Annotated in this window: 52 protein-coding genes (1 of these 52 cut by a window edge); 19 read left to right on the forward strand and 33 right to left on the reverse strand. The window is 71.2% G+C overall.

Going from position 1 to position 56,245, the window contains the following annotated elements; all coding sequences use genetic code 11:
- Positions 1–453 precede the first annotated feature (453 nt).
- Positions 454–1,746, reverse strand: a complete 1,293-nt coding sequence (gene tyrS, locus ACFUUZ_RS20055; RefSeq protein WP_378698288.1) for a tyrosine--tRNA ligase — start codon at positions 1,744–1,746, stop codon at positions 454–456.
- A 122-nt stretch (positions 1,747–1,868) separates the two neighbouring features.
- Between tyrS and ACFUUZ_RS20060 the strand changes: the two genes are divergently transcribed.
- The 3 genes from ACFUUZ_RS20060 to ACFUUZ_RS20070 are packed head-to-tail and all read left to right on the forward strand — an operon-like array spanning position 1,869 to position 5,216.
- The gene (locus ACFUUZ_RS20060) at positions 1,869–3,500 is read left to right on the forward strand and encodes a VWA domain-containing protein (RefSeq protein WP_378698290.1); all 1,632 of its coding nucleotides are present in this window, start codon (positions 1,869–1,871) and stop codon (positions 3,498–3,500) included.
- Positions 3,501–3,507: 7 nt separating this feature from the next.
- Positions 3,508–4,080, forward strand: coding sequence for a hypothetical protein (locus tag ACFUUZ_RS20065; RefSeq protein WP_378698292.1), 573 nt, complete (start codon positions 3,508–3,510; stop codon positions 4,078–4,080).
- Positions 4,077–5,216: a hypothetical protein gene (locus tag ACFUUZ_RS20070; RefSeq protein WP_378698294.1), complete on the forward strand. Its 1,140-nt coding sequence runs from the start codon at positions 4,077–4,079 to the stop codon at positions 5,214–5,216. Before ACFUUZ_RS20065 ends, ACFUUZ_RS20070 begins: the two co-directional genes overlap by 4 nt.
- A gap of 4 nt (positions 5,217–5,220) precedes the next feature.
- Here the strand turns inward: ACFUUZ_RS20070 and ACFUUZ_RS20075 are convergent, their stop codons facing one another.
- Positions 5,221–5,877 carry a DNA-3-methyladenine glycosylase gene (locus tag ACFUUZ_RS20075; protein ID WP_378698296.1) on the reverse strand — a complete coding sequence of 219 codons (657 nt, stop codon included), beginning with the start codon at positions 5,875–5,877 and terminating at the stop codon, positions 5,221–5,223.
- A gap of 37 nt (positions 5,878–5,914) precedes the next feature.
- Between ACFUUZ_RS20075 and ACFUUZ_RS20080 the strand changes: the two genes are divergently transcribed.
- From ACFUUZ_RS20080 to ACFUUZ_RS20090, 3 genes are all read left to right on the forward strand, one after another.
- A complete protein-coding gene (locus ACFUUZ_RS20080) occupies positions 5,915–6,643 on the forward strand; it encodes an ABC transporter ATP-binding protein (RefSeq protein WP_378698297.1) in 729 nt (242 codons plus the stop codon).
- A gap of 71 nt (positions 6,644–6,714) precedes the next feature.
- Positions 6,715–7,479 carry an ABC transporter permease gene (locus ACFUUZ_RS20085; protein WP_378698299.1) on the forward strand — a complete coding sequence of 255 codons (765 nt, stop codon included), beginning with the start codon at positions 6,715–6,717 and terminating at the stop codon, positions 7,477–7,479.
- Positions 7,476–8,078, forward strand: a complete 603-nt coding sequence (locus ACFUUZ_RS20090) for a TetR family transcriptional regulator (RefSeq protein ID WP_378698301.1) — start codon at positions 7,476–7,478, stop codon at positions 8,076–8,078. The genes ACFUUZ_RS20085 and ACFUUZ_RS20090 overlap by 4 nt, the downstream gene beginning before the upstream one ends.
- A gap of 2 nt (positions 8,079–8,080) precedes the next feature.
- Here the strand turns inward: ACFUUZ_RS20090 and ACFUUZ_RS20095 are convergent, their stop codons facing one another.
- From ACFUUZ_RS20095 to ACFUUZ_RS20105, 3 genes are read right to left on the reverse strand one after another with little or no spacing between them, the layout of a single operon-like run.
- On the reverse strand, positions 8,081–8,314 hold the full coding sequence (locus tag ACFUUZ_RS20095) for a Trm112 family protein (protein WP_378698303.1): 234 nt from the start codon (positions 8,312–8,314) through the stop codon (positions 8,081–8,083).
- Positions 8,315–8,318: 4 nt separating this feature from the next.
- Positions 8,319–8,855: a GtrA family protein gene (locus ACFUUZ_RS20100; RefSeq protein WP_378698305.1), complete on the reverse strand. Its 537-nt coding sequence runs from the start codon at positions 8,853–8,855 to the stop codon at positions 8,319–8,321.
- Entirely contained in the window at positions 8,852–11,020 is a 2,169-nt protein-coding gene (locus tag ACFUUZ_RS20105; protein WP_378698307.1) for a hypothetical protein, read from the reverse strand. The genes ACFUUZ_RS20100 and ACFUUZ_RS20105 overlap by 4 nt, the downstream gene beginning before the upstream one ends.
- A 237-nt stretch (positions 11,021–11,257) precedes the next feature.
- On the opposite strand from ACFUUZ_RS20105, the gene ACFUUZ_RS20110 reads away from it, so the two are divergent.
- A complete protein-coding gene (locus ACFUUZ_RS20110) occupies positions 11,258–12,352 on the forward strand; it encodes a glycosyltransferase (protein ID WP_378698309.1) in 1,095 nt (364 codons plus the stop codon).
- Entirely contained in the window at positions 12,342–13,481 is a 1,140-nt protein-coding gene (rffA, locus tag ACFUUZ_RS20115) for a dTDP-4-amino-4,6-dideoxygalactose transaminase (RefSeq protein WP_378698311.1), read from the forward strand. The genes ACFUUZ_RS20110 and rffA overlap by 11 nt, the downstream gene beginning before the upstream one ends.
- A gap of 39 nt (positions 13,482–13,520) precedes the next feature.
- Here the strand turns inward: rffA and ACFUUZ_RS20120 are convergent, their stop codons facing one another.
- On the reverse strand, positions 13,521–14,120 hold the full coding sequence (locus ACFUUZ_RS20120; RefSeq protein ID WP_378698313.1) for a class I SAM-dependent methyltransferase: 600 nt from the start codon (positions 14,118–14,120) through the stop codon (positions 13,521–13,523).
- Positions 14,121–14,172: 52 nt separating this feature from the next.
- Positions 14,173–17,073, reverse strand: coding sequence for an AMP-binding protein (locus ACFUUZ_RS20125; protein ID WP_378698393.1), 2,901 nt, complete (start codon positions 17,071–17,073; stop codon positions 14,173–14,175).
- Positions 17,074–17,274: 201 nt separating this feature from the next.
- On the opposite strand from ACFUUZ_RS20125, the gene idi reads away from it, so the two are divergent.
- Together idi and ACFUUZ_RS20135 are read left to right on the forward strand one after the other, a co-directional pair.
- On the forward strand, positions 17,275–17,823 hold the full coding sequence (gene idi / locus ACFUUZ_RS20130) for an isopentenyl-diphosphate Delta-isomerase (protein WP_378698315.1): 549 nt from the start codon (positions 17,275–17,277) through the stop codon (positions 17,821–17,823).
- 196 nt (positions 17,824–18,019) lie between these two features.
- Complete coding sequence (locus tag ACFUUZ_RS20135) at positions 18,020–18,370, forward strand: hypothetical protein (protein ID WP_378698317.1); 351 nt, start codon at positions 18,020–18,022, stop codon at positions 18,368–18,370.
- 78 nt (positions 18,371–18,448) lie between these two features.
- Here ACFUUZ_RS20135 and ACFUUZ_RS20140 read toward each other — a convergent pair whose 3' ends face one another.
- The 3 genes from ACFUUZ_RS20140 to ACFUUZ_RS20150 form a co-directional block, all read right to left on the reverse strand.
- Positions 18,449–18,781 (reverse strand): hypothetical protein, encoded by a 333-nt coding sequence (locus ACFUUZ_RS20140; protein WP_378698319.1) that lies wholly within the window; start codon positions 18,779–18,781, stop codon positions 18,449–18,451.
- 111 nt (positions 18,782–18,892) lie between these two features.
- Positions 18,893–20,299: an argininosuccinate lyase gene (argH, locus tag ACFUUZ_RS20145; RefSeq protein ID WP_378698321.1), complete on the reverse strand. Its 1,407-nt coding sequence runs from the start codon at positions 20,297–20,299 to the stop codon at positions 18,893–18,895.
- Positions 20,296–21,498, reverse strand: a complete 1,203-nt coding sequence (locus ACFUUZ_RS20150; protein WP_378698323.1) for an argininosuccinate synthase — start codon at positions 21,496–21,498, stop codon at positions 20,296–20,298. The genes argH and ACFUUZ_RS20150 overlap by 4 nt, the downstream gene beginning before the upstream one ends.
- 209 nt (positions 21,499–21,707) lie before the next feature.
- On the opposite strand from ACFUUZ_RS20150, the gene ACFUUZ_RS20155 reads away from it, so the two are divergent.
- On the forward strand, positions 21,708–22,853 hold the full coding sequence (locus ACFUUZ_RS20155; protein WP_378698325.1) for a Fic family protein: 1,146 nt from the start codon (positions 21,708–21,710) through the stop codon (positions 22,851–22,853).
- Between the two features lie 310 nt (positions 22,854–23,163).
- Here ACFUUZ_RS20155 and ACFUUZ_RS20160 read toward each other — a convergent pair whose 3' ends face one another.
- The 5 genes from ACFUUZ_RS20160 to ACFUUZ_RS20180 form a co-directional block, all read right to left on the reverse strand.
- On the reverse strand, positions 23,164–23,523 hold the full coding sequence (locus ACFUUZ_RS20160; RefSeq protein WP_378698327.1) for a hypothetical protein: 360 nt from the start codon (positions 23,521–23,523) through the stop codon (positions 23,164–23,166).
- Between the two features lie 548 nt (positions 23,524–24,071).
- Complete coding sequence (locus tag ACFUUZ_RS20165; RefSeq protein WP_378698329.1) at positions 24,072–24,536, reverse strand: hypothetical protein; 465 nt, start codon at positions 24,534–24,536, stop codon at positions 24,072–24,074.
- Positions 24,537–24,634: 98 nt separating this feature from the next.
- Positions 24,635–25,576, reverse strand: a complete 942-nt coding sequence (locus tag ACFUUZ_RS20170; RefSeq protein WP_378698331.1) for a WXG100 family type VII secretion target — start codon at positions 25,574–25,576, stop codon at positions 24,635–24,637.
- Positions 25,573–25,884 carry a hypothetical protein gene (locus ACFUUZ_RS20175; RefSeq protein ID WP_378698333.1) on the reverse strand — a complete coding sequence of 104 codons (312 nt, stop codon included), beginning with the start codon at positions 25,882–25,884 and terminating at the stop codon, positions 25,573–25,575. The genes ACFUUZ_RS20170 and ACFUUZ_RS20175 overlap by 4 nt, the downstream gene beginning before the upstream one ends.
- Complete coding sequence (locus ACFUUZ_RS20180) at positions 25,874–26,668, reverse strand: hypothetical protein (protein WP_378698335.1); 795 nt, start codon at positions 26,666–26,668, stop codon at positions 25,874–25,876. The genes ACFUUZ_RS20175 and ACFUUZ_RS20180 overlap by 11 nt, the downstream gene beginning before the upstream one ends.
- A 213-nt stretch (positions 26,669–26,881) precedes the next feature.
- Here ACFUUZ_RS20180 and ACFUUZ_RS20185 point away from each other — a divergent pair, with 213 nt between their 5' ends.
- The 5 genes from ACFUUZ_RS20185 to ACFUUZ_RS20205 all read left to right on the forward strand — a co-directional run bounded on the left by ACFUUZ_RS20185 (position 26,882) and on the right by ACFUUZ_RS20205 (position 34,923).
- The gene (locus tag ACFUUZ_RS20185; protein ID WP_378698337.1) at positions 26,882–28,414 is read left to right on the forward strand and encodes a TIGR02677 family protein; all 1,533 of its coding nucleotides are present in this window, start codon (positions 26,882–26,884) and stop codon (positions 28,412–28,414) included.
- Positions 28,411–29,580 (forward strand): TIGR02678 family protein, encoded by a 1,170-nt coding sequence (locus ACFUUZ_RS20190; RefSeq protein ID WP_378698339.1) that lies wholly within the window; start codon positions 28,411–28,413, stop codon positions 29,578–29,580. The genes ACFUUZ_RS20185 and ACFUUZ_RS20190 overlap by 4 nt, the downstream gene beginning before the upstream one ends.
- Positions 29,577–30,506 carry a hypothetical protein gene (locus ACFUUZ_RS20195; RefSeq protein ID WP_378698340.1) on the forward strand — a complete coding sequence of 310 codons (930 nt, stop codon included), beginning with the start codon at positions 29,577–29,579 and terminating at the stop codon, positions 30,504–30,506. Before ACFUUZ_RS20190 ends, ACFUUZ_RS20195 begins: the two co-directional genes overlap by 4 nt.
- 2,624 nt (positions 30,507–33,130) lie before the next feature.
- On the forward strand, positions 33,131–33,697 hold the full coding sequence (locus tag ACFUUZ_RS20200; protein WP_378698395.1) for an SbcC/MukB-like Walker B domain-containing protein: 567 nt from the start codon (positions 33,131–33,133) through the stop codon (positions 33,695–33,697).
- Positions 33,697–34,923 carry a TIGR02679 family protein gene (locus ACFUUZ_RS20205; protein ID WP_378698342.1) on the forward strand — a complete coding sequence of 409 codons (1,227 nt, stop codon included), beginning with the start codon at positions 33,697–33,699 and terminating at the stop codon, positions 34,921–34,923. Before ACFUUZ_RS20200 ends, ACFUUZ_RS20205 begins: the two co-directional genes overlap by 1 nt.
- A gap of 296 nt (positions 34,924–35,219) precedes the next feature.
- On the opposite strand, the gene ACFUUZ_RS20210 is transcribed toward ACFUUZ_RS20205, so the two are convergent.
- The 11 genes from ACFUUZ_RS20210 to ACFUUZ_RS20260 form a co-directional block, all read right to left on the reverse strand.
- Positions 35,220–35,447 (reverse strand): CopG family transcriptional regulator, encoded by a 228-nt coding sequence (locus tag ACFUUZ_RS20210; protein ID WP_378698343.1) that lies wholly within the window; start codon positions 35,445–35,447, stop codon positions 35,220–35,222.
- 52 nt (positions 35,448–35,499) lie between these two features.
- Complete coding sequence (locus ACFUUZ_RS20215) at positions 35,500–35,832, reverse strand: hypothetical protein (RefSeq protein ID WP_378698345.1); 333 nt, start codon at positions 35,830–35,832, stop codon at positions 35,500–35,502.
- Positions 35,833–36,022: 190 nt separating this feature from the next.
- Positions 36,023–37,147 (reverse strand): DUF6973 domain-containing protein, encoded by a 1,125-nt coding sequence (locus ACFUUZ_RS20220; protein ID WP_378698347.1) that lies wholly within the window; start codon positions 37,145–37,147, stop codon positions 36,023–36,025.
- Between the two features lie 71 nt (positions 37,148–37,218).
- A complete protein-coding gene (locus ACFUUZ_RS20225; RefSeq protein WP_378698349.1) occupies positions 37,219–37,518 on the reverse strand; it encodes a hypothetical protein in 300 nt (99 codons plus the stop codon).
- 68 nt (positions 37,519–37,586) lie between these two features.
- The gene (locus tag ACFUUZ_RS20230; protein WP_378698351.1) at positions 37,587–38,099 is read right to left on the reverse strand and encodes an arginine repressor; all 513 of its coding nucleotides are present in this window, start codon (positions 38,097–38,099) and stop codon (positions 37,587–37,589) included.
- Entirely contained in the window at positions 38,096–39,076 is a 981-nt protein-coding gene (argF, locus tag ACFUUZ_RS20235) for an ornithine carbamoyltransferase (protein WP_378698397.1), read from the reverse strand. Before argF ends, ACFUUZ_RS20230 begins: the two co-directional genes overlap by 4 nt.
- Before the next feature lie 83 nt (positions 39,077–39,159).
- The gene (locus tag ACFUUZ_RS20240; protein WP_378698353.1) at positions 39,160–40,350 is read right to left on the reverse strand and encodes an acetylornithine transaminase; all 1,191 of its coding nucleotides are present in this window, start codon (positions 40,348–40,350) and stop codon (positions 39,160–39,162) included.
- Positions 40,347–41,243 carry an acetylglutamate kinase gene (gene argB / locus ACFUUZ_RS20245; RefSeq protein WP_378698355.1) on the reverse strand — a complete coding sequence of 299 codons (897 nt, stop codon included), beginning with the start codon at positions 41,241–41,243 and terminating at the stop codon, positions 40,347–40,349. Before argB ends, ACFUUZ_RS20240 begins: the two co-directional genes overlap by 4 nt.
- On the reverse strand, positions 41,240–42,451 hold the full coding sequence (gene argJ / locus ACFUUZ_RS20250) for a bifunctional glutamate N-acetyltransferase/amino-acid acetyltransferase ArgJ (protein WP_378698357.1): 1,212 nt from the start codon (positions 42,449–42,451) through the stop codon (positions 41,240–41,242). Before argJ ends, argB begins: the two co-directional genes overlap by 4 nt.
- The gene (argC, locus tag ACFUUZ_RS20255) at positions 42,448–43,503 is read right to left on the reverse strand and encodes an N-acetyl-gamma-glutamyl-phosphate reductase (protein WP_378698358.1); all 1,056 of its coding nucleotides are present in this window, start codon (positions 43,501–43,503) and stop codon (positions 42,448–42,450) included. Before argC ends, argJ begins: the two co-directional genes overlap by 4 nt.
- A 77-nt stretch (positions 43,504–43,580) precedes the next feature.
- Positions 43,581–44,075: a pyridoxamine 5'-phosphate oxidase family protein gene (locus ACFUUZ_RS20260; RefSeq protein ID WP_378698360.1), complete on the reverse strand. Its 495-nt coding sequence runs from the start codon at positions 44,073–44,075 to the stop codon at positions 43,581–43,583.
- 63 nt (positions 44,076–44,138) lie between these two features.
- On the opposite strand from ACFUUZ_RS20260, the gene ACFUUZ_RS20265 reads away from it, so the two are divergent.
- Positions 44,139–45,131: a helix-turn-helix transcriptional regulator gene (locus ACFUUZ_RS20265; protein WP_378698362.1), complete on the forward strand. Its 993-nt coding sequence runs from the start codon at positions 44,139–44,141 to the stop codon at positions 45,129–45,131.
- A gap of 16 nt (positions 45,132–45,147) precedes the next feature.
- Here the strand turns inward: ACFUUZ_RS20265 and ACFUUZ_RS20270 are convergent, their stop codons facing one another.
- Entirely contained in the window at positions 45,148–46,272 is a 1,125-nt protein-coding gene (locus ACFUUZ_RS20270) for an FAD-dependent monooxygenase (protein ID WP_378698364.1), read from the reverse strand.
- An 84-nt stretch (positions 46,273–46,356) separates the two neighbouring features.
- Between ACFUUZ_RS20270 and ACFUUZ_RS20275 the strand changes: the two genes are divergently transcribed.
- Together ACFUUZ_RS20275 and ACFUUZ_RS20280 are read left to right on the forward strand one after the other, a co-directional pair.
- Positions 46,357–46,920, forward strand: a complete 564-nt coding sequence (locus tag ACFUUZ_RS20275) for a TetR/AcrR family transcriptional regulator (protein ID WP_378698366.1) — start codon at positions 46,357–46,359, stop codon at positions 46,918–46,920.
- 79 nt (positions 46,921–46,999) lie between these two features.
- Complete coding sequence (locus ACFUUZ_RS20280; RefSeq protein WP_378698368.1) at positions 47,000–47,776, forward strand: hypothetical protein; 777 nt, start codon at positions 47,000–47,002, stop codon at positions 47,774–47,776.
- A gap of 62 nt (positions 47,777–47,838) precedes the next feature.
- Here ACFUUZ_RS20280 and ppc read toward each other — a convergent pair whose 3' ends face one another.
- The 6 genes from ppc to pheT all read right to left on the reverse strand — a co-directional run.
- The gene (gene ppc / locus ACFUUZ_RS20285; protein ID WP_378698370.1) at positions 47,839–50,610 is read right to left on the reverse strand and encodes a phosphoenolpyruvate carboxylase; all 2,772 of its coding nucleotides are present in this window, start codon (positions 50,608–50,610) and stop codon (positions 47,839–47,841) included.
- 82 nt (positions 50,611–50,692) lie between these two features.
- Positions 50,693–51,811, reverse strand: coding sequence for an AAA family ATPase (locus ACFUUZ_RS20290; protein WP_378698372.1), 1,119 nt, complete (start codon positions 51,809–51,811; stop codon positions 50,693–50,695).
- 114 nt (positions 51,812–51,925) lie between these two features.
- Positions 51,926–52,957 (reverse strand): hypothetical protein, encoded by a 1,032-nt coding sequence (locus tag ACFUUZ_RS20295; RefSeq protein WP_378698374.1) that lies wholly within the window; start codon positions 52,955–52,957, stop codon positions 51,926–51,928.
- 34 nt (positions 52,958–52,991) lie between these two features.
- Complete coding sequence (locus ACFUUZ_RS20300) at positions 52,992–53,498, reverse strand: PspA/IM30 family protein (protein WP_378698376.1); 507 nt, start codon at positions 53,496–53,498, stop codon at positions 52,992–52,994.
- A gap of 58 nt (positions 53,499–53,556) precedes the next feature.
- On the reverse strand, positions 53,557–54,351 hold the full coding sequence (locus tag ACFUUZ_RS20305) for an alpha/beta hydrolase (RefSeq protein ID WP_378698378.1): 795 nt from the start codon (positions 54,349–54,351) through the stop codon (positions 53,557–53,559).
- Between the two features lie 93 nt (positions 54,352–54,444).
- A protein-coding gene (gene pheT / locus ACFUUZ_RS20310) for a phenylalanine--tRNA ligase subunit beta (protein WP_378698380.1) crosses the window boundary here: on the reverse strand, positions 54,445–56,245 show its 3' portion. Its footprint extends 701 nt past the window's final position; 1,801 of the gene's 2,502 nt are visible here — the last part of the coding sequence; its start codon lies off the right edge, out of view; its stop codon occupies positions 54,445–54,447.

Here is a 56,245-nt window from a genome sequence, read left to right on the forward strand (position 1 = left end):
AAAGAAAAACGCGAGTCCGAAAACCCAGCAAAACAAAACACCAGCAAAAAATGTTTGCTGACAAAATGTCCCAGCCTCCACACGGGGGTGTGAAAGACCAGGAACCAAAATATTTTGGCACTGACATTCATCGACACACTATTGAGTTCTCAAAGAACACACGCACCAACATCCGCACCAGCAAAACTGGTTCTTCCGTAGGGCAACTGTTCCAGGCTAAACCCGAACACCCAAGATGTCAAACAGGCCAGCCAACCACCAGGCGCTCAACCGTCCAACCTCGTGTCCCGGTCTCCCGGGTCGGTGTCCGTGTCGCTCTGACATGGAATAAGTTACGCGGCGGGAAACGCAACGTCAAATCGCCTGGTCGGCATCGCGAAACCGCAGGTCATCGGCTCCAGCGAGGGGCGGTGGCCCCGAATCACACCGTTGTGATCCGGGCCACCATCAAGATCATCCCCGCGGAGCGCGCAGGACACCCGCGAAGTTGCGCTTGCCCCGGCGCAGCACCAGCCACCGTCCGTGCAGGTAGTCGCCCTCGCCGGGGGTCCAGTCGAGGTCGGTGACGCGCTCGTTGTTGACCGCGGCCCCGCCCTCGTTGACCGCGCGGCGGGCGGCTCCCCTGCTCTCCGAGAGCCCGGATGCCACCAGCAGGTCGACGATGGTGTTCGCGCCGTTCGGATCGATCTCGGCGACGGTGCCGTCCACCGCGGCCTCGCGGAGCGCGGCGGCGAGCGTGCTCTCCCCCAGTTCACGGAGGTCGGCGCGGCCGAAGAGCGCCTGGCTCGCGAGCTGCACGCCGCGGGTCTCGGCCTCGCCGTGCACCAGCGTGGTCATCTCGGCGGCGAGCCTGCGCTGCGCCTCGCGGGCGTGCGGGCGCTCGGCGGTCGCGGTCTCCAGCTCCGCCAGCTCCTCGCGGCTCAGGAAGGTGAACCAGCGCAGGTACCGGACGACGTCGGCGTCGGCGGTGTTCACGAAGTACTGGTACCAGGCGTAGGGGCTGGTCAGCTCGGGGTCGAGCCAGAGGCTGCCGCCGCCGGTGGACTTACCGAACTTCTTGCCGTCGGCCGAGGTCACCAGCGGGACGGTGAGCGCGTGCACCGGCTCGCCGTCCACCCTGCGGTTCAGCTCGACGCCCGCGATGATGTTGCCCCACTGGTCCGAGCCGCCGACCTGCAGCCTGCAGCCGTGGCTGCGGCGCAGCTGCAGGTAGTCGTTGGCCTGCAGCAGCATGTAGCTGAACTCGGCGTAGGAGATGCCGTCGGTGTCCAGCCGCCGCTTGACGGTCTCCCTGGCCAGCATGACGTTCACCGAGAAGTGCTTGCCGATGTCGCGCAGGAAGTCGACGACCGACAGCGAGCCGGTCCAGTCGAGGTTGTTCACGATGGTGGCGCCGGTGGGCGAATCGTCGAGGTCGACGAAGCGCTCGAGCTGGGCGCGGATGCGCTCGGCCCACTCGGCGACGGTGTCGGCCGCGTTCATGGTGCGCTCGCCGACGTCGCGCGGGTCGCCGATGAGCCCGGTCGCGCCGCCCGCGAGGACGATCGGGCGGTGCCCGGCGCGCTGGAAGCGCCGCAGGGTGAGCAGCGGGACCAGGTGCCCCGCGTGCAGGCTGGCGGCGGTCGGGTCGAAACCGGCATAGAGCGACAGCGGCGCGTCGGCCGTTGCCGCGCGCAGGGCATCCAGATCGGTGGACTGCGCGATCAGGCCGCGCCAGGTCAGTTCGTCGATGATGTCGCTGCTCACGTGGACCGATTGTGCCGCACCGGCGGATCGGTGTGCTGGTCAGGGCAGTTCGCGAACACTGCCGTTCATGTGGGCGACACGTCGGGGCCCCCTCGGCACCGTAGCTTCGCGCGCGAGGACCTATGAAGAAGCGCATATTCGCCGCCGCTGCGGCCACAGTGTTCCTGTTCACCGCGGGCTGCTCGGGGGCGGAATCGACCGGCACCGATTCGTACAGTGACGACCCGCGGGTACTGAACATCGTGCTCGGCTCGGAGCAGAGCACGATCTTCGAGCAGGTGGTCCGCCCCTGGTGCGAAGGCGCGGGGCTGACCTGCAATGCCACGCCGATGGGGTCGGTGGACCAGGCCGTGCTGCTCGACCGGGAGGACTGTGCGAGCCTGCCGCCGTACGACGTGTTCTGGTTCGCCAGCTCGGTCTTCGCGCAGCTCGGCAACGAGAAGTGCGGCAGCCTGACCGGTTCCGAGACGACCTTCTCCTCGCCCGTTGTCTTCGCGGGGTGGCAGCGGAAGATGGCCGGGCTCGGCTTCACCCCCGGCAGCGACACCGCGATCGAATCGATCCTGGCCGCGGTCGAGTCCGGGCGGACGAAGGTGTGGATCACCAACCCGGCGCAGTCGAACTCGGGCGCGACGGTGCTGCTCGGCTTCCTCAACCACTTCGCGGGCAACCCGCCGGGAACGCCGCTGACCATGGCGCAGCTGGAATCGCCGCGGGTGCGCGACGGCATCACCCGGTTCGCGCGGGCCTTCGCGTACACGCCGCCGTCGACCGGAACCATGATGACCGAGTGCGTGGCCGCGCCGGACCGCTGTGACGGCGTCTTCACCTATGAGGCACTGGTCCTGGAACAGAATCGGGAGCTGGTCGCGCGCGGCCGCGAGCCGATGACCATGGTGTACCCGCAGGGCTCGCTGGCCTTCGCGGATTCGCCGATCGGCTTTCTTCCACACAGCGAGAACACCGCCAAGCAGGCCAACTTCGAGCGGCTGCGGGACTTCCTGACCGGCCCGGAGGCGCAGCAGCAGCTGCTGCGGCTCGGCAGGCGGCCGAACAGCAGCATCGGGCTCGCGCTGCCGGACGCACCGCGCGACGTCTTCGACCCGGCCTGGGGTGTGCAGACGGCGCGGACCGAGCAGCCGGTGACCTTCCCCGCGGTCGACGTCATCCAGGCCGCGCTGGACAACTACCAGACCCGGTACCGGCGGCCCGGCGACTTCGTCTACTGCATCGACGGCTCCGGCAGCATGGAGGGCGCGGGCTGGGACGGCGTGCGGGACGCGGTCGGGACGCTGCTCGACCCCGCCAGCTCGCGCAGGCACAAACTGCTGGTCAACCCGCAGGACAGCACCACGATGATCGTCTTCGACGGCACGATCAAGGGCGGGCCGTGGACGGTGGACGGCAACGACCCCGGCGAGCTGACCGCGCTGAAGGACCGGGTGCTCGCGCTCGGCCCCACCGGCGGCACCGACATCAGGGGCTGCCTGGCCGAGGCGGCGAAGGTGCTGCGCGGCGCATCGGCCGACGGGCGCAAGCGCACCGTCGTCCTGATGACCGACGGCAGGGACAACGGCACCGACAATGCCGCGATCAGGCAGCTCGCCGCGATCGGGGTGCCGGTGATCGCGATCGGATTCGGCGACGTCGACGAGCGGGACCTGCGCAGCATCGCGAGCGGCACCGGCGGCAGCTACCTGCCCGCGGGCGACGACGTCTCGACGGCGCTGCGCACCGCCGCGGCGTTCCGCTAGGGCGGCCGTGTTCACCCGCCTCTCGGTCTACGCGGGCGCCCCCGCGGCGCTCGTCGCGCTGCCGATCTTCGCGGTGAGCGGCAGCGCGGCGGGCACCGCGGTGCTGACCGCGGCGGCCGTACTCGGCGTCGCCGCCGCGGCACCCGCGGCGCACTCCCGGTCGAGCCGGCGGTCGCTGCTGCGCAACCTGGCCCGGCTCGCGAGGCAGGTCGCCGCGGCGGGCGCGCAGGTGCGGGACGCGCCGACCGCGGCGGCGCTGGCCAGGGCCTGCACGGCGATTCTCGGCATCGTCGAGGACGACCGGGCGCGGATCCCGGCGGGCACCGACCTGTCGGTGATCCACGGGCGGCTGCGCACCGTGGCCGACGGCCTGGAGCGGTACCTGTATTTCCAGGACCGCGGCGAAGCCGCCGAGGCGATGCGGACGTTCCGGGAGCTCGCCCCGGTCTTCGCCGACGAGATGGCGGGCGCCCGCGCCGACCTGACCGACGACCACATCCTCGAGTTCCAGCGGGCGATCGATCAGATGCGGCTGGAGTCCGGGCCGTACCTGCCGCTCTTCAGGGAGGGGGAACGATGAAGCAGCAGCGTGGAATCGCCGGGCCGGTGCTGGTCGTCCTGGTGGTGCTGGTCCTGCTCGGCACCGGGATCTGGCTGATCGCGCGGCCGAGCGCGGGCGATGCGGAGGCGGTGACCACGGTCGACTGCCTCGGCGGCTCGGAGAAGAGCGGGCTGCTCGGCGACGCCGAGGTGCAGCGGATCCTGCGGGAGCGGTTCGGGCTGCGGCCGAACTTCCGCGAGCGCGGGTCGTACGCGCAGGTGCAAACCCCGGTGGAGCGGCTGCGCGCGGACGGCGTCGACTGCCTGTGGCCCTCGTCGTTCAGCGCGCAGGCGATCTTCGAGAGCGGCGGCAGCGATGCCTTCCCCGACTACCTGGCGGAGCCGGTGTTCCAGTCGCCGCAGGTGCTCTACGCCAACCGGGAGGTCGCGGAGGGGCTGCTGCGCAGCGGGATCGTGGCGCGGCGGGCGGACGCGTACTTCATCGTCGACATGAAGCGGCTGCTGGAGGAGCTGATCCTGCGGGGCCGGAGCTGGGCCGATGTCGGGGTGGCCGTGCCCGCCGGGCCGATCATCGTGGCGAGCAGTGACCCGGCGAAGTCGAACTCCGGCATGGCGCTGGCCCAGCTGGAGCTGGCGATCCTGGCCACCGGCGACCCGTACCGGCCCGCCACCGCCGAGCAGGCGAAGACGGCGCTGCCGCGGGTCAGGGCGCTGATCGAGGCGCAGGGGCTGATGCGTCCCGGCTCGGACAGCGCCTTCGACCAGTGGCTCATCCAGGGCACCGGCGGGTTGCTGGCGGGGTACGAGAACCAGCTGCTGCAGTGGGTGGCCGGGCGCGGGGGCCGGGTACCGGAGCAGATCGTCACGCTGTACCCGGAGCCGACCATCCTGAACGAGCACCCGATCCTGGCGCTCACCCCGGAGGGCAGGGCGTTCACGGCGGCCATGCTCGACCCCGAGATCCAGGCGATCGCGGCGCGGAGCTACGGCTTCCGGCCGGGCAGCCCGGAGTTGGAGCAGAGCCAGGGGCAGGGCCTCGCGCAGGCCTTCCCCGGGGTCGCGCTGCCTGGCACGGCGGAGCTGAAGAAGACCCAGGCGCCGAACCAGGAGGTCACGGAGCTGCTGCTGCGCTGCTTCGAGCGGGGGCAGTGCTGACCCGCTAGGCGCGGGGCGCCCGCGGGCTGCGGCGGTAGGCGGAGACGGCGGGGGAACCGGGCAGCCAGAAGCGCCACGGGATGTCCGCGGCCAGGCTGACCCCGACCCGCGGGCCCGCGGCGACGGCCGAGTCCGGGAGCGGCGGTCCGAGCTCGAGCCGGATGGCGCCGTCGGGGTCGGCGAGGTCGGCGCCGTAGTCGGCCAGGCTCAGCCCGAGCGCGCCGCCCAGGTTGCCGGGGCCGCGGGCCAGCGCGGTGTCGGTGCGGGCGGTCGGGCGGCGGGCACGGGCGGTGTCGAGGCCCGCGATCACCTCGCCGGAGCGCAGCAGTGCCGCGCTCGCGGTGCCGTCCGGGCCGGTGGTGACGTTGGCGCAGAGGTGCATGCCGTAGCTCAGGTAGACGTAGAGCGCGCCCGCCGGGCCGAACATGACGGTGTTGCGCGCGGTCCGGCCGCGGGCCGAGTGCGAGGCCGGGTCGTGCCACGGCCCCGCCGGGTCGCCGCCGTACGCCTCCACCTCGACGATCCGCAGCCCCACCTCGCCCGACCACAGCGTGGCGCCGAGCAGGCGGCGGGCGGCGGCGGGCGGGTCGGTGACGAGTTCCTGCACCCGGCTGATTGTGCCGAACGGTTGTGCCGGAACCCGCTCCGGGCGTAAATTCATCGCACAGTGAATTCAACACCCGATGAATAGAGGGGCCATGCCCGATTCCTCCGAACCCGCCGTGCAGGTCAGCGGCCTGGACGTGCGGCGCGGTGGCAGACCGGTGCTGCACGACATCGCGCTGACCATTCCGCGCGGCTCGATCACCGGGCTGCTCGGGCCGTCCGGCTGCGGCAAGACCACGCTCATGCGGGTGATCGTCGGCACCCAGCTGGTGCACGGCGGCAGCGTCACCGTGCTCGGGCGGCCCGCCGGGGCGGCGGCGCTGCGGGCCGCGGTGGGGTACGTGACGCAGGCGCCGAGCATCTACAGCGACATCAGCGTCCGGCAGAACATCGGCTACTACGCCGCGCTCTATGGGCGCGACGCCGCCGCGGTGGACGAGGCGATCGCCGCGGTCGGGCTGGAAGAGCGCGCGGGCCACCGCGGCGACGCGCTCTCCGGCGGGCAGAAGACCAGGGTCTCGCTGGCCTGCGCGCTGGTCGCGCAGCCGGAGCTGCTGGTGCTGGACGAGCCGACCGTCGGGCTGGACCCGGTGCTGCGGGTTGAGCTGTGGCGGCAGTTCGCGGCGCTGGCGGCGGCGGGGACCACGCTGCTGGTCTCCAGCCACGTGATGGATGAGGCCGAGCACTGCGACCGGCTGCTGCTCATGCGCGAGGGCAGGTTGCTGGCCGAGCTCTCCCCCGCCGAGCTGCGCGCCCGCACCGGCGAGCAGAACCTGGAATCGGCCTTCCTTGCCCTCATCACGACCGGAGCCCCCGCATGAGCGAGTCAGGCCCGGAGGCGGCAGCGAAGCGTAGCCACGCAGGGCCCTCGCTCGGGCGGAACGGACACAGCATGAGCACCGTGACACTGCGTCCCTACACCGCCACGACCATGCGCATTCTGCGCCAGCTGCGCAACGACCGGCGCACGGTCGCCATGATCCTGGTGGTGCCCGCGGTGCTGATGGCGCTGCTGTACTTCGTCTACCAGGACGTCCCGACGCCGCCGACGCAGCCGTCGCTCTTCGACCGGGTCGGGATCAGCATGCTCGGCATCCTCCCCTTCATCGTCATGTTCCTGATCACCGCCATCGCCATGCAGCGCGAGCGCAGCTCGGGGACGCTGGAGCGGCTGCTCACCACGCCGCTGCGCAAGCTCGACCTGCTCGGCGGCTACGGCACCGCCTTCTCGCTGGCCGCGACGGCGCAGGCGGGGGTGGCCTGCCTGGTGTCGTTCTGGCTGCTCGGGCTGAACGCGGCGGGCAACCCGGGCTGGGTGGTGCTGATCGCGGTGCTGGACGCGGTGCTCGGGGTCGCGCTCGGGCTGCTGGCCAGCGCCTTCGCGCGCACCGAGTTCCAGGCGGTGCAGTTCATGCCGGTGATCGTGGCGCCGCAGATCTTCCTGTGCGGGCTGCTGGTCCCGCGCGGGGAGCTGCCCGGCTGGCTGGAGGCGATCAGCAATGTGCTGCCGCTGAGCTACGCGGTGGACGCGCTGCAGGAGGTGGCGGCGCACCCGGAGCCGACCGCGCGGATGTGGGGGGACCTGGCCGTGGTGGCCGCCTTCGCGGTGGTCGCGCTCGCGCTCGGCGCCGCGACGCTGCGCCGCCGCACCGCGTGAGCGGCGAACCCACCGGCCGCTCCGGACGTCGACCCGGCAATTCGGGCGCGCGCTCGGCCATCCTGGAGGCGGCCAGGAAACTCTTCGGCGCGAACGGCTTCGACCGGACCTCGATCCGGGCCGTGGCAGGCGCCGCCGGGGTGGACCCGGCGCTGGTGCACCACTACTTCGGCACCAAGCGGCAGCTCTTCGCGGCCGTGATCGAGCTGCCGATCGATCCCGAGGTGGTCCTGCGGGTGCTCGACGCGGTGCCGCTGGACGAGCTCGGCGCCACCATGGTGCGCACGCTGGTGACGCTCTGGGATTCCGAGCTGGGCAGCTCGGCGGTCGCGGTGCTGCGCACCCTGGTGGCCGGGACCGAGCCCGAGCTGGCGCGCAGCTTCTTCGTGGAGGTGGCGCTGCAGCGGGTGCGCGGCCGGATCGCCACCGCGACCGACGACGGCAGCGGGCGGGTCGCGCTGGTGGCCTCGCAGATGCTGGGGGTGCTGACCGCGCGCAAGGTGATCGCGCTGGAGCCGCTGGCCTCCATGCCGGTGGCGGCGGTGGTGGCCGCCGTCGGGCCGACCGTGCAGCGCTACCTCACCGGCGACCTGGGCTGAGCTCAGGCGCCCGCGGGGACCTCGGTGAACCCGGCCGCCTCGGCCGCGCTCACCGGCAGCGCCTCGTCGATGAGCAGCACCGGGATGCCGCCGTCGATCGGGTAGGCGCGGGCCAGCCGCTCGTTGTAGAGCACGGTGTCACCGTCGGCGGTGCGCACCAGCCGCAGCGGGCCCTTGTCCTCCGGGCAGGCCAGCAGGCTCAGCAGGGTCGGGTCGAGGGTGTACTGCTCGGGCATGGGGTCAACCTACCTCGGCCCGGCGGAACGAGATGTGCCGGTGCCCGAAGAAGCTCGCCACCGCGACCAGCGCCATGACCACAACGGTGGAGGGGTTCTCCGGCAGCCTCAGCACGTCGACGGCGAGCGAGAGCAGGACGATGTTCAGCAGCAGGCCGCCGGAGTTCACCACGACGAAGCCGAGGAAGTCGCGGAGCACCCGGCCGCGCACCCGGAACACCAGGGTCCGATGCAGCACGAACGCGGTCGTCGTGCCGATGCCGTAGGCGAAGACGACCGAGATCGCGGCGGGCCACGAGTCCGGCAGCAGCCAGAGCCAGAACAGGGTCAGCGCCATGCCGAAGACCGTGTTGAAGCCGCCGATCAGGGCGAAGCCGACCTCCTGGCGGCGGACCAGGCGGAGCAGGAGCCCTGGCTCCGGCTCCGCCGCGGCCGCGACCTCGACCGCGGCCGGGCCGCCGAGGGGGGCGACGGGGTGCGCCGGGGCCGCGCCCACCGGGTGCGGAGGCGCGGCGCGATCGGGCGGTGGGGCCGTGCTCACGGGGCGACGTCCGCCAGGGGGCGGTCCGGCTCGTCGGCGGGGATCTCCGCGTCGGCGTCCGGCTCGGTGCGGCGGGAGCGGATCCAGAGCCACTGCATGACGCCCAGCCCGGCCAGGCCGAGACCGGCGGTGCCGATCCCGATCTTCCAGCCCGGCGGGCGCCAGGTGAGCTCCAGCTCGGCGTTCTCGGTGCCCGCGGGGACGTCGATCGCGATGAACGACTTCGCCACCGTGGTGATCGGGATATCCCTGCCGTCCAGCGTCGCCCGGTAGCCGGGCCAGCCGAGCCGGGCGAAGGTGACCTTGCCGCCCTCGGCCGAGCTGACCAGGACCCGGCTGGTGGTGTCGGTCTCGCCGATCGAGGTCGCGGTCACGCCGTCGGCGTCGGAGACCCGGCCGTTCACGGTGGAGATCAGGCCGTTCTCCCGCTCCAGCACCCAGATGTAGCGGTCGTTGCCGGGGTAGTCGACCCACTTCCACCCCTCGGGGGCTGGGTTCAGCCCGGCGTCGGGGAAGAGCGCCTTCTGCAGCGTGACCCGGTCGACGTTCATCAGGTCGACCAGGGTGCGGCCGGTGCTCGGCTCCGGCGCGAACATGCGGCGGTAGGCGTCGGGGCAGACGCTGCCGTCCCAGCGCATGCAGAGCAGCTCGCCGAAGTAGAAGTGGCCGCTGGGGGTGTAGCCGTTGACGTAGTCCAGCTCGACCGCGCGGGCATAGTTGCCGAACACCAGCGAGCCGTAGGCGCCGTCGACGCTCTTGTCCTGCGGTTGCAGCAGGCCGCGGTCGCCGAGCTGCAGGGTGGTGCCGGCGAACTCCGGGAACGAGTCCTTGGCGTCCGAGCGGTGCGCGGGCAGGTTCCAGGCCATCGGCGTCGGCTGCGCCGCATCCACCTGGAAGTAGGCGATGGGGAACATGGCGAGGACGGTCAGCGCGCCCGCGAAGGCCGTGCCTCGGGTGCGGCCGAGCCACACCACGCCCGCGCCGAGCGCGAGCAGCGCGACGGCGGCCAGCAGGTGCCAGACCACCCGCGCCGGGTCGGCGGAGAAGGAGCGGACGAGCAGGGCGAGCACCAGCACGGCGCCCGCGATCGCGCGCGGCTTCCAGTCGCGGACCGTGCCGAACCGGCCGATCAGCACGCAGACCAGCACCAGCAGCCCGATGGCGAGCATCGGCAGCACCCGGACCGGCCAGCGCAGCGGGCCCACCGAGCCGGGGCCCGCGGTCCACATGAGCATCATGATCGCGAAGAGCGCGACCGCGGTGAGCTCGCGCCAGGCGCCGCGCGCCTTCGTCCAGTCGATGAAGGCCAGCGCCGGGATCAGGAACCAGGCGATGTAGGTGACCGGCATCGGGTGCACGTAGCTCCACCACGAGGTGAAGGCGGGCAGCGCGCTGGGCAGGCTGGCGTTCAGCGACTCGGACCAGGGCACGGTGAGGAACTGGTCGTTGATGATCTGCGCGGTGCCGCGCCAGGTGACCTTGGCCGAGAGCATGCTCGGCAGGAAGGCGATCAGCCCGGCCAGCCCGGCGCAGGCGGCGACCGCGGTGAGCCGCGCGACCGGCTGCCAGCGGCGCTGGTACACCAGCTCGCCGACGGCGACCGCGGCCAGCATGAGCACCGCCTCGACCGCCGGGAAGATGTACTGCGTGGTGATCACCAGGTACAGGAAGACGAAGACCGGGATCGGCCCGCCGAGGCCGCGGGTGTAGCGCACCGAGGAGGCCCAGGCGTGCACCAGCCAGGCGGTGCCGGTCAGCGCCGTCATCCAGCTGGCCTGGTCGAAGAAGAGGAAGAAGCCGGAGAGCGGGAAGGCGACGCCCGCGACCGCCGACCACACCGGCCGCGCGCCGTAGACCAGCGCGATCCGGTAGACGCCGAGCGCGGCGATGATCGCGAAGACCAGCTTGACCACGGTGGCGTAGACCGCGACGTTGTCGATCGACGGCGCGATGAGGTCGATCAGCAGCTGCGGCGGGTTGAACAGCCCCGCGTCGTCCATGGTGTTGTTCCCGGCCATCCACTGCTCGGGCACCATCACCGGGAAGACGCCGTCGCGCAGCGAGCGGCCGAGCCCGACCCAGAGCGCGGTGTACTGCGATTCGGTGTCGTCGGTGTAGTAGTGCCTGGCATTGGCCAGCAGGACGGCGGCATAGCCCGCGATCACACCGAGGACGGTGACGAGGCCCCACCGGTACACATTCCGGCGGGAGTCCGATACTGCACTGTCGGTCACGAGTTCCAGACCCTACCGTGCGCGCAGACCGCCGCCACCGCCCGAAGGGGGGCCCGCTCGGGCTCGGGGACCGTTACCGCACCGTGTTAGAGTTCCGGTCGTCTCGGGCTCTGCCTCCCCCGCCGGGGAGTTGCCGGCACGCACCGTTGTCGAAAGTCGATCCAGCTGATGCCGATTCCCTCCGCTCGTTCCCCCCGTCCGGCCGATACCGCGCCGCACGGCGAGCTCGCCCGGCCCGGTGTCGACCGGCCGCACTCGATCTCGGTGGTCGTCCCGGTGTACCGGGGCGAGGACACCATCGGGGCGCTGGTCGAGGAGCTGGACCGGCTCGCCGCGGCGGATACGACGCCCGCGGGCGCGCTCTTCGTGGTGGACGAGATCCTGCTGGTGCACGACCACGGCCCGGACCGCTCGGACGTGGTGCTGCAGCAGCTGGAGCGCCGCTTTCCGCAGGTCCGGCCGATCTGGCTGAGCCGCAACTACGGGCAGGACGCCGCCACCATCGCGGGCATGGCCGCCGCCCGCGGCGACTGGATCGTCACCATGGACGAGGACGGCCAGCACGACCCGGCCTTCATCGCCGCCTTCCTGGACGCGGCGCTCGGCGAGCGCGCCGACCTGGTCTACTCCAAGCCCACCAACACCCGCCCGCACGGCTTCCTGCGCAACCTGACCTCGCGCGGCGCCAAGCTGGTGCTCGCCACGCTCTTCGCCTTCCCGGACTCCACCCGGTTCGAGAGCTTCCGGCTGATCCGCGGCGACATCGGGCGCAGCCTGGCCGACGTCGCCTCCAACGGCGCCTACCTCGACGTCGCGCTCACCTGGGTGGTCGGCGCGGTGGCGCAGGTGCCGGTCACGCTGCGCGCCGAGGGCCGTGAGGACTCCGGGTACAACTACCGCAGGCTCTTCTCGCTGTTCTGGAAGATGGTGCTGTGCAGCGGAACCCGCGGGCTGCGGCTGGTCAGCCTGCTCGGGGTGACGCTGGCGCTGGCCGGGGTGATCGTCGCCGGGGTCGTGGTCTGGGAGGCCATGACCACCGAGGACTGGGCGCCGGAGGGGTGGGCGTCGATGATCGTGGTGGTGCTGCTGTGCTCCGGGGCGACGCTCTTCTCGCTCGGGCTGATCGCCGAGTACCTCGGGGTCGCGCTGCACATCCTGGTCGGCAAGCCGCTCTACCTGACCGTGCGCTCCCCCATCCCCCGCCTGGACCAGCAGGCCGCGACGACGATCACGACCAGGGAGGTCGAGCAGGTTGAGCACTGAGCGCATCCTCTTCAGCCGCCCGCACCGCGCGCAGCGCGAACTCGCCAACCTGGAGGCGGTGCTCGCCTCCGACCACAGCCACGGCGACGGGCCGTTCACCGCGGCCGCCACCGCCCGGCTCAAGGCCATCACCGAGGCGCCGCACGCGCTGCTCACCACCTCATGCACCTCGGCGCTGGAGATGGCCGGGCTGCTGCTCGAGCTCGGCCCGGACGACGAGGTGATCGTCCCCAGCTTCGCCTTCACCTCCACCGCGACCTCGATGGCGCTGCGCGGGGCCACCTGCGTCTTCGCCGACATCGACCCGGCCACCGGCAACCTCGACCCGGCCTCGGTGGCGGAGGTCGTCACCCCGCGCACCAAGGCGGTGGTCGTCATCCACTACGGCGGCGTCGCCGCGGACATGGCGGGGCTGCTCGACCTCGCCGCCGCGCACGGCTTCGCGGTGGTCGAGGACAATGCGCACGGCCTCGGCGGGCGCTGGCGCGGCAGGCCGCTCGGCACCCTCGGCACGCTCGGCACGCTGAGCTTCCACGACACCAAGAACGTGCACTGCGGTGAGGGCGGCGCGCTGCTGCTCAGTGACGAGATCCTGATGGCGCGCGCGGAGATCATCCGGGAGAAGGGCACCGACCGGGCCCGCTTCCTGCGCGGCGCCGTGGACAAGTACTCCTGGCAGGACATCGGCTCCAGCTACCTGCCGAGCGAGCTGAACGCCGCCGTGCTCGATGCCCAGCTCGACGAGTTCGACCTGATCCAGACCGGCAGACACCGGGTGTGGCACGCCTACGCCACCGCGCTGCCGGAGTGGGCGCGGCGCAACGACATCCGGCTCATGACGGTGCCCGCGGACCGCGAGCACACCGCGCACCTCTACTACCTGCGCGCCCCCAGCGAGCAGCTGCGCGACGACCTGATCAGGCACCTCGCCGGGCTCGGCGTCTCCGCGCCGTTCCACTACGTGCCGCTGGACTCCAGCCCGGCCGGGCTCAAGCTCGGCCGCACCCCGGTGCCGTGCGTGCGCAGCGCGGAGTTCTCCGCGACGGTGCTGCGGCTGCCGCTCTGGCCGGATCTCGCCGACGAGCAGGTGGAGCGGGTGATCGCCGCGGTGACCGCGTTCACCGTCTGACGGGCTGCCCGCCCGCAGTGCCGCCCGTCGCGGGACGCGCTACGGCTCGAGGACGTACAGCTTCTCCCGGCCGCCCGCGATGAGCGCCTCCTTGACGACCCGGTCCGCGTAGCGGGCGAAGAGCCCGTCGAGGGTGTCCTCGGTGAAGCGGTGCGCCTGGGCGCCGTCGCCCGCGTCGGTGTAGCGCTTGCCGAGCGCGGCGAGCAGCCTGTTGTCGCTGCTGGCCATGTTGCGGACCGGCTCGGCGATCACCACGCGGTCGCGGGCGGCGGCCAGCATGCGGTCGACGACCGGGGCGGCGTCCGGGAGGAAGTGGTAGAGGCTGGCGTGCATGAGCACCACGTCGGCGGCGGGCAGCGGGCCGCCCTCGCCCAGGTTCCAGACGTCGGCGCGGCCGCCCGCCTTCCTGATCCCCGCGACGAAGCGCTCGTTCAGGTCGAGCCCGCGGTACTCCACCTCGCGGTCGCGCAGGTACCGGGTGTAGAGCGTGGACGGGCCGCAGCACAGGTCGAGCACCGAGGCGCCGTGCGGGATCTCCGCCGCGACGGCGCGGAACCGGTCCGGGTAGTGCCGCCCGTACAGGGCGCGCATCAGGACGCCGTAGACCATGCCGTTGCGGTAGATGAGGCTGGTGCTCACGGGGCCCGACTATGCCATCCCCGGATCCGCTCGCCCACGCCGGGTTTCGCGATCAACCGGGCAGCCGGTCCGATTCCTCCTCGGTGAGCACCTCGTAGCTCTCCGACTGCCGGTCGTAGTACCAGGTGTCCGGCCCCGGCTTCGGCGGCATGGTCTCCCGGACCGCCCGCGTGGACGGCCGGAAGGTGGCGCTGCGCGGGATCTCCGGCACCACGTGCACGATGTCCGGGCGCTGGTCCGGGTCGAGCGCGCGCAGCGCCTCGGTGACGTCCTTGGGCTCCAGGTGGTGCCCGTCGCGCACGCTCACCGCCGCCACCGCGAGGCAGTGCCCGCCGTCCGGCAGGCCGTAGGCGACCTCCATGTCGACCGCGCCGATGTCGTTGAGCACGTCCACGATGGGCTGCGAGTACACCGGCCCGCGCTTGCCGAGGATCACCGTGTCGCGGCGGTCCATGAGCCAGTAGTCGCCGTCCGAGTCGCGGCGGAACAGGTTCTCGGTCGGCATCCAGGAGTCGCCGCGGGCGAAGACCCCGCGCAGCCCGCCGGTGGAGAGGTCGACGCTGTCCGCGGCTTTGCCGATGAGCAGCCCGACCTCGTTGTCCGCGCAGCGCCGGGCGTACCCGTCCGCGTCGACCAGTACCTCCTCCGCCACCGGGTCATAGGCCACCAGCTCCACCCGCGCGGTGCCCGGCACCGGCCTGCCCTTGCTGCCGTGCTTGACGCCGCTGACGTTCGCCAGCACCACGTCGCCCTCGATCGAGGCGTAGAACTCCAGCACCCGGGCCGGGGCGAACTGCTCGACCGTGCGCCGCCACAGCCCGGCGGGCATGCCGGAGCCGATGAAGAGCCGGATCGGGTGCCGGTGCCCGACCGGGAAGACCTCGGCGTCCAGGATGTCGCGCATCATGGTCCAGGTGTAGGTGACCACCGTGACGCCGTAGCGGTGCACCTCCTCGCCGAAGCGGTGCGGGTCGAGCGAGCGGGCCAGCGCGATCCGGCTGCCGCCCGCGATGGCGCCGCCCAGGCTCACCAGCAGCCCGGACGAGTGGTGCAGCGGCGCCAGGCAGTACACCGTGTCCCTGCGGTCCAGGTCGGCCGAGGTGGCGGTGCCGAAGGCGGAGAGCGCCCAGCGGTGGTTGGTGATGTACTTCGTCTCCAGCCGGTCGCCGGTGCCGATGACCAGCACGAAGGCCAGCTCGCGGGCGAGCCCGGGGTCCGGGGAGTACCAGCCGGGCAGCGGGATGGTGGCCGGGTCGATCTGCTCCAGGTCGGTGACGTCGCCGCCCGCCGGGATGTCCAGCTCGCGGTCCGCGCCGCCGCCGAGCACCAGGACGCGGGCCCCGGTGGCGGCGGCCTGGCGCAGGTTCTCCGGGTCGCTCACCACGGTGCGCACCCCGGTCACCCCGAGCGCGCGCTTCAGCTCGCTGCCCGGGGCGAGCAGCACCGCGACCGCGCCGAGCCGGGAGAGCGCGGCGACCGTGGCCAGCGCGCTCGGCCTGGTCTCCATGATCACGCCGACCCGGTTCGCCGGGCGCACGCCCGCCGAGATCAGCCCGCGGACCACATTGTCGATCCTGGCGTTCACCGCCTCGTTGGTGTGCACCCGGTCGTCGAAGAGGAAGAGGTCGCGGTTCGGCGCCCGATTCGCCTGCTCGGCGAGCAGCCTGCCCAGCGAGATCCTGGTGTGCGGCTGGATGGTGCCGAGCCGGGTGAGCCGGGGCAGCGCCCGCGCGGCCTCGCCGACCAGCTCGACCGAGCCCTTCATCGCCCCTGAGGCCAGGTTCTCCAGCGCCTTGCCGATGCCGGTGCCCGCCTCCACCAGCGAACCGGCGGTGTGGATGGCGCGGGCCGCGGCCGAGCGCGGGGTGTTCGGCGCCACGTACTCCGACATGGGGGCGATCTCCGGTGGCAGCGTGCGGTCGCGGTCCAGCCAGTCGATCCACTGCCGCACCAGCGGCCAGGTCCGGTTGCTCGCGGTCGAGCCCGCGACCAGGCCGAAGTGCCCGGCGAGCAGCGTCGCCTCGTACACATCGGCGTGCGGGGCCGCGCGCACGATGCCGCGCACCGCGCCGGGCTGGCCGATGTCGTCCACCTCGCCGACGAAGGCCAGGATCGGGCAGCGCAGCTCGGCCAGCGAGACCGGGTGGTCGCGGATCACGAACCCGCCGGACATCATCCGGTTGTGCGCGACGAACTGCTTGAGCAGGTCGGCCGCGGCGGGCCCAGCGTAGCCGACCCAGCCCTCGCTGTTCAGGAAGCGGCGCTGCCGCTCCTTGGGCAGCAGCGCCTCCCGGTCGTGCAGCTGGCGCAGGAAGTCGATCCGCGACTTGGCGGTCTTCACCGGGTCCAGCAGCTGGAAGCCGATGCGCACCATGGAGTCGGTGATCGGCAGCCGGTTCAGCACGTGGTCGGCGACGAAGTCGGCGGCCTCGGAGACCATGCCGTAGGGCAGCCCGAACGGCATGCCGTTGACGATGTCGACCGGGCTGCCGAAGGTCACGATGCTCTCGACGCCCTTGCCGTAGCGGTAGGCGGTGGTCTGGTAGGCGAACATGCCGCCCTGCGAGTACCCCATCAGGTGCACGTCGCTGCCGGTGGCCTCGGTGACGGTGTCGATGGCGCTGCTGATCGCCAGGATGTGGTCGGCGAGGTCGCGCTGCCAGCCGCCCTCCTCGGTGGCGGGCGAGCCGAAGTCGACCACCCAGCAGTCCACCCCGCCGCGGTTCAGGATGCCGACCGCGCCGTCCTCGGCGCCCACGTCCCAGATGTCGGCGTTCACCATGAGCGGCGGCACCAGCAGCGCCACCGGGCGGCCGTCGCCGACCTCGTCCGGGAAGTAGTGCCGGAGCCGGTACATGCGTCTGCGCTCGACCACCTCGAAGGGCGACGACTCCACGTCGTGCGTCAGCCCGCCGAAGCGGATCACCTCGAGCCCGTTCTGTGCCGTCGCCATCAGGCGCTGCACCGAACCGGCGATTCCCTGCACACCGAAATTCACGATCGCTCCTGGCCGTACCTCACCGTGACCGCCCTCACACGCATCCGACGTGCGCAGTCGAGCTTCGCACATCGCTTACCCATTATGTGCCCACGCCCGCGACGCACCGGCCAGTGCGACCAGGCTGTGATCCGCTTTCGCCGATAGGCTGGAGAAATGACCGACACCGCGCAGCAGCCGGCCACCGACCGCGAGACCCTCCCCGTCGAACTCGTCGACGATGCCGGGAGCGCGGTCGGCGCCTGCCCGGTCCTGGAGGCGCACCGGCAGCCCGGGCTGCTGCACCGCGCCTTCTCGGTGGTGCTCTTCGACGCCGACGGCCGGGTGCTGCTGCAGCGCCGGGCCGCGGTGAAGACCCGGTTCCCGCTGCTGTGGGCGAACGCCTGCTGCGGGCACCCGGCACCGGGCGAGCCGGTGGTGGCCGCCGCGACCGTCCGGCTGATCGAGGAGCTCGGGGTGACCACCGGGCTCACCGAGCGCGGCGTCTACCGGTACCGCGCCGACGACGAGCGCACCGGGCGGGTCGAGCACGAGTGGGACCACGTGCTCACCGGCACGCTCGCGCACGAGGTGCCGCGGCCGGACCCCGCCGAGGTCGCCGAGGTCAGGTGGGTCGCCCCCGCCGAGCTGCGGGCCGAGCTGGCCGCCCGCCCCGGCGACTTCACCCCGTGGCTGGTAGGCGTCCTCGACGTCGCGCTCGCCTGACCCCTCCTCCCTGCCCGCTTTACCGGCGGGCGGATCTCGGCTACCAGATAATGAGATGCGCATATCACGGTATCGACGAACGAAACACTTGGGGAACTCACAGGCTGGGCTCAGGCCGAGGCCAGCAGCCGCGGCCAGAGTGGTTGTCGAACGGCGATCAACCCTGATCGCGCGGTACGCAACCGGGAGGTTTTCGATGGTCGAGCTGGAGCTGGACGAGTCGACGGTGACGCTGAACGTGCTCGGCGGACACCGCATCCTGGCGCTGCGCGGGCAGCTCACCCTCGACGTCGCCGATATCGAGGCCATTACCCCCGCCGAGGTGGACCTGCGCCCGCCGTGGGTGCGCGCGCCCGGCACCTTCTTCCCCGGCGTGATCGCCGCGGGCACCTACCGGGGCAAGGGCCGCAAGGAGTTCTGGGACACGACCTTCACCGGCCGCGCCATCCGCATCGACCTGGCGGGCGGCGAGTACACCCGGCTGGTGGTCGACGTCGCCGACCCCGAGGCCGAACTGGACAAGCTGACCGCCGCCGTGGCGGCCTGAGAACTCGCCCGTCGGGGAGACGGGCCCGCGGGATACCGGCCGGGTAGCGCTGAGCGCACCCGGCCGGCGTCGTTCCCGCTACCGGCTGTACCGCAGCATGGTGCGGACCATGCGGCAGGTGGCGTCCGACGGCGGCCGGATGCCGACCTGCTCGGCCGTGCGCCGGATCTTCTCGTTGCTCGCCTGGGTCGGCAGGTAGGTGCCGGAATCGAGCAGCGCGATGGCCAGGCGCATGGCCTTGAGCCTGCGGTTGTGCGTGATGTACCAGTGCCGCGGCTTGCCCGCGGGCAGCGGGCGCCGGGACAGCGGCGCGTACGGCGTGAGCGGTTCCGGCGCGGGCCGCCGGTAGCGGTGGCTCGCGCTGCGGAGTTCGGTGACGCTTCCGATGCGGGCGGTGGCGGATTCGGTCACGGGGCCCTCCCATCCCTGAAAGTGTCGAACGCACTGGATCGCGCTCGAACACACTGTCGATTCTACCGGGAGGGTCCGACAAGAAACAGGCTCGTGCCAGCGACTTCGCCGTTACTTGCGCAGACGCGCGACTTCCGCCTGCACGTCGGCGAGCTGGTCCGCCACCCGCACCCCGGCGGTGCCACCCTTGGCATCGCGGGAGGCGATGGAGCCCGCCACCGTGAGCACCTCGCGCACCGCGGGGGTGAGCGCCGGGTCGACCGCCGCGAACTCCGCGTCGGTGAGCTCGTCCAGCCCGACCCCGCGCGCCTCGGCCGCCCGCACGCACCCACCGGCCGCCTCGTGCGCGACCCGGAACGGAACTCCCTGCCGCACCAGCCATTCCGCGATGTCGGTGGCGAGCGTGAACCCGGCCGGGGCCAGCGCGGCGAGCCGCTCCGGGTGGAAGGTGAGCGTGCCGACCAGCCCCGCGATGGCGGGCAGCAGCAGCTCCAGCTGGGCCACCGAGTCGAAGAGCGGCTCCTTGTCCTCCTGCAGGTCCCGGTTGTAGGCCAGCGGCTGCGCCTTGAGCGTGGCGAGCAGCCCGGTGAGGTTGCCGATCAGCCGCCCCGCCTTGCCGCGGGTGAGCTCGGAGACGTCCGGGTTCTTCTTCTGCGGCATGATCGACGACCCGGTGGACCAGGCGTCGGCCAGCGTGATGTAGCCGAACTCCGGCGTGCTCCAGACGACGATCTCCTCGGCCATCCGGCTCAGGTCGACCCCGATCATGGCGAGCACGAACGCCGCCTCCGCCGCGAAGTCGCGCGCCGAGGTGGCGTCGATGGAGTTCGCCGCGGCCGCGTGGAAGTCCAGGTCGGCCGCGATGGCCTCCGGGTCGAGTCCGAGCGAGGAGCCCGCCAGCGCCCCCGACCCGTACGGCGAGATCGCCGCGCGCTTGTCGAAGTCGCGCAGCCGGTCGATGTCGCGGAGCAGCGGGTGCGCGTGCGCGAGCAGGTGGTGCGCGAGCAGCACCGGCTGCGCCGCCTGCAGGTGCGTCTTGCCCGGCATCACCACGTCCGGGTGCGCCTCGGCCTGCGCCACCAGCGCCTCGACCACGTCCAGCAGCCCCGCCTCGACGCGGCGGGCGGCGTCCCGCAGCCACATCCGGAAGAGCGTCGCCACCTGGTCGTTGCGCGAACGCCCCGCTCGGAGTCGGCCGCCCAGCTCCGGCCCGACCCGCTCGATCAGCCCGCGCTCCAGCGCCCCGTGCACGTCCTCGTCGGACTCCGCCGGGCCGAACGCCCCGGACGCCACGTCGGCGTCGAGCCCGTCCAGCCCGTTCAGCATGGCGTCGAGGTCCAGCGCGGAGAGCAGCCCGGCCTTGTGCAACACCCGCGCGTGCGCCTTCGACGCCCGGATGTCGTACGGCGCGAGCGCCCAGTCGAAGTGCGTCGACTTGCTCAGCGCCGCCATGGCCGCGGCCGGGCCGTCGGCGAACCGGCCGCCCCAGAGCGCGCCGGTATTGGTGCCGCCGCTCACTTCTGGTTCAGGTCGCGCCGCGCGGCGACCTTCGAGGAGAGGCCGTGGATCTGCACGAAGCCCTTGGCCAGCGATTGGTCGAAGGTGTCGCCCTCGTCGTAGGTGGCCAGGTTGAAGTCGTACAGCGACTGCTCGCTGCGGCGCCCGTTGACCACGACGTTGCCGCCGTGCAGCACCATCCGGATGTCACCGGAGACGTGCTCCTGGGTCTCGCCGACGAAGGCGTCCAGCGCACGCTTGAGCGGCGAGAACCACAGCCCGTCGTAGACCAGCTCGCTCCAGCGCTGCTCCACCTGCCGCTTGTACCGCCCCAGCTCGCGCTCGACGGTGACCGCCTCCAGCTCCTCGTGCGCCGTGATCAGCGCGATCGCGCCCGGCGCCTCGTAGATCTCCCGGCTCTTGATGCCGACCAGCCGGTCCTCGACCATGTCCAGCCTGCCCACGCCCTGCCGCCCCGCCCGCGCGTTCAGCTCCACGATGGCCTCGAGCACAGAGACCTGCCGCCCGTCGATGGCCACCGGAACACCCTTGTCGAAGGTGACGATGAGCTCGTCCGGCGCCTCGAAGTTCACCGTCGGGTCGGCGGTGTAGTCGTAGACGTCCTTGGTCGGCGCGTTCCACAGGTCCTCCAGGAACCCGGTCTCGACCGCGCGCCCCCAGACGTTCTGGTCGATGGAGAACGGCGACTTCTTGCTGACGCTGATCGGCAGCTTGTTCTCCTCGGCGAAGGCGATCGCCTTCTCCCGGGTCCAGGCGTAGTCGCGGACCGGCGCGATGACGTTCAGGTCCGGCGCCAGCGCCCCGATCCCCACCTCGAACCGCACCTGGTCGTTGCCCTTGCCGGTGCAGCCGTGCGCCACGGTGCTCGCCCCGTGGAACTTCGCCGCCTCCACCAGGTGCTTCACGATCAGCGGCCTGCTGATCGCCGACACCAGCGGGTACTTGCCCTGGTACATCGCGTTCGCCTGGATGGTCGGCAGGCAGTAGTCGTTCGCGAACTCGTCCCGCGCGTCCACCACGATCGCCTCGACCGCACCGCAGTCCAGCGCGCGCTGGCGCACCACGTTCATGTCCTCGCCGCCCTGGCCGAGGTCGATGGCGACGGCAACGACCTCGGCGCCGGTCTCCTTGCCGATCCAGCTGATGGCGACGGAGGTGTCCAAGCCACCGGAGTAGGCGAGTACGACGCGATCGGACATGGTGTGTGTGCTCCTAGGTTTCTGTGTGGGGTCTGCCCTCTACAAATGATTATGCATGAGTCTGCAAAGCCATTCATCGGCGGGGGTGGGGTGTTCGGGGAAGAGTACTGCGGCGGGTTGTTCCGCAGCGAGGAGCCGCAGCCACCGGAGCAACGGCCGATTCGCTATTCACGTCAGTTTCTGAAGCGAATAGCGGATACTATCGCTTCATGGCGCATCGCCGGTACATCTGGGAGGCCACCGACTGGCCGCACTTCACCTACGATGCCGCGCTGCTCGCGAAACCGACCGCGGCCGTCGCGCTGGCACAGGGTCGCCTCCACGGCCGGCTCATGCACGCCGACGACGACACCCAGGAACGCACCGGACTGGAGGCTCTCACCGCCGACGTCGTGCAATCGAGCGCCATCGAGGGCGAGTTGCTCGATGCGGCATCGGTCCGATCGTCCATCGCCCGCAGACTCGGCGTGGATATCGGAGCGGCGGCCCCGACCGACCGCAGAGTCGACGGCGTCGTGGAAATGATCCTGGACGCGACCCGCCACCACGAACAACCCATGACCAGGGAACGTCTGTTCGGTTGGCACGCAGGCCTTTTTCCCACCGGCTACTCCGGCATATCACGAATCACCGTCGGCGCTTGGCGCACCGACGAGACCGGGCCGATGGAGGTGATCTCCGGCCCGTACGGCAGGCAGCGTGTCCATTTCGAAGCCCCGCCCGCCTCCCGCCTCGACGACGACATGCACCTCTTCTTGACCTGGCTCGACGCGGAAACCCCCGAACCCCCGGTGCTCAAAGCCGGTCTGGCACACCTGTGGTTCGTGACGATTCATCCCTTCGACGATGGGAACGGCAGGATCGCCCGTGCCATAGGCGATCTCGCCCTCGCCCGATCCGAGCACAGCCCCCGCCGCTTCTACAGCCTGTCCGCGCAGATCCAACGTGATCGCAAGAACTACTACACCATCCTCGAACAGACGCAACGAGGCGGTCTGGACGTCACCGGCTGGCTGCTCTGGTTTCTCGACGAATTACATCAGTCGATCAGCGACGCACACCACACCATCGACGCGGCACTCGTGAAAGCGAACTTCTGGCGGACCTGGCACACGACAGCGATGAACCCGCGCCAAATCGACATGCTCAATCGGGTCCTGGACGGTTTCGACGGCAAACTGACCACCCGCAAATGGGCGATCATCACCAAGACCTCCCAGGCCTCCGCCCTCCGCGACATCAACGAACTCGTCGACCTCGGCGCGCTGCGACGCTCGGATTCGAGTGGGCGAAGTACGTCGTACGAGCTGAACATCACCGAGGGAAGTCTCCCGCCTGCGCCGGACGTACCGTAGTAGTGAACTGCGGTGATGACGAATGTCGCGCGGGCGGGTTCGTCGACCAACTTCGCGCGGTACAGCCCGCCGGCGCCCATCCGATCCGGTTGTCGGCGCGCCCCTGCCCCGACGGGAGAAACCTCCGCCCGCTGCTGGGTACATGACGACCGCGAGCGCCGATCGGAACTGCACCGACCCGTATCGTGGTCGACGCGACCGACGGCTTCCGACCCGCGAACTGCCGATAGACGCCCGTCCGCACGGCCTGCAGCGCCGAGCTCGAGCAGGTGGTGTCGCGCACGACGGCGGACCGTCGTCACCGCGCCGGTCAGCTTCGAAACGGCCTGTCCATCACGTAACTTCGCAGTTTTCCTTTGAGCACGGCGATCATCACGACGAGCGGGCACCCGAAGACGACAGCAAAGAATGATGCAGACGCCAACAGATATTCGAGCAGCGATGGCGAATCACCTCGAATGCTCGAGTCAGCAGCCGACCACGTCTCGAGATCCGATTGCCAGTTGAGATAGCCCACCACTGTCGCCGCAACCAGGAGGCCGTATCCGACGAACAGGTAGCCGGCGAGGAAAACGATCCGCTGATTCGGCGACAGCACGTCGCGATCGCTCCTCGCCTGAAACGGCGGCGGCCGAACTGCGGGTTGCGACTGCGGCAGTTCAGGATTCATCGAACTCCTCCCCAAGGTCCGCGGCCAGCATAGTGCACAGACAACCCACTGGCCTGTGCCCGTGGTCTCGATCGTCGGATCGGGCCACGAGGCGAGCTCGTGCACTCTGTCGCGGTACCGGGCAGCAGGTCACATCAGCCCCAACGCGGTAGCACGTCCCCGGAGCTCAGCCGGCAGCGAAACTTCTTCGTGCCGACGGATCTGCTCGATCGCCGCATGCAGGCGATCGAGATCCGACTTGCTCGCGCCGTGGCCGCACCCGGGTCGAATCCCTGGACGGCACGGTGACCATCGACGGGTACACGCTCGCCGTCCGCCCGGTCGAAGCAAAGAGCGGGGTTCGGCTGTCCGGCTCCGCTATCACGGCGCCTTCGACTGGCCCGCATCGGCATCGCCGCCCGGCTGCCTGCGGGCGCCCAGTTGCGGCGCATATCCGCCGAGGACTGCCTTGCCACCATCGATTCCGGTGCACACCGACCGTTGCTCACCGGTCAGCAAATACCAGCGCACCTGGGTGTTCGCTGCAGTTCGTGGGGTTGTCCGCTCAGCTAACCAGACAACCGCCTACCCAGGTCGACGAGGAATCGAGCGGCCTCCCGCTTGTTCTCGTCGGTCAGGCGCAATGGCCCGGTCGCGGTGTTCGTGGTCTCGTTCTCGATGAACAGACGGACATTCCATCGGTCGACGCGGGTCGCGAAGCGCACTTGAGTGGACGGGTTGTCCGGGTGGGCGGTGCGATCCCGAATCCACACGGGCACGCCGTCGACGGTGCTCGGTTCGAAGCCCGGGACACCTTCGGTCGGGTCGACGTCTTCGGAGGTGTGCCGCAACTCCACCCGGCCGACCGGTTCGCTTCCCTGCTCGACTTTGCAGATCCCGCTGACGAAGACTTCCTCGGACTCGTCTCCGGGCGATGTACTGGTCCGGACAGAGAGTGCGTGAAGTTCTTCGGCGAAGAACTCTTTCAACGCGGAACACACCTCGCCTCGCGTCATCGTCGTTGTCTTCGCCATCGGGGGCGGCACCGCGGACGGCGGCGGCGGCGAGGAGCACCCGAATATCGGGAGAAGGAAGAGCACCGCGATCAGAACTACGCGCACAGTAGGTCGGATCACGGTGCGGCCACCGTCGTATTGCCGATTTCCCAGTCGGACTTGTCCCCGTCCAGGGTGGTTCCGTCGGCAATGGCGCCACGCAGATCGTCGAGCGGCGTCGATCCGTCCGGCGCATAAACCTCCTTCTGGACGGCGGGCGGCCAGTGGTTGTTCGGTAGCCCCACCTGGATCGACGTGTTCTGCGCGATCCGGTTCCCTTCGATCATGTTGTCGACCGCGCTGTCTGCCATCGACGTGACGACACCGGTGACGAAGGTGTTGATCGCCGCTGCCGCGGTGGCGAGATCGGCGAGTGACGAGATGGGACCCCAGGGCAAGTTGAACACAGCCTTGGTGAAGTCCGTCACTATCTCGGTGACTTTCTCGACGAGCTCCTGAGATTTTGTCGCAAGCTCTCCGTAGAGTGCCATTTCAGCCCTCGCGACATTTTCGAGGCTTTCCGCGATTTCCTCACAGACGCCAGGCAGGTTCGCGAATGCCTTCGCCTGCTGCGCGCGCATTCCGACGTATCGGGTAGCGGCCTTGCCCTGCCACTCCGCACCCAGTGCTGTGTAGTCGAAATGCGCATCGGCAGCCTGGATGAACCCTTTGAAGTTGCGCCATTCGTTCGCGACCGTGATCAAGTTGATCGGAACCTCGAGATCGGGATCGATCTTCTTCAAGGTCGCCGACGTCGCTCGGACGGCGGCATTGACCTTGTCCCGCTCTTCCCACACTTTGTCGACCAGTTCTTCGGCCGCGAAGCCGACCAAGCCCAGCGAGACCGCATTGAGCGCGAGAAATCCGACGTTCGCCTGAGTTCTGATGGCCTTGACTACGTGCCCGGCGTAGGTGTCGACCTTCGCGGGCAGGTCATCGATCTCGCTCATCTTGGAGCGGATGAATATGATGTGGCGCTCGAGCGTGCCTTTGGCATCGAGCGTGTCCGTGGGGCTCATGCGCCCCCCTGTAGCCGCTGGAACGTGGCCTGACTGTTGAGCTCTTCGGCCTCGTACTGATCGCACGCTTCCTTGAGCACGGTGGCGATATCCCGCAGCACAGTGGCCCCCTCCTGCAGACGGTCGCGGAAATACCCGGGGGTGGGCTGGTACTGGGCCAGGGCGGCCGCGAAGGTCCCCGCCCCGCCCTCGGTGATCTCCAGCTTCGACGCCATGTCCACGCCCGACTGGAGATCCGCGGCCGCTTCGTTCCATTCCGTGACAGCGGATCTCATTTTGTTCAATGAGACCCTGAGCTCATCGGTCATTGTTGTTCACCAATCCCCCCAGGAGTTGTCGGCGGTGATCACGCAGATGATGTTCGAGGTCGGCGTCGGTGAGGCGGGAGTAGTCGCCGCGCACCGTGTATCGGGTTCGCTGTGACCGGATACCGTCGGCACAGAACAGCAGTTCGTCGACGATCCGGTCGGGATGTGCGCTTGCTCCCCAGGCGGCCTGGACCTCGATCGTTTCCAGGTACCAGCCGTGCGCGGACATCGTGACCGCGTACCGCCCGTCGGCCACGGCACGACCATGTGCCTCGTATCGGCCGGTGGCGACCATGATGCTGGTGAGCGCGCTGTACTGCTCCCACGTCTCGGTCTCGAGCAACAGCATCATGCGCGTGCGGTGGTCGGGCACCGCCGATGCCGAGATTTCCTGCGGGGTGGGCATACGACGCGCGGCATGCAGCGTGTCGAGGCGCTCCGACACCGCGCCTCGGTAGGCCGCGACGAGTTCCGCTCCGACCTCCAGGTGGGCGACGGAACGGCTCCACTCGGGTGCGAGCCGAATATGGACCGGCAGAAAATCTGCGTCGAGCTCCATGGCGACCGAGGATGACCCGATTCGAGGCGAATTATCGGCACGATCGTCGATTCGCGTCGGCAGCCCGGCTTCTGCCGGCATCGGCCGGTCGACTGCGGCAGGCGCGCTCGAGACATCGGTCGGTGGCGGCAGCGGGCCTTTCGCAGGCTGCCGGACGATCGGTTCCTCGTCCCAGAACTCGTCGGGATCGTCGTAATGGTTGAAAAATCCGTGGGTCGCCATCATCAGTGCTCCGCGATGCCGGGACGGTGACGAACAGTACGTGAATCCACCCCGATGAAACCTTTCCCTCCCGAACTTCCACCGCTGAATCAGCGGTGACAGCGCCTCTCACCCTTCCGTGCACGATCTTGTCTTGTCAACGCGATCAGCCGGTCGCGGTCGGATGACTCCGCGTACCTCGACACGATGTCGGTGCCCGGCTCTATCGTGGTCGGCATGCGCGACGGGGGTGGTTCGCAGTCCGAGCCGGAACCGGGCGGGGTGGCGAACCTCGACCTGTTCCGCTACTTGGCTGCGGAGGAGCGCGGCGATTACCTCGCGATCATGTCGCTGTTCACGGCGTCGCTACTCGCCGACATGTCGGCGGCGGCGGTGGCCGAGCAGTTGGCTGCGACGGGAACCCCGCTGCCCGCCGAGCTCGTGGAGGTCCGCTGCAAACAGCTCGTCCGCTGGGGGAATCTGATTCCGTCGCTGCGGGACGCCCGGGTCGGCACGGTGGCCGAGTACCTGCGGGCGCGCTCGCGCTACCAGGTCTCCACTCTCGGTGGCCGGGTGCACCGGAGCGCGCTGGAGATCATGGCCACCGCCGATGGGGCGCGCGAGGTCGCCCGCGAGCTGCTCGGCCGGATCGCGGATGCGCTCGCCGGGATCCCCGGCTTGCTGGACACCGCCGCGAGCGCGGAGCGGGACGAGCGCCTGGCGGGCATCGTGACGACGATCTTCAACAACCAGCGGCTGTTCACCGCGAGCGTCACCGACTTCTATGCCTACCTGTCCGGCGTGCTCTCCCGGTTCGACCTTGGCGGCGACGAGTACTCCCGGTTCAAAGAGCTGCTGCTGGACTACGTCGACCTGATCAATGCCGATGTCAACCGGCATGCTCCGCTGATCGCCCGTGCGCTCGACCGGGTGCTGCCCCGGATCGACGAGCTGCTTGCCGTCCTCGATGCGCTGCCGGGGCTGAGCCTCGGCGATGAGGTCGCGGTCGAGCGCTCGGCGGGCCGATCGCGCACGGACTGGACGCAGCTGCACCAATGGTATTCGGGGGCGGATTCGGGACCGGGGCAGCTGCGCAACGCCGCCGGTCAGGCGCTCGGACAGCTGATCGCCAATGCCAAGCGCATTCTCGACTCGTCCCGCACCGGGTACTCGCGCCGCGCCGACCTGCTGCGCCTGGCGAACTGGCTCGAGCACTCCGCGGACGACGAGGCGAGTCGGTTGTTCGCGGCGGCCTTCGGTGCCTGGCCGACCAGGCATCTCGGTCTCGGCCCGGACGAACCCGATCCGCGGGTGTCGCCCACGACATCGTGGAGCGCCGCCAATCCCATCGAGGTTCCGGTCTCGCTGCGCGAGCGCGGAAACCGGGTGTCGCGCGGCCGGGTGTCGCGGGTCCCCGATTCCAGCGCCGATCGCAGGATCGTCGAGGCCGCGGCCCGCGCCGAGGCGCAGCGGCACCGCGAAGCCGCCGCGGAGCTGCTCGCCTGCGGGAATCTCGACGGCGGGAGGCTCTCGGCGGCGGCCCGCACGGTCCTCCTCGACCTGCTGGCCAGGCTGCTGGCGGTGCGCACGGATTTCCCGGACGACATCATCCTCGTCGACCACGACCTGGGGCTGGTGGTCGCGGCCGTGGCGGGCGGGCACACCCGGGTGGAATCCCCGGACGGCACGTTGACCGTCGACGGGTACACGCTCTCCGTCCGACCGGTGGCGGAGGCGGGCGGCGCCACGGGTCTGCGAGTGGCCCGATGACCGGCGACACCGGCCGGGCCCAGTCGCTCGGCACCCGGTCGTACGAGGCGGCCGCGGTGCGCGAGGCCGCCCGCGTCCTGCTGGAGACGCCGATCGTGACGGCGGCGCGTGCCCCGGATTCGCTCGCGCTGATCCGGCGCCACGCGGCAGCGCTGCGCACGATGTTCGGCACCCAGCTCGGCTACCAGCTCGTCGTCGAGCCGGGATTCGCGCGGCTGGCCAAGTCACCGCCGGAAGCCGACGCCCCGCTGCGCAATCTCGCGCGTCGCAGCGGGATGCCGCTGGACGCCGCGACCTACACGCTCGTCGCGCTGGCCTGCGCGGCACTGCTGGCCCCCGGTGTCGGGGAGCAGATCCTGATCTCGCAATTGGTCGCCCAGATCCGTGCCGACGCCGCCGAACAGCAGATCGCGCTCTCCGACGGGCTGCCCGGGCGCAGGCGGCTGGTGGCCGCGCTCGGGGTGCTCATCGAATGGGGTGTGCTGACCGAGACCGACGGCACCGTCGCGCAGTGGGGTGACAGCCAGGACGGCGAGGGGCTGCTGACGGTGTGCAGGCCGTTGCTGCCGCACATCCTGGTCCGTTCGATCGGCCCGGCGGTTCGCCCCGGCGATGTGCTCGCCCCGGATGCCGGGGCGCCCCGCCAGCGGCTGCGGCGCAGGCTCACGGAGAATCCTGCGGTGCTGCGTGAGCACCTCAGCCAGGAAGAACTCGGCGTGCTCTCCAAGGAACGGAACGAGCTCGCCCGACTGCTCAACGACAACTTCGGCCTCACCCTCGAGGTCAGGGCCGAGGGCGCGCTGGCCTACGACCCGGCCGACGCACTGGGCGATATCGCCTTTCCCGGCCCCGGCACCGTCAAGCAGGCCGCGCTGCTGCTCATCGGCGAGCTCGCCGATCGGGGCGACGGCGAGTACTTCCCGTTCGATCTCGTCGATACCGTGCTCGGCACGCTGATCGAGCGGCACCGGCGGATCTGGAAGGCCGAGTACGGCGCGGCTCCGGACCGGCTCCGCGAGGATATCGTCGAGCTGCTGCGGTCGCTGTCTCTCGCCGAACGGCACGACGGCGGGCTACGACTGCTACCGCCCGCCCATCGGTATCGGCCGCGGATCACCGTGACCACGCAGCTCACCCTCGAGGTGCAGGGGGAGAAATCGCCGTGAACGCCACTCCGGTCAAACACTTCGAGGAGCGCTGGCGGCTCGTCCGCGCGGGCGTCGTCAATGTCTGGCACTACCTGGACACCGAGTTCGCCATCTCCGGTGGCAGGCTCATCCTGCGCGGCGCGAACGGCTCCGGGAAGTCGCGGGCACTGGAGATGCTGCTGCCGTTCCTGTTCGACGCGGACCGGCGGCGGATGGACGCGACCGGCTCACAGAAGGTCAGCCTCGACGAACTGATGCGCACCGGCGCCCGCGGCCAGACCAATCGGATCGGGTACCTGTGGCTCGAGCTCGCGCGCCCCGACGGCTATCTCACGCTCGGCGCGCACATCAGGTACAGCGCATCGGCACACCGCTCGGAGGTGCAGTTCTTCGTCACCGGCAAACGGGTCGGCGCGGAGCTGCCGCTGCTCGACGACCGGCAGGTGCTCTCCAGGGAACGGCTGCGCGACCTGATCGGCGCCGACGCGCTGACCGACGCCGAGCAGCATCGGGAGCACGTCCGCGCCCGGGTGTTCGGGCTGCGCGGCGACGGTGACCGGGACCGGTTCACCGGGCTGATCCAACTGCTGCACACGCTGCGCTCCCCCGATGTCGGCAACCGGATCGACGAGGGCAAGCTCCCGCAGATCCTCTCCGACGCGCTGCCACCGCTGAACGAGCGGACCCTGGAAGCGGCGGGCGAAAGGCTGGACGGGCTGACCGCCACCCGGCTGGCGCAGGAGCAGCTGGCCGGAACCCTGGAGCAGGTCAGGCGCTTCCACGCGGTCTATACCGCGGGTATGCCGCCGGCGTGCTCACCCAGAGCGCCGCAGCGCTGCGGACGGCGGCCACCGGCCTCATCGAAGCCCGGCGTACCCGCGATGAACTCGCCGGTACGCGCGATGGATTCGAGGCGGCCGAGAGCGCCGCCGACATCGAGGTGACCGAGCTGACCGCGACCGAGGCCGAGTTGCAGGACGCCATCACCGCGCTGCGTGAACGTCCGCTCTTCGACGACCTGAAAGACCTGGAGCAGTACGAGTCGACGGTGGCCGCGCTGCGTAACGGGGCGGAGCAGGGCCTCGGCACCGCGCGGCGTTCGCGGAAGGCCGAGGAGGCCGCCGCGCAGCGGTACGCCGACGCCGCGACGGGGTTGCGCGAGGCCGCAGCCGACGCGGGCGCGGCACTGCGGGAGGCGATGGCCGCGCTCACCGCCGCCGATCTCCCGCACGGCAGGTTGCCCGGCTCGATCGGGGTGGAATCCACCGGCGAGGAGCAGACCATCGACGCCGTCATGGACTCCCTCGACCAGGCGCCGATCCCGATCACCCGCCCGCGGGCGGCGGTATGCACGCTCGTCCCCGGCGATCTCACCGAGACGCGGGCGGGTGCGGAGGCGTCGCACCGGGCGGCCGCCGACCGGCGGGACAAGGCCGACAGGCGGGTGCGGGAGGCACGGCGGCTCGACGACGAGCACCGCCGGATCCGAGGTCTGGAGGATGTCGCCGCGGACCGGGAGGACAGCGCCGACCAGGCGGCGGCGCGGGCTGAGGCCGACGCCACGGCCAGGGATCAGCTCGCCGTCGAGATCAACCGCGGCTGGCGCGACTGGCTCGCCGCACCGGGCACCACCCGGTTGCTGCCGAAGGTGGACCGCGCGCACCCCGTCCTCGCCGCGCTACTCGCCGATCCCGAGGCGCTCTGCGGCGATGCCGACGATGCGCAGCTCACCGCGCTGGACACTCTGGCGGCCGAGTTCGCGCAGCCGGTCAGGGACGAGCTCGTCGGGCGCTCGGCCGCGATCACGCTCCAGGTCGAGCGGCACCGCGTCGGCATGCGGACGCTGCGGGAGCGGCGAGTGCGGCTGCTGGCCGCCGAGGACCCCGAACCACCGGCGGCGCCGTGGCAATCCACCGGCCGCGGCATTCCGCTCTGGCGGGCTATCGATTTCCGCGACGAAACGGACGAATCCGAGCGCGCGGGAATCGAGGGCGCGCTGCTCGCCGCCGGGCTGCTGACCGCCTACTGCACCACCGAGGGCGAACTGCATGCCGACGACGGCGAAGTCCTGCTGCGCGCGGGCCGGCAGGCCGCCACCACACCGCTCTCCCTGGTACTGCGGCCCGATCCCGCCGCACCGGAGGCGACCACCGCGGTCGAGCAGATTCTGGCCGCGGTCGGGTGGCGGGATCCGGACGCGGTGACCGCCATCGCCGGGAATGGCAGCTGGCGCAACGGCATGCTCAGCGGCAGGCACCACCCGCCCGCTGCACGCCACATCGGTGCCACCGCCAGAGCCGCGGCGCGCCGCGCCGAACTGCTCGAGATCGAGCGCGAGCTGGATGAGATCGCCGCCGCGATCGAGGAACTCGAGACCGAAGAGCTGGAGCTGCGTGGCCGCCGCGATGAGCTGGACAGCCTGGTACGCAACGCACCGCGCTCGCAGAAACTGGTGGCCGCCAGGCAGCACGCGCGAACGCAGGAAGGCCACGCGAGCCGGCTGCGCGCCGAAGCGGTCACCGCCAGGGCGGACGCCACCGCGCACCGTGCGGCATGGAGCGCGGCCGAGCGCGAACACCGCGCGCTGTGCGAGGGATTCGGTCTCCCCGCCGAGCTCGACGACCTCCTCCGGTCGCGCGATGGGTGCGAGACCGCTCGCGCCGCCTGCGCCGCGCTGGAGCGGAGCTGCCGGGACGCCGAACGGCAACGTACCGCGGCGGGCAGCGCCTACCAGCGGCTCCTCGACAGCCGCACCCAGCGGGCGGAGGACGAGGCGACCGCGGCCCACGGGCGCGACCTGTGGCAACGCGAAGCCGTCAAGCTGGAGGCGCGCCGGGAAGCGCTCGAGCTCCCGCTGCAGCAGCTGAACGCCGAGATTGCGAACAGCGAAGGTGAACTCGGGCGCACGCGAGTCAAGCTCGGCGCGGCGACCGCCCGCCGCGACGAGTCGCGCAACAGGAAGGTCCAGGCCACCTCCGACCACCGCCTCGCCGAGGTGGCCGTGCGCGACGGCGCCGCGGCGCTGCGCCGGGCGGCCGAACTCCTCGACGCGCGGCTGCGGCTCCCCGGACTGACCGCCGCCGCGACCGATACCGCGCTCGCCCCGATTCCCGACCTGCAGGACGCGGCGGCCTGCGTCGACACCGCGGACGCGATCATCGCCCGCCTGAGCGGTCACAAGGCGACGACCGACGCGCAATTGGGAAACGCACTCGCCCGCTTCGGCGCCGACACCTCGGGTCAGCTCGACATCTCGCAGATCGACGGGCCCGGCGTGATCCTGGTGCACATCGAGGGCGCCGAGCACCACCACGACCTCCCCGCGGTATTGGCGCACCTCACCGACAAGGTCGAGCGCGGCCGGACCGCGCTGACCGAGCGGGAACGCGAGGTCTTCACCGAGTTCATCCTCGGCAATGTCACCGACGAGCTGCGCCGCCGCGTGCTGCAGGCCGGGCAGCTCGTCGACGCGATGAATGCCAGCCTGGTCCACACCAGGACCAGTCACAACATCGGCGTGCGGCTCCGCTGGGAACTGAACGACGCCGACCCCGAGCTGCGCAGGCTCATGGAGCTCGTCGGCAAGGCTGACGAACTGCGTCCGGACGACGACAGCGAGGAGCTGGTCGCGCTGGTCCGGGCGCGGGTGGAGCGGCTGCACGCCGCCGACGCCGCCGCCGGGTACGCCGCCCACCTGCGGGAAGCACTCGACTACCGCTCCTGGCACGCGGTCGAGGTCACCATCCTCGGCCCGGAGCAGGGGCAGACCAGGAAGATCTCGCGGCGCGCCAAGATCTCCCAGGGCGAGACCCGCTTCGTCTCGTACGTGACGCTCTTCGCAGCCGCCGACGGCTACCTCTCGGGGCTCCCCGATGCCGCGGGCGCACTGCGCCTCGTCCTGCTCGACGACGCCTTCGCCAAGGTCGACGAGCGGGCGATCGGCGAGCTCATGGGGCTGCTGGTCCGGTTGGACATCGACTTCGTGATGACCGGCCACGCGCTGTGGGGTACCGTCCCCGAGGTGCCCGCGCTGGACATCTACGAGATCCGCCGGATGGGCGACAGCTGCGTCGTCCCCACCCACATCCACTGGGACGGACGCAACAAACACTTCCTCGCCACGGTGAGCCGCTGATGGCCCTCCCGCCGCGTGCTCGCGAATTCCTCGCCGCACCGAGCCTGGACGAATTCTGGGCGAAACTGCGCGAACGGCTGGAACGCACCGGTCACGCCATCACCGGCACGGTCCGGGCGGATCTCGATTCCGACGCGGCGGAGCGAATTTCAGGTCTGCTCGGGCGCCGGGTGGCCCCCGGCAGGCGCACCGTGTCGATCTCCGAACTCGACGCGGCGCTGCGGCACAGCGCCGCCGGTACCGGGCTGGTCACCGTGCTCGCCGAGCTGACCGGCGGCCCGCTGCGCGATCGCCCCTCGGAGCGGCTGGCTCGCCGGGACACCGTGAGCGCGCTGTGGACCGAGGTCGAGCGGGTGCTCGAGGACACCGGCCTGGCGGCGGCGCCCTGGGCCGAGGCGTGGAAGCAGTGGCTGCGCAGCACCGGTCTGCTGCTGCGCGCCGCCGCTCCCGAGCACGCCGAATTCGCTACCGCCGCGAACGCTGTGGCGCTCGCGCTGGACCAGCGGCAGCCGCCTCGGATGCTCGGCCAGCTGGCCACCGACGTGGCCGGTGACGCACACGCGCTGGACAGCGACCGGCTCGCAGGCCGCTTGGCGATCCGCGCTCTGAGCCTGGCCTTCGACCGGCCCGACCCGCTCACCCCCCGCGACCGCAGCACGCTGTGGCAGCTCGCGGGCATCACCGTCGACGCGGTCTCCGGCACCGTCCTCACCTGGGGGCTGCGCCCGCCCGGGCGCGATCAGTGGTCGGTGATGCTCCGCACCCGTACCGAGCTGGGCCTGGTCACCCACCTCACACTCGCTGAACTCTCCGCCTACCCCATCCCGCTGACCGCCCCGGATGTCGCCGTCGCCGCGTGCGAGAACCCGCAGGTTCTCCAGCGCGCGGCAGAGAGCGCAGTACCGTCGCCGCTCGTCTGCTTCAGCGGCAATCCGTCCGCTGCCGGCATCGCGCTCGCCGAACGTGTCCGCATCCGTTACCACGGCGACTTCGACTGGCCCGGCATCGGCATCGCCGCCCGGCTGCATGCCATCGGCGCCGAGCCGTGGCGGATGTCCGCCGACGACTACCTCGCCGCCATCGACTCCGGCGTGCATCGGCTCCCGCTCACCGGTCAGCAGGCACCGACTCCATGGGATCCCGAACTCGCACCGATCATGCACCGCACCGGGCTCGTCGTGCACGAGGAGTCCCTGCTAAATGTGCTGCTCATGGACCTTCGATGATCCTCGACCTTCGGTTCGCCGACCGTCAGAGATCGTCGGGCAACAGGCGAACGGCGGAATGGTTGAAATCGGGGTGATCGCACGACAATCGCGACGGGCGAGTGTCAGCGCACGTCCGCCGTCTCATATCGCTCCGCCACGGAGACGTTGACCGCGTCGGCGAGGTCCAGCTCGGCCATCACGAGCGGCGAGACGACTGTCCGTGCAGCTTGCTGTAGCGCCATGCGCGCGGTTGGAATGCCCCGGATCGGAGGTGTTGCAGGCAGCGACCAGACCTGAGGTGTCCCCGACGACGATCATCCGGCGTCGGAGCCGGAATCGGTGATCCCGTCACGCACGGCGCTGTCGACTTCCTCCGTGGTTACCGCGTGCCCATAGTCGAGAACCGGAACGTCCCAGGCGTCATCCCACCTGCGAGTGCGGACCGCGGCCAGGTGAAAGGCCTCGCGGAAGTACTCGGACTCCGGCCGGCCCTCGCGGGCTGCGGCGAGTTTCATCGGGGCGAGATCCGACTCATCGACCATCACTCTTGGCGCCCGATCGTCTGCGGCTGGGCCGTGCCGACAGGCCGCAATATCAAGGCACCACTCGTAACGATCCGGGAATCGACGGCTTCGGTGGCACCGGCTCGAGCATCGACTCGGGCCGCAGGATCCGAGTATCCGAGTCCAGGTCGAACAGCTGGTCGTACCGGTGACTCCGCACCGACTGCACTGCCGTGTTTCCCACAATGAAGACGTAGAAGACCGGAAGCTGTCGCTCGGTCCGATCGAACCCAGGGATCCCCGACCAGCAGTAACCGGAAAGCTCGGCTGCTCGATTGATTCGTTCCGGATCGGAACCGCCGTAGACAGCGATCATCCGATCCCAATCTGCATTCCAACCGGCGGCGGCGGTCACTTCGGCCATCGATACCGGCCCACTCATGGACGAGAGTTCCCGAACGGTCCGTTCCAGAGCCACCGAAGACCCCAGGGGCTCCGCGGGCGAATCCACAGCGAAGCTCCCGCTGCACACGGGAGCGGGGTCGCTGCTTCCACAGGCCACCGACAGCACTGTTACGGTCACCGCGATCCCTGTCGTGACAAGCTTCCGCATCTCAATTCGCTCCCGGGAGAGGAATGTCGACGGGGGAAGGCGATTCAGTCTGTCCGACACCCACCCGGTTGCTCCATTCGATCTGCCGATCACCGTTGACGACGATCGCCTCACCGCTGTCGATCTTCTGCTGGACGAGTCTCCCGAGTTCCTCCGGAGACGCATCGGGATTCTCCGTGGCAACCTGTCGGCCGAGCTGATTGTTGTAGAGGTCCATGGCTTCTCGAGCGGGAGCGTTACCACCGACCCCTTCATGCGACGAGGCGAACTGGGCTGTCCATTCCTCGCCGTAGCGTTGCGTCATGAGCGCGTTCCAATACATGTGGCGGTAGGCGTCACCGTGGCCGTCTGCTTCCGCCGTCGGGTCCGGGTATGCCGATCGTGCCGCCTCTTCGGCCTGCGATCTGATGTCGAAGAAATCGTAGATTTCCTTGGCACCGTCCGGTTGCGCTGCTATCAGACCCAGCAGGGACGCCTCCTCGGGAGTCATCAGCGTCGGCTGGAACGACGGATCGAGTGTCCGAATGCTGTCGAGCAGCGTGCCGGAGGGCCACAGTTGCGCCCCGTCGTCGGACGGCGAGACCTGATACTCGGCGAGGATTCGGGCGAGTTCTGGGTCGACCGGTTGAGCGGTCGCTCCTCGCTGGACATCGTCGGCCAGTTCTTCCAGCCAGCGCCTGATGGCTTCGGCCCCCTCCTCGTCCGTCTCTTGAATTCGCCGCAGAGCCGATCTGATCGTCAAGGTCAGGAATTGTTCGTAGCCCTCCTTCTCCGTCAGACCGGCGGGGCCGAAAGAAGCCAGAACTTCGAGGTTGGACATGCGGGAATCCACACCGCCGTCGTCACGAACAAAGAGGTCGTACTCGGACTCCTCCGCCTCGGCCTTCTTCTCTCTGATGACATCGATGTAACCGATCAGGGAGGCGATCTGCTTGTAGATCTCCTGTTGGACGCCGACCATCACTTCCTTCGATCGGCGTGCGTTGTCCCGATCCTGGGCAGCGCGGATGCGTGCGGCGTCGCCGGCGGCGCCCGTCCAGAAGTCGTACGAGTTGTCGATGGCCACAGCGGCACTGTGCGTCAGCGCATCGAGCTCTTGCGCTTTCTCTTTGAGTTTGTCGGCCACGCGAAGGGCGGGACGTGGATCCCAGCCCAGAACCGCCGGGACAGTAATCGCGTCGACGTATCCTCCCCCACTCACCGCGGCACTGTCCCATCGATCCCGGCCGCACCGGCGGCCTCTTGCTGCAGGAAGTTGTCGACGGCACGGTTGGTGAGGTCAGAAAATTCGAGCAAGCGATCCGCATGGTAGGTGATCACCTTTTCCAATGCGGTCGCAGTCGCATCGACGACTCGGCCTATTTCGGCCGACTGTAGAGTCGGCTCTGCCTCGACGCCGTCGGCCAGCGGATTCAGCTCACGAATACTGTCGCCGATTCTGCGTACGGAATCGGCCAATTCCCGGGCTCGGCCCGGATCTAGTACCAGATCGCTCATTTACGCCCCCCTTGTTCTATCGCTGTCAGATCGTACCTGCGCATTGCGAGCAGCTCAGCCGGTGGCGATCAGGCCAGCTCTTCGATCTTTGCCGCCAGCTCGGCCCCGGTAAGCGGCTCCCGGGCGATGACCGCGATCGTGTCGTCCCCGGCGATCGTCCCCACGATCCACGGCAGCGCCGCGCGATCCAGCGCGCTCGCGAGATAGTGCGCGGCGCCAGGCGGGGTGCGGAGGACCGCTAGATTCCCGCTGGCGTCGGTGGAGACGAGCAGGTCGCCGAGGAGTTTGGAGAGGCGGTCGGTGCCGCCGGTGACGCCGCGGACGGGGCTGCCGTCCTCGGGGACGACGTAGACGCCCGCTCCCCCGTCGGCGGCGCGGAGCTTCACGGCGCCGAGCTCGTCGAGGTCGCGGGAGAGCGTCGCCTGGGTGGTCTCGATGCCCTCGGCGGCGAGCAGGGCGGCGAGTTCGCCCTGGCTGCGGACGGGATTGGCGGCGAGGAGTTCGATGATGCGGGATTGCCGTCCGGCCCGGGTCCGCGCGATGGCGGGGCCCCGGCCGGACTGGCTTCGGGGAACGCTCACTGTCGGGCCTGTTTCTCCAGGAGCCAGACGAGGAGCGCCTTCTGGGCGTGCAGGCGGTTCTCGGCCTCGTCCCAGACGGCGCTGTGCGGGCCGTCGAGGACCTCGTCGGTGATCTCCTCGCCGCGGTGGGCGGGGAGGCAGTGCAGGACAACGGCTTCGGGAGCAGCCAGCGCGAGCAGGGCGGCGTTGATCTGGAAGGGGCGGAAGGGGCCGATGCGGTCGAGGCCGTCGTTCTCCTGGCCCATGCTGGTCCAGGTGTCGGTGACCAGGACGTCGGCGCCGGTGGCGGCGGCGATCGGGTCGTCGGTGACGAGCACGCTCGCGCCGGTCTCGGCGGCGCGCTTCGTCGCCGCGGCGACCACCTCGGGCGCCGGGACGAAGCCGGTGGGGGCGGCGATCACCACGTTCAGCCCGGCCGTCACGCCACCGAGGAGCAGGGAGTGCGCCATGTTGTTGGCGCCGTCGCCGAAGTAGGCGAGGGTGCGGCCGGAGAGCGTGCCGAACCGTTCGCGCAGGGTGAGCAGGTCGGCGAGGACCTGGCAGGGGTGGAATTCGTCGGAGAGGGCGTTGACGATCGGGACGCTCGCCGCGGCGGCCATCTGCTCGAGGCGGGCCTGGGCGAAGGTGCGCCAGACGACGGCGTCGACGTAGCGGGAGAGGACGCGGCCGGTGTCGGCGAGGGTCTCTTCGCGGCCGAGTTGGGTGTCGCGGCCGTCGACCACGACGGCGTGGCCGCCGAGCTGGGCGATGCCGACCTCGAAGGAGAACCGCGTGCGGGTGGAGTTCTTCTCGAAGATCACGCCGACGCCGCGCGGGCCATCGAGCGGCCTGCGGGAGAACGGCGCGGTCTTGAGGTTCGCTGCCAGCGTGAGGATCTCGGCCTGCTCGGCAGGGGTGAGGTCGTCGTCGCGGAGGAAGTGGCGGAGACCGGCGGCAGGCACGGCACCTGCCTCGGTCGCGGAGCCTGCGGCCGACATGCTCCCCGCCGCGGAAGCGATGCCGGCAGCCGAGGCGGCGGCGCCGATCGGCGTCACCGACCCGCCCTCGATAGATTCCGACATCACGCTTCCTCCTCGGCATCGGCGGCGGCGGCATCCAGGATCGCAGGTAGGTCCGCGACGAAGCTGTCCGCCTGGGTTTCGGTGAGCACGAGCGGCGGGGCGAGCCGGATGGTGTCCGGCTTGGGGGCGTTCACCAGGTAGCCGGCCTCGCGGGCGCGGGCCTCGACCAAGCCGGAGATACCCCGCTTCAGCCCGATGCCGAGCAGCAGCCCGGCGCCGCGCACGTGGTCGACCTCGGGGTGGTCGAGCAGCTCGATGCCGTCGACGAGCCGCTTGCCCACCGACTCGACGTGCGCGAGCAGCCCCTCCTCGTCGATCGTGCGCAGCACGGCGACGGCGGCGGCGGCGCAGACGGGGTTGCCGCCGAAGGTGGTGCCGTGCGCGCCCGGCTGGAGCAGGTCGGCGGCGGCGCCGCGGGCCAGGACGGCGCCGATGGGGAGGCCGCCGCCGAGGCCCTTGGCCAGGGTGATGACATCCGGGACGATGCCCGCGGTGTGGTGGGCGTAGAAGGCGCCGGTGCGGCCGATGCCGGTCTGCACCTCGTCCAGGATGAGCAGGGCGCCGCGCCGGGAGGTGATCTCGCGGGCCTTGGCGAGGTAGTCGATGGGCGGGACGATGACGCCGCTCTCGCCGAGGATCGGTTCGAGCACGACGGCGGCAGTGTGCTCGTCGACGGCGGCGTCCAGTGCGGCGGCGTCACCGTACGGGATGTGCCGCACGCCGGGCGGCATGGGCGCGAAGGGCTCCCGCTTGGCGGGCTGGCCGGTGAGCGCCAGCGCGCCCATGGTCCGGCCGTGGAACGCCTCCTCGCAGGCGACGATGTTCGGCCGCCCGGTCAACCGCGCGATCTTGAACGCGGCCTCGTTGGCCTCGGCGCCGGAGTTGCAGAAGAACGCGCGCCCCTCGCCGAACTGGGCGAGCAGCCGTTCGGCGAGCTCGATCACCGGCTCGCTGACGTACAGGTTGGAGACGTGGCCGAGCGTCCCGAGCTGCTGGGTCACCGCGGCCAGGATGGCGGGGTGTGCGTGGCCGAGGCTGTTGACCGCGATGCCGCCGAGGAAGTCGAGGTAGCGGTTGTCGTCGGCGTCGTAGACGACCGCGCCCGCGCCGCGGACCAGCGCGATCTTGGGGGTGCCGTAGTTGTTCATCAGGGCGGTGTTCCACCGGCCCTGCAGGTCGGCCGAGCTCATATCGTCTCCTCGGGGGTCACCATGGTGCCGATTCCTTCTCCGGTGAACAGTTCCAGCAGCACCGAGTGCGGGACCCGGCCGTCGATCACGTGCGCGGTCGGGACGCCGCCCTGCACGGCGCGCATGCAGGCCTCCATCTTGGGGACCATGCCCGCGTCCAGGCCGGGCAGCAGCGCGGCCAGGGCGGCGGCGCCGATCTCGGTGATGAGCGAGGAGCGGTCCGGCCAGTTCGTGTAGAGCCCCTCGACGTCGGTGAGGACCACCAGTTTCTCGGCGCCGATGCCCTCGGCGAGCGCGGCGGCGGCGGTGTCGGCGTTGATGTTGTGCACCACGCCGTCGGCGTCGGGGGCGATGGTGGAGACCACCGGGATGCGGCCCGCGTCGATGAGGTCGAGGACGGCGTCGGGGTTGACCTCGGTGACGTCGCCGACCAGGCCGATGTCGGTGGCCTCGCCGTCCACCAGCACGGTGCGGCGGGTGGCGGTGAAGAGCCCGGCGTCCTCGCCGGAGATTCCGACGGCGTACGGGCCGTGCGCGTTGATCAGCCCGACCAGTTCGCGGCCGACCTGCCCGAACAGCACCATCCGCACCACGTCCATGACCTCGGGCGTGGTCACCCGGAAGCCGCCGCGGAACTCGCCCTGCAAGCCGAGCTTGCCGAGCATGGCGGTGATCTGCGGGCCGCCGCCGTGCACCACGACCGGGTGCACGCCGACGGTGCGCAGGAAGGCCATGTCGGCGGCGAAGGCGCGCTTGAGCTCGTCGTCGACCATGGCATTGCCGCCGTACTTGACCACGACGACCTTGTCCCGGAACTTCTGCAGCCAGGGCAGCGCCCCGGCCAGCACGTGCGCCTTGTCCAGCGCGCTGAGGTCGTGCGCGAGCCCGGTCATGAGCTGTAGGCCGAGTTCTCTTCGACGTAGCCGTGCGAGAGGTCGGTGGTGCGGATGGTGGCGGTGCCGTCGCCGAACCCCAGGTCCACCACGACCTCGATATCGGTGCCGGAGAGGTCGACCTCGCGGGCGCCGGGCACGCCGGCGCCGTCCACGCAGACCTGTTTCCCGTTGAAGGACACCGTGATCCGCTCGTGCTCCAGGGTCACCGGGGCCATGCCGACGGCGGCGAGCACCCGGCCCCAGTTCGGGTCGGAGCCGAAGAGCGCGGTCTTGACCAGGCTGTCCCTGGCGATGGTGCGGGCGGCGACCAGCGCCTCGTCCTCGTCCAACGCGCCGGTGACGGTGATCAGCACCCGCTTGGTGACGCCCTCGGCGTCGGCCATGAGCTGGGCGGCCAGGTCGTCGCAGACGGCGAGCACGGCTTCGTCCAGCTCCTCCTGCGACGGCGTGACCTCGCTGGCGCCGTTGCCGAGCAGCAGCACGGTGTCGTTGGTGGAGCAGGAGCCATCCACGTCGAGGCGGTCGAAGGTGCGCGCGGTGGCCTTGCGCAGCGCGGCGTCCAGTTGCTCGGCGCTGACCGCGGCGTCGGTGGTGAGCACGACCAGCATGGTGGCGAGCGAGGGGGCGAGCATGCCCGCGCCCTTGGCCATGCCGCCCACGTTCCACTTGGAACGGTGGTGGTAGGCGGCCTCCTTCGGCACGGTGTCGGTGGTCATGATGGCGTGCGCGGCGTCGGTGCCGCCGGAGAGCCCGCCGCCCATCTCGTGCACGATCTCGGTGATGGCCGGGACGATCTTGTCCATCGGCAGCCGGTCGCCGATCAGCCCGGTGGAGCAGACGGCGATCTCGCCCGCGCCGGTCTCGGTGCCCCAGCTGCTCAGCGCGGCGGCCAGCTCCTCGGCGGTGCGGTGCGTGTCCTGGAAGCCGCCGGGGCCGGTGCAGGCATTGGCGCCGCCGGAGTTCAGGATGACCGCGCGCAGCCTGCGGGCGGTGAGCACCTGCTGCGACCACAGCACCGGCGCGGCCCTCACCTTGTTACGGGTGAACACCCCGGCGGCGGCGTACTCCGGGCCCTCGTTGAAGACCAGGGCCAGGTCCGGCTTGCCGCTGGCCTTGATCCCGGCCGCGATCCCGGCGGCGCGGAAGCCGAGCGGCGCGGTCACCCCCTGGGTGCGGACCAGCCTGCCTGCTTCGGTCGTCGTCACGGTGCCACTCCTACGGTGGGAAGCCCGGCGGTCTCGTCGAAACCGACGGCGAGGTTCATGGACTGCACCGCGGCGCCCGCGGTGCCCTTGGTCAGGTTGTCGATCGCGCCGATCACCACGAGCAGTCCGGCGTCGGCGTCGACGGCCACCTGCAGGGTGACGGCGTTGGAGCCGAGCACGGCGCCGGTCGAGGGCAGCGCGCCCTCGGGCAGCAGGTGCACGAAGGGCTCGGCGGCGTAGGCCTTCTCGTAGGCGGCGCGCACCTGCGCGAGGTCGGCGCTGGTGGGGGCGGTGCAGGTGGCGAGGATGCCGCGCGGCATCGGGGCGAGCACCGGGGTGAAGGAGACGGCGACGGGGGTGCCCGCGGCGGCGCTCAGATTCTGCGCGATCTCCGGGGTGTGGCGGTGCGTGCCCGCGATGCCGTAGGCGCGGGCCGAGCCCATGACCTCGGAGCCGAGCAGCCCGACGTCGAGTTTCCGTCCGGCGCCGGAGGTTCCGCTCACCGCGACCACGTTCACGGTGGGCTCGGCGAGCCCGGCGGCGAAGGCGGGGGCGAGCGCCAGGCTGGCGACGGTCGGGTAGCAGCCGGGGACCGCGATCCGGCGGGCGCCACGCAGCCGCTCCCGGTTGTCGCCGAGCTCGGGCAGGCCGTAGGGCCAGGTGCCAGCGTGCTCGCCGCCGTACCAGCGCTGCCAGGCGGCGGCGTCGTGCAGCCGGAAGTCGGCGCCGCAGTCGATGATCACGGTGGACTCGGGGAGGGTGTTCGCCAGCGCGGCGGACTGGCCGTGCGGCAGGCCGAGGAAGACCACGTCGTGCCCGGCCAGCTCGTCCACGGTGGTGGGGGTGAGCACCCGGTCGGCGAGCGGGAGCAGGTGCGGTTGCAGCGAGCCGAGCGGCGCGCCCGCATTGGAACCCGCGGTCAGCGCCCCGATCTCGAGGCGCCCGCGTCGGTACTCGGGGTGTTCCAGCAGGAGCCGCAGGACCTCACCGCCCGCGTACCCGCTCGCTCCGGCAACCGCGACCCGCAGGGCCCCGTTCGAGGAATCAACCATGTGATGATTATGCACGACTGTGCAAGCTCATTCACGGTGGGGCTTGCTCCCAGGGTACCCAGGAGTGGTACGCGCGCTCAGTTCTTCACCTCGACCCGCTCCCCCTTTCCCGGCTTCCACACCGTGATCTCCAGGCGGCCCGCCACCAGCTCGACGGTGGAGCCGCCGGTCAGCCGGTCGGCGACGAAGAAGTGGTCGAATTCCTCGCCGCGCGCGTCGAAGCCGCTCTCCTCGAAGAGGTGCTGCAGAAAGCGGGTGTGCAGCTCCCGGTCGGGCAGGTCGGTGACGGTGCCGAAGAGCTTGGCGTCGCCGTCGCCGACCATCGGGTCGGCGGTGGCGGTGTGCAGGCAGAAGCGCGGGTCGCGGGCCAGGTCGGCGAACTTGCGGGTGTGCGGCATGCCCGCGAGTACCAGCAACCCCTCGAAGACGCGCGGCTCGATCGGGCTGATCCGCGGCGAGCCGTCGGCGCGCAGGGTGCCGAGCAGGCAGAGGTTGCCGGTGGCGCGGTGCCTGCGGGTGAAGACCTCGGCGACGCGCGGGGCTTCCGCGAGGAATCGGTTCCAGGTGGTCATGGGGCCGACGGTACGACCGCTTGTTGACACCCGCTGTCAAGGTTTTCCGGATAGTGTCGGTCGATGCGCGCGAGCCGACTCCTCCGCCTGCTGCTGCTCCTGCAGACCAGGGGCCGGTGTACCGCGTCCCAGTTGGCGGCGGAGCTGGAGGTGTCGGTGCGCACGGTGTACCGGGACGTGGACGCGCTCTCCGCGTCCGGGGTGCCGGTCTACACCGAGCCGGGGCGCGCGGGCGGGATCCGGTTGCTGGACGGGTACCGCACCCGGATCACCGGGCTGAACCCCGACGAAGCCGACGCGGTGCTGCTGGCCGGGCAGCCGGGGGCGGCCGCCGACCTCGGGCTCGGGACCGTGCTGGCTACGGCGCAGCTCAAGGTGCTGGCCGCGCTGCCGCCGGAGCTGCGCGGGCGGGCCACTCGGATCGCCGAGCGGGTGCACGTGGACGCGGCAGGGTGGTTCCATCGGCCGGATCGGACGCCTGCGCTGGCTGTTGTCACCGAGGCGCTGTGGGCGGATCGGCTGCTGGAGATCGGGTACGAGCGCGGGGACGGGCTGGTGCGGCGCCGGGTCGGGCCGCTCGGGCTGGTGCTCAAGGCGGGTGTCTGGTACCTGGTCGCGCTGACAGGCGGGTCGGTGCGGTCGTACCGGGTCGGGCGGATCGCGGAAGCGGTCGATACCGGCGAGATATTCACCCGGCCCGGCGATTTCGACCTTGCCGCGCACTGGGAGCGGGCGGCGGGCGAGTTCGCCAGGGCCATGCTGCGGGTGACCGCGCGCTGCCGGATCGATGCGGGGCAGTTGTCGCTGCTGCGGCTCGGGTTCGAGCCCGCCGCGGTGGCGGATGCCGTCGCCTCGGCGGGTGAGCCGGATGCCGAGGGGTGGGTGACGGTGACGGTGGCGGCGGAGTCGTACGAGGTGATGGCGCACGGGTTGCTGCCGGTGGGGGCTTATGCGGAGGTGCTGGAGCCTGCTGAGCTGCGCGGGGTCATGGCCGAGACGGCGGCGGCGATGGCGCGCCGTTACGAGTCCAGGGGACCCGGGACGGTCACCGCCTGAGCCGCCTTGCCCGCCGTCACAGCGCGATGGTTGCCGACTCTTCCGGCGTCCAGTCCAGCATCGACGCCATGGCGCCGAGCTGCGCGCTCGCCGGGGTGCGGCGCATGGCGGCGTTGCGGAGCGCGACCAGCGGCCGCGCCGAGAGCTGCCCCGCCCGGCCCATGCGCCGCGCCCTGGCGACGATCCGCTGGGTCCGCGGGCGGCGCGCGGCGTCGTAGCGGCGCAGGTCGCCGTCGCCTGCGAGGATCGCGCCGAGCGTGACCGCGTCCTCCAGGGCCTGGCAGGCGCCCTGGCCGAGGTCGGGGGTCATGGCGTGGGCGGCGTCGCCGATCAGGGCGATCCGGCCCGCGGTGAAGCGCGGGAGGGCGGGGAGGTCGTAGATGTCGTGGCGCAGGACCGCGGCCGGGTCGGCGGCGGCCAGCAGCATCGGGATGGGGGCGTGCCAGCCGGCGAAGCGCTCCCCGAGCTCGGCGAGGCCGCCGTCCGGTGCGCCCGCCGGGGCGTTCGCGGTGGCGAAGCAGTAGACCCGGCCGCCCGCGAGCGGCGCGAAGCCGAAGCGCTGCCCGCGCCCCCAGCTCTCGCCGAACTCGGTGACCGGCTCGGGTGGCGCCACCACCGTGCGCCACGCGGTGTAGCCCGCGTAGCGTGGCTCGACCTCGCCCGCCACCGCGCGCCGCACCACGCTGCGGATGCCGTCCGCGCCGACCACCAGTTCGGCATCGCGCTCCCCCGCCGTGGTGACCACTCGCCCGGACTCGTCCGCCGCCGTCACTCGGATCCCGGTCCGCAATACCCCATCGGGTAGGGCGCCCCGCAGGATCGCCATGAGCTCGGCCCGGTGCACCACGATCGGCTCCCCGAATCGCTCCTGCAACGCGGCCGCGTCGACTCCGAGCAGCAGCCGCCCGGCGGAGTCCCGGATCCCGCCGGAGGCATCGGTGACCGCGCGCGCCCGCACCTCAGCCCCGACCCCGAGCGCATCCAGCGCGCGAATCGCATTCGGCCACAGCGAGAGCCCCGACCCGACGACGGCCTGCTCCGACACCCGCTCCAGCACCACCGGCCGCTTCCCGGCCCGCAGCACCGCCAGCGCCGTCGCCAGCCCGCCGATTCCGCCTCCGACGATCAGCACCTCGTCCATCCGACTCACTCCTTTCGAGCACTACTTGTGTAGTGGAATCTACTACACAAGTAGTGCCGAGCACTACCCCTGTAGTATTCCGGTGTGACCGGCAAACGCACCCTCGTGCTCGACACCGCTCTCCGACTGCTCGGCGAACGCGGTCCCCGCCCGCTCACGCACCGGGCGGTCGACGAGGCCGCCGGGCTTCCGCCCGGTTCGACCTCGAACTACTTCCGCACCCGGGCCGCCCTGCTCATCGGCATCACCGGACGTCTGGAGGAGCGCGACCGCGCCGCCTTCGACCGCGCCCCCGCACCGCGCGACCCGGCCGAACTGGTCGACCTGCTCGGCGCCCTCCTCCGGCACGCCGTCACCGCCGACGAGCAGGCCACTCTCGCCCGCTACGCCCTCATACTGGAGGCCCGCGAACTCCCCGACGTGTGGGAGGCGATGCGCGCCGGTCACCTCCGCCTCACGACCTGGCTCGCCGGGCACCTGCGCGCGGCCACCGGCGACCCCGGCATCCCGGAGTCCGCGGTCCGCCCGCTCGTCGACTACCTGGACGGCTTCGCCCTGCACCACGCCCTGATCGGCGGTTTCGACACCGCCACGGTGACGTCGACGCTGCGCACCCTGGTCGCTGCCGCGAGCGGCCGCACCGGGTGAACAGCGCCACCGGCAGGCGCCGTTCCGCTCTGGGATCATCGAGTCGGCGGTGGACGGTAGTGGCGATGGGGGAACGCGGATGACGACGCTGCGGCGATTCTGGATCGAGTTCGAACCGGGCAAACAACTCTGGTGGCTGTCGGAGGGCGTCGGCGTGACCGGATTCGACGTGCGGGATTGCCTGGCGATGGTGGCCGAGTTGTCCATCGATGGACCGCTGCCACCGGTGCACCGAATCACAGTCGATATTTCACTGGCCGAACCGCTGCCGGTGCGTAGTGGCCGCATCGGCGTCCCCGTGTGGCGAGGCGTGTGGTACCCACCCCGGAACCTCGCGACCGGGCCGGTACACGATATCGACCGGAGAGGTGCGCCCTTCGACTATCCGGCACCTGTCACACAGCCGCGCCGAGCGCGAGTCGATCGAATCCTGGGCACGAACAACCCGTGGTGGCACGAGATCCCGCACATCGACCACCTGCTGTGGCCGCTGGTGCAGATGCACTACGCGTGTCGCGGCCGTGGCATGCGGCAGAGTGCCCCGGTGGTGCGCGACCGTTGCGTCGCCGATCCGACCTATGGGGACATGATGCGCGAAGCCCTCGACTTCATGATCGCGTGGCAGCCGACGCCGGAGGAATGGTTCGACCCGACCGAAACCAGGTTCGCCGATCGACGGGACCTGGACGAGTACCTGGGAGCCTTCCGCGACTACGTTTCCGGCGAGCGCACGGAGCCGATCTATCCGCCGGGCAGCGAGCCGCTGTCCCCCGAAGAGGCGGTCCGGCGAGCGATGCGGGTTCTGGTCATCGGTCCCCCGGAACCACTCGATCCTCCCACCGAATCCGCGGGGTAGGTCCGAACAATCGTGTGCCGAACGGTGTCCGGAGTTCGACGTCGCCCAGCGGCTGCGGAGCGCTACCCCGAGTTCCGCAGCGCTGTCGCCAGCCCGTTCATGGTGAGCAGGATCCCCCGCTTCACCAGCTCCTGATCGTCCCCCGCCCGCAACCGGCGCAGCAGCTCCACCTGCATCTGGTTCAGCGGCTCCAGGTACGGGAACCGATTGTGGATCGACTCCGCCAGCGAGGCGTTGTCGGCGAGCAGGTGATCGTTGCCGGTGACGGCGGCGTGCATGCGGATGGTGCGGGCGTGCTCGTCGCGGATCATGCCGAAGATGCGGTCCCGCAGAGCCGTATCGGAGACCAACTCGGCGTAGCGCTCGGCGATGGCGAGGTCGCTCTTGGCGAGGACCTGGGCCAGGTTGGAGAGGACGGTGCGGAAGAAGGGCCAGCGGTGGTAGAGGTCGGTCAGGGCGGCGAGGCGGTCCGGGTCGCCGGCTACCCACTCCTCCAGGGCGGTGCCGGTGCCGTACCAGCCGGGGAGCATGACGCGGGCCTGGCTCCAGGCCATGACCCACGGAATGGCGCGCAGGTCGGAGACGGAGCTGGTGGGTTTGCGGGAGGCGGGGCGGCTGCCGATGTTCAGGTCGCCGACCTCGGCTACCGGGGTGGACTGGCGGAAGTACTCGACGAAGCCGGGCTCGTCGTGGACCAGGGCGGCGTAGGCGGCGCGGGCGCGGGCGGCCAGGTCGTCCATGAGTTCGTAGGCGGGTTCGGCGGCGGGGCCGAGGCCCTCGACGTCGAGCAGGGTGGACTCGAGGGTGCCCGCGATGAGTGATTCCAGGTTGCGGTGTGCGGCACTGGGTTCCGCGTATTTGGCGGCGATGACCTCGCCCTGCTCGGTGAGGCGGAGCGCGCCGCGCACGGCCCCGGCGGGCTGGGCGAGGATGGCGTCGTAGCTGCGGCCGCCGCCGCGGCCGACGGTGCCGCCGCGGCCGTGGAAGAGCCGCAGCCGGACACCGGTCTTGCGCGCGACCTCGACCAGCTCCAGCTCGGCGCGGTAGAGCGCCCAGTTGGCGGCCAGGTAGCCGCCGTCCTTGTTGGAGTCGGAGTAGCCGAGCATGACCTCCTGGCGCATGCCCGCGCTCGCCACCAGCTCCCGGTACACGGGGACGTCGAGCGCGGCGGCGAGCGTGGTGGCGCCCGCGGCCAGGTCCTCGATGGTCTCGAAGAGCGGGACGATGCCGACCGTGCAGGAGGGCGGGGCGTCCGGGCCGCCGGGGTCGAGGATCCCCGCCTCCTTGAGTAGCAGCGCCGCCTCCAGCATGTCGCTGACCGAGGTGCACATGCTGATGATGTAGTTCGGCACCGCCTCGGCGCCGAAGGTGGCGATCACCTCGGCGGCGGCGCACACGATGCCGAGTTCCTGGGTCGCCTTCTCGCTCAGCGCCGCGTGCGGGCCGAGCAGGGGCCGGCGGGTGCGGAGTTCGGCGGCGAGCAGCGCCACCCGCTCGTCCTCGGGCAGGGCGGCGTAGTCGGCGTGCACCCCGGCCCAGGCCAGGATCTCCGCGACGACCTGCTCGTGCACCTCGGAGTTCTGCCGCATGTCCAGGCTCTGCAGGTGGAAGCCGAAGGTCTCCATGGCGAAGCGGAGCGCGGCCAGCCGGTCGTCGGCGAGCAGGCCGTCGCCCGCGGCGCGCATGGACTCGTCGACGGCGTCGAGGTCGTCCAGCGCCTGCTGCGGGGTCTCGTACGGCTCGGCGCCGACGTCCGAACCGTGCACCGGCGCCGCGCCGAGCGCGCGGACGGCGGTGGCGGTGAGCCGGTTCCGGATGGCGTGCAGCGCGCGGCGGTACGGCTCGTCGGCGTGCGTCTCCTGCTCGGGGTAGCCCGCCGCGGCCAGCCCGGCGACCCGCTCCGAGACCGGGACCAGCCGGGCCGACTGGGCCAGCACCTTCTCCAGCTCGGCCAGCTCGCGCAGGTACCGCTCGAAGGCGACGCTCGCGGCCTGCCCGGCGGCGGTGCGCACCACCTCGGCGGTGACGAACGGGTTGCCGTCCCGGTCGCCGCCGATCCAGGAACCGGGGCGCAGGATCGGCCGCGGCAGCAGCTCGACGCCGGGCCATCGGGTGCGCAGCGCGGCGCGGACCTCGGCATTGATCGCCGGGATGACGTCGAAGAGGGTGAGCTCGTAGTAGCGCAGCCCGACCGCGATCTCGTCCTGGATCCGCAACCGCGCCAGCCGGATCAGCGCGGTGCGCCAGAGCGCGAGCACCTGGCGCCGGATGTCGAGTTCCAGCGCGGCGCGCTCCCGCGCGCCCTCGGCGAAGCGGCCGCGCTGCCGCATGAGCTCGGTGATCCTGGCTTGGCCGTCGAAGACGGTGCGGCGCCTGGTCTCGGTCGGGTGCGCGGTGATGACCGGGGCGACGAGGGCGTCGGAGAGCAGGTCGGCGACGGTCGCGCCGTCCAGCGCGGCGGCGTCCAGTTTGCGGTAGGTGGCGGCCAGCGAGGAGTCCTGCGGCGGCTCGCCCGCGCCGACGTGCACCGCGCGGCGGCGGTCGCGCTGCAGATCCTCGGCGAGGTTGGCGAGCAGCACGAAGTAGCTGAAGGCGCGGATCAGCGGGATCGCCACCGCCAGGTCGACGCCGCGCAGCATCTCCGCGACGGCGCTGCGGTCCACCTCCTCGCGGCGGATCCGGAACGCCTCCTTGCGCACCCGCTCGATCAGGTCGAAGACCTCCGGCCCCTCGTGGTCCCGGATGGTGTCGCCGAGCACCTCGCCCAGGAAGCGGATGTCGTCGCGCAGCGGCCGGATGGCTTCCGGTTCGGTCTCGATCCTCGGGTCGCTCATACGCCGAGACTATTGCGGCGGGCGGCGCGCCGATATGCGACGCGGCGCACACTCGGCGGAATTAACCCGCTGGTCACCGGGATCAGCGCTGCGGCCAGGCCCAGGGTGGCTCGTCCAGTAAACCCTGGTCGGCCAGGTAGGTGCGGCCGTCGTCCTTGCGCAGCTCGAGCACCGAGGCGCGCGCCTCCCGGCCGAAGGCGGTGAGCAGCGGGGCGGCGTGCGTCACCACGATCACCTGGGTGTGCGCGGAGGCGGTGACGATGAGATCGGCCAGCGCGTCGAGGAGTTCGGGATGCAGGCTGGTCTCCGGCTCGTCCAGCACCAGCAGCTCGGGCGGGCGCGGGGTGAGCAGCGCGGCCACCACCAGCAGGTAGCGCAGGGTGCCGTCGGAGAGCTCGGCCGCCTCCAGCGGGCGGCGCAGCCCGCGCTGGTGCAGCCGCACGGTGAAGCGGCCCGCGTGCGCGACCACCTCGACCCGGCTGCCGGGGAAGGCCTTGTCGATGGCGGCGTCCAGCTCGGCGGCGTCGCCGATCTCCCGGATGGTCTGCAGCGCGGCGGCCAGGTCGGCGCCGTCGTGGCCGAGGCGGACCGTGCGGGTGCCGATCTGCGGAGCCCTGGCGGGGGCGCCCGCGTCGGTGCGCAGCCGGTCGTAGAAGCGCCAGCCGCGCACCCGGTCGCGCACGCTGAGCAGCTCGGGGGCGCGGCCCGGGTCGGTGAGCTCGCCGAGCATGCTGTCGAAGGAGCGCAGCGTGTGCGGGACGGTGTTCCAGCGCTTGCCCGCGCGCACCCGGACCAGCGGGCCCGCGCGCTCGGTCAGCACGGTGGCGGGGCGCAGCATGGGGCCTGCCCACACCGCCTCCGCCTTGATCTCCGGGTCGCGGTCGAACATGGAGTCGGCGGGCGGCGGGACGCCGAGGTCGGCGGCGTAGCCGAAGTCGTCCGCGGCGAAGCCGACCCGGAGCGCCACCGGGGTGCCGTCCGCCGGGCGGCCGGGGCCCGCCCACAGCGTGGAGTCCAGCCCGCCCTCCTTCGCCAGCGCGGCCACCGCGCCGTTGCTCGCGAACTCGGCGAGCAGCCGGAGCACCCGGTACAGGCTCGACTTGCCGCTGCCGTTCGCGCCGGTGATCGCGGTGAGCGGGGTCAGCGGCACGATCAGGTGGCGCAGGGACCGGTAATTCTCGACGGCGAGGACGGTGAGCACGACGGCCACCGTAGCCCGAAGCGGCGCGGGGGCGCCGCGTAAGTCCCGGCGACACGCCCAGCCGTTCGACGTGCCGAAAGGCGGGAGACCGGGCGGTTTTTCGTGGTCAGGGGCTCAGGCACCACCGGCGCCGAGGATCGTGAGCACCGGCTCGGAGGTGTAGAAGGGCTCGAGCCGTTCGCGGATGAGCCCGGCCAGCACGCCGTCCGCCTTGGCCCGCTCGATGACCGCGGGGCCGTAGCGCAGGATCTCGGTGCGCACGTCGTCCCCGGTGAGCCCGAGCTCGGGCAGCAGCGCGGCGAGGGTGAACTCGCCGTACTTCGTCAGGAAGACGTCGACGCACTCGTCGAGCAGCAGCCCGAAGTACGGCTTCTCCCTGGTGGTCACCGCGATCTCGTAGCTGAGCAGCACCAGGTCGCGCAGGTCCTGCTTGGTCAGGTACTCGCGCAGCCCGTGTACCGGCTCGCCCGCGTGCAGGTCCCAGAACTCCATGGCGGCGCTGTGCACGGGCGCGTCGCGGAGCACCTCGCGGATGGCGTTGTTCGTGCGCTCCAGGGCGAAGCGCGCGCCCTTGTCCGCCATGTCGCTGAGGAAGGCGTTGTCGGCGGCGGCCTTGCGCGCCCGGTTGGCGGCCGACTGGCCCAGCGAGACCAGCGAGCCGACGCCGGGGATCTTCTCCGCGCGCTGCCGGTTGGCCTGCATGAAGTCGTCGATCAGCTTGTCCACGAACTTCGAGGCGACGGTGGCGACCAGCGGGCTCTCCGTGAGCCGGGTCAGGATCCGCTCCTGCGCCTGGTGCATGCCGAGGATCTTCTCCAGCAGCGCCTCGACCGGCTGCCGCTCGACCACCTCGCCGAGGGTGTACTCGTCGTTCTCCGCGATGTGGGTGTAGATGGAGTCGGCGAAGACGCCGGACATGTCGGCGAAGACCGGGCTGCCGCCGACCAGGTCGACCACGGTGGCGACGGTCTGCTTGGCCTGCTCCGGCGCGACGACGTCGCGGACCAGGATGGTCTCGGCGACGCCGAGCACGGATTCGACGTCGCGGGCGACCACCTCGGTGAAGCGCTCGCCGGTCACCTCCGCGAGCAGGAAGTCGACCTGGGCGTCGAGGAGTCGTTCGGCGATCTCGCGCGGCTCGGGCATGCTCTCCACTCTCGTGTCGCCGAGCCGGCGGGGGTCACGGCCCGGTGGGTTCGTCGCGCATCGACTTGCGGATCTTGTCGAGGCGGTCGCGGGCCGCGTCCTCGCGCGCCTGCCACTGCTCCTCGACGCTGCGCCCCGCCGCGGTCTCGCGATCGAGCTCCTCCCGGCCCTGGGCGGTGCCGAAGCGCTGCTCGACCTTATCGCGAACGGAGTCGAATGTCGGCACACCGGAGGGGGTATAGCCGCCGGTCGGCGGGGTATCGGACATACCGTGGGGCGGTACCGGTACCGGCGGTACCGCGAACCCGCCGCCGACCTGCTGCGATCCGGGCGCCTGGAGCGGAACGGTACCGGTACCCGGGTGCGGGGTGTCCGGAATCACAACCGCGTCGAGCGGCTCGCCCGCGCCTGCCTGCTCGGAGAGCGCGGCGTGCACCCGCGCGAAGGCGGGGCGCTGCGCGGTGGCGGTGCGGAGCACGGCGAGCAGTTCGTCGTCCGGGAGTGCGGCGAGCAGCGCGGCGATTCCGGCGGAGTCGGTCATACGAACCAGGCTACGGAGTTCCGCCACCCGGTGGCGGGGCGCGCAGCGCGCGGGCGGGTCAGGACAGGCCGCACTCGGCGCGCGCCCACTCGGCGATCAGCCCGACCCAGCGGCGGCCCGCGCCCATGATCAGGTCGTTGTGGCCGCACGCGGGGAAGATCTCCAGGTGCTTGGGGGCGGGGGCGGCTGCGTGCAGCCTGCGGGAGTGCTCGACGGGGATGAGTTCGTCCTGGTCACCGTGCATGAGCAGCAGCGGGGTCCGCAGGTCGCCGATCCGGCGCAGGGTCGGGTAGGCGTCGGGGACCAGCGGGGCGGGGATGACCGGGAAGACCGAGCGGGCGGCGGCGCGCAGCCCGGTGAAGGTGGACATGAGCACCACCCCGGCGGGCGGGTGCGCGACCGCCAGCTCGGTGACCACCGCCCCGCCGAGCGACTTCCCCAGGTAGATGATCCGCTCGGGATCGACCTCCGGCCGGTCGAGCAGCGCCTGCCTGGCGGCGCGGGCGTCCAGGTAGGTGCCGCGCTCACTGGGCCGCCCGGTGCTGCGCCCGTACCCGCGGTAGTCGAAGGCGAGCACGTCGAACCCGGCCGCGGTGAGCAGCGCGAAGATCGGCAGCCGATCGCCGATATTGCCCGCGTTGCCGTGCGCGAACAGGATGTGCCCGATCGACGCGCCCCTGGCGGGCAGCCACCAGGCGTGCAGCGTCTCCCCGTCCGCGGTGCGCGGCGCCAGCTCGGTGCAGGCCAGCCCGAGCAGGTCGGGGGTCCAGGCGATCTCCCGGGTCGGGTGGTAGGTGAGCGCGTGCATCACCGCGTTCGCCGGGTGCCGCGCCGCACGCACCGCGAGCGTCATCCGGTGATCTCGACGGTGTCGTCGCTCCCCGCCGGGACCGCGCCGTTCCATTCCGCTCGCATGGTGCACCTTTCGCCGGGGACGCCCTCGACGTTACCCGCGCAGCTCCGCGCCGACGGCGCCCGCCGCGGCGGCGACCGCGGCGTCTCTGGCGGCGCTCGCCTCGTCCTCGGTGAGGGTGCGGTCCGGCGCGCGGAAGCGCAGCGCGTAGGTGAGCGAGCGGCGGTCCGCCCCGGCCTGCGCGCCCTCGTAGACGTCGAAGAGCGCGATGTCCTCGAGCAGCGCGCCACCGCCGTCGCGCAGCGCCGCCTCGACGGTGGCGGCGGGCACCGAGCGGGCCACCGTCACCGAGACGTCCTGCAGCACCGCCGGGAACGGCGAGACCACCGGGACAGGGCGGGCGTCGCGCAGCGGGAGCGCGTCCAGGTCGAGCTCGAGCGCGCAGGTGCGGGCGGGCAGCCCGGCCCGCTCCAGCACCGCCGGGTGCAGCTCGCCCGCGTGCCCGACGACGGTGCCGTCCACGACCAGCTCGGCGCAGCGGCCCGGATGCCAGGGCAGGTGCGCGGCGGGCCTGCGCTCGATCGTGACCCCCGCGGCGTCGCCGACGGCGTCGGCCAGCGCGAAGGCGTCGGCGGCCTCGGCCTGCCTGCCCGGCCCCCACGGCCCGCGCGGCTCGCGCCGCCCGGTGAGCACCGCGCCGACGTGCACCGGCTGCGCGGGCAGCGAATCGACCAGCTCGGCGATCTGCTCCGGCGTGGGCCGACGGTCCACCGGGAGCGCCTCGACCGGCTTGACGTTCGGGCCGGGCAACACCACCTGGGCGATGCCGTAGACGGCGAGGTCACGGGCGCCGCGGGAGATATTGCGCGCGGCCACCTCGAGCAGCCCGGGCAGCAGCGTGGTGGCGAGCTCGGGGCGCTCGGCGTCGAGCGGGTTCAGCACCCGGGTGGTGCTGCGGCGCGGGTCATCGTCGTCCAGCCCCCACACGTCGAAGACGCCCGCGGGCAGGAAGACCGGCGGCGGCACCTCGACGCAGCCGGTGAAGGCCAGCGCCCGGCTCACCGCGCGGCGGCGGCGCTGCGCGGGGGTGAGCCCGCGCCCGGCCGGTGCGGTCGGCACCACGGACGGGATCTGCTCCAGCCCCTCCAGCCGCAGCACCTCCTCGACCAGGTCGGCGGGTTGCGCCAGGTCCGGCCGCCAGCTCGGTGGGGTGACCAGCAGCTGGCCGTGGCCGACCTCGCTCACCGCCACCTCGACGGTGCAGCCGATCTGCGCGAGCCTGCGCGCGGCGGTGCCGGTCGGGTAGGTGACGCCCGCGACCCGGTCCGGCAGGTCGATGTCCATGGCGATGGCGGGCGCGGGCGCGACCGGGACCCGGACGTCGCTGAGCACCTCCTCGACGGTGCCGCCCGCGATCTCGGCGAGCAGCGTGGCGGCGCGGTCCAGCGCGACCACGTTGAGCTCGGGGTCGACAACCCGCTCGTACCGCTTGCCCGCCTCGGAGACCAGCTTGTGCCTGCGCGCGGTCCGGTAGATGAGCAGCGGGTTCCAGGTGGCGGCCTCCAGCAGCACATCAGTGGTGCCGTCGCTGACCTCGGTGCTCGCGCCGCCCATGACACCGGCCAGCGAGACCACGCCGGACTCGTCGGCGATCACCACGTCCTCCGGGTCGAGCGTGCGCTCGACGTCGTCCAGGGTGCGCAGCGTCTCCCCCGCCCGCGCCTGCCGCACCACGAGCCCGCCCCGCACCGCGGCGGCGTCGAAGGCGTGCAGCGGCTGGCCGAGCTCGAGCATGACGTAGTTGGTGACGTCCACCGCGGGCGAGATCGGCCGCACGCCGGAGAGCAGCAGCCTGCGCTGCAGCCACCACGGCGAGACCGCGCCCGGGTCGATT

Origin of the sequence: Nocardia sp. NPDC057353 (assembly GCF_042667085.1) — a bacterium.
Lineage (GTDB): Bacteria > Actinomycetota > Actinomycetes > Mycobacteriales > Mycobacteriaceae > Nocardia.

Coding starts and splice junctions, on each gene's coding strand:
- ACFUUZ_RS20080 (WP_378698297.1), top strand. CDS start 5,915: ATGCCCGATTCCTCCGAACCCGCCGTGCAGGTCAGCGGCCTGGACGTG.
- ACFUUZ_RS20060 (WP_378698290.1), top strand. CDS start 1,869: ATGAAGAAGCGCATATTCGCCGCCGCTGCGGCCACAGTGTTCCTGTTC.
- idi (WP_378698315.1), top strand. CDS start 17,275: ATGACCGACACCGCGCAGCAGCCGGCCACCGACCGCGAGACCCTCCCC.
- ACFUUZ_RS20095 (WP_378698303.1), bottom strand. CDS start 8,314: ATGCCCGAGCAGTACACCCTCGACCCGACCCTGCTGAGCCTGCTGGCC.
- ACFUUZ_RS20295 (WP_378698374.1), bottom strand. CDS start 52,957: ATGCCCGAGCCGCGCGAGATCGCCGAACGACTCCTCGACGCCCAGGTC.
- ACFUUZ_RS20185 (WP_378698337.1), top strand. CDS start 26,882: ATGCGCGACGGGGGTGGTTCGCAGTCCGAGCCGGAACCGGGCGGGGTG.
- ACFUUZ_RS20260 (WP_378698360.1), bottom strand. CDS start 44,075: ATGACCACCTGGAACCGATTCCTCGCGGAAGCCCCGCGCGTCGCCGAG.
- ppc (WP_378698370.1), bottom strand. CDS start 50,610: ATGAGCGACCCGAGGATCGAGACCGAACCGGAAGCCATCCGGCCGCTG.
- ACFUUZ_RS20125 (WP_378698393.1), bottom strand. CDS start 17,073: ATGGCGACGGCACAGAACGGGCTCGAGGTGATCCGCTTCGGCGGGCTG.
- ACFUUZ_RS20215 (WP_378698345.1), bottom strand. CDS start 35,832: ATGGCCGAAGTGACCGCCGCCGCCGGTTGGAATGCAGATTGGGATCGG.
- ACFUUZ_RS20180 (WP_378698335.1), bottom strand. CDS start 26,668: ATGATGGCGACCCACGGATTTTTCAACCATTACGACGATCCCGACGAG.
- ACFUUZ_RS20190 (WP_378698339.1), top strand. CDS start 28,411: ATGACCGGCGACACCGGCCGGGCCCAGTCGCTCGGCACCCGGTCGTAC.
- ACFUUZ_RS20305 (WP_378698378.1), bottom strand. CDS start 54,351: ATGACGCTCGCGGTGCGTGCGGCGCGGCACCCGGCGAACGCGGTGATG.
- ACFUUZ_RS20110 (WP_378698309.1), top strand. CDS start 11,258: ATGCCGATTCCCTCCGCTCGTTCCCCCCGTCCGGCCGATACCGCGCCG.
- ACFUUZ_RS20280 (WP_378698368.1), top strand. CDS start 47,000: ATGACGACGCTGCGGCGATTCTGGATCGAGTTCGAACCGGGCAAACAA.
- ACFUUZ_RS20150 (WP_378698323.1), bottom strand. CDS start 21,498: ATGTCCGATCGCGTCGTACTCGCCTACTCCGGTGGCTTGGACACCTCC.
- ACFUUZ_RS20265 (WP_378698362.1), top strand. CDS start 44,139: ATGCGCGCGAGCCGACTCCTCCGCCTGCTGCTGCTCCTGCAGACCAGG.
- ACFUUZ_RS20160 (WP_378698327.1), bottom strand. CDS start 23,523: ATGAATCCTGAACTGCCGCAGTCGCAACCCGCAGTTCGGCCGCCGCCG.
- argC (WP_378698358.1), bottom strand. CDS start 43,503: ATGGTTGATTCCTCGAACGGGGCCCTGCGGGTCGCGGTTGCCGGAGCG.
- ACFUUZ_RS20165 (WP_378698329.1), bottom strand. CDS start 24,536: ATGGCGAAGACAACGACGATGACGCGAGGCGAGGTGTGTTCCGCGTTG.
- ACFUUZ_RS20155 (WP_378698325.1), top strand. CDS start 21,708: ATGGCGCATCGCCGGTACATCTGGGAGGCCACCGACTGGCCGCACTTC.
- ACFUUZ_RS20210 (WP_378698343.1), bottom strand. CDS start 35,447: ATGGTCGATGAGTCGGATCTCGCCCCGATGAAACTCGCCGCAGCCCGC.
- ACFUUZ_RS20135 (WP_378698317.1), top strand. CDS start 18,020: ATGGTCGAGCTGGAGCTGGACGAGTCGACGGTGACGCTGAACGTGCTC.
- ACFUUZ_RS20085 (WP_378698299.1), top strand. CDS start 6,715: ATGAGCACCGTGACACTGCGTCCCTACACCGCCACGACCATGCGCATT.
- ACFUUZ_RS20075 (WP_378698296.1), bottom strand. CDS start 5,877: ATGAATTTACGCCCGGAGCGGGTTCCGGCACAACCGTTCGGCACAATC.
- ACFUUZ_RS20070 (WP_378698294.1), top strand. CDS start 4,077: ATGAAGCAGCAGCGTGGAATCGCCGGGCCGGTGCTGGTCGTCCTGGTG.
- ACFUUZ_RS20225 (WP_378698349.1), bottom strand. CDS start 37,518: ATGAGCGATCTGGTACTAGATCCGGGCCGAGCCCGGGAATTGGCCGAT.
- argB (WP_378698355.1), bottom strand. CDS start 41,243: ATGACCGGGCTCGCGCACGACCTCAGCGCGCTGGACAAGGCGCACGTG.
- ACFUUZ_RS20200 (WP_378698395.1), top strand. CDS start 33,131: ATGGAGCTCGTCGGCAAGGCTGACGAACTGCGTCCGGACGACGACAGC.
- argF (WP_378698397.1), bottom strand. CDS start 39,076: ATGTCGGCCGCAGGCTCCGCGACCGAGGCAGGTGCCGTGCCTGCCGCC.
- ACFUUZ_RS20205 (WP_378698342.1), top strand. CDS start 33,697: ATGGCCCTCCCGCCGCGTGCTCGCGAATTCCTCGCCGCACCGAGCCTG.
- ACFUUZ_RS20240 (WP_378698353.1), bottom strand. CDS start 40,350: ATGAGCTCGGCCGACCTGCAGGGCCGGTGGAACACCGCCCTGATGAAC.
- ACFUUZ_RS20175 (WP_378698333.1), bottom strand. CDS start 25,884: ATGACCGATGAGCTCAGGGTCTCATTGAACAAAATGAGATCCGCTGTC.
- ACFUUZ_RS20270 (WP_378698364.1), bottom strand. CDS start 46,272: ATGGACGAGGTGCTGATCGTCGGAGGCGGAATCGGCGGGCTGGCGACG.
- ACFUUZ_RS20300 (WP_378698376.1), bottom strand. CDS start 53,498: ATGACCGACTCCGCCGGAATCGCCGCGCTGCTCGCCGCACTCCCGGAC.
- ACFUUZ_RS20170 (WP_378698331.1), bottom strand. CDS start 25,576: ATGAGCCCCACGGACACGCTCGATGCCAAAGGCACGCTCGAGCGCCAC.